The sequence below is a fragment of the Leifsonia sp. 22587 genome, from assembly GCF_052044215.1.
Classification (GTDB): Bacteria; Actinomycetota; Actinomycetes; order Actinomycetales; family Microbacteriaceae; genus Leifsonia; species Leifsonia shinshuensis_C.
On the sequence record NZ_JBQENB010000003.1, the window covers coordinates 610934 to 667255 of the forward strand.

Here is a 56322-nt window from a genome sequence, read left to right on the forward strand (position 1 = left end):
TCGGTCCGGGCGCAGCGACCGGCTCCACCACACACACGTCACGAGGAAGTGCAGAGGAAACATGGACGAGCTTCAGCTCGAGGGCATCACCAAGGGCTACCTGGGTGTCCAGGCGCTCAAGGGAGTCAGCTTCTCGGTCAAGCGGGGGAGCATCCACGCTCTCGCAGGGCAGAACGGCGCCGGCAAGTCGACGCTCGTCAAGATCCTCTCCGGCGCCGAGATCCCGGACGGCGGAACCATCCGCCTGGGCGGCGAGGTCATGCGGTTCAAGGAGCCGACGGATGCGCAGGCCGCCGGCATCCACACCATCTACCAGGAGTTGAGCCTGGTGCCGTCGCTGTCGGTGGCCGAGAACATCTTCCTCGGAACGCTGCCGACGAAGGGCGCGGTCGTCGACTGGAACGCGATGCAGGCCCAGGCTCGGGAAGCGCTGGCGCGGGTCGGCTTCGACCTCGACGTGCGACAGCCGGTCTCGAGCTTCTCGGTGGCCGAGCAGCAGGCGGTCGAGCTGGCGAAGGCGCTCCACAAGGATGCCCGGGTGCTGCTGCTGGACGAGCCGACCTCCACGCTCCCCCTCCCGGACGTCGAGCGGCTCTTCACCGTGCTGCGCCGGCTCGCCGCCGAGGGCGTCACGCTCCTCTACATCTCCCACCGCATGGATGAGCTCTACAGCCTCTGCGACGCGGTCACCGTCCTGCGCGACGGCGTCACCGCCGCCAATCTCCGCACGGCCGAGACGAAGCCGGCCGACGTCGTCACGGCGATGGTCGGCAAGAGCCTCGAAGGATCCATCGCGGATGCGGCCCTGCGCGGCGAGCGCAGCCCCCGGCTCGGAGCGGGCAGGACGGAGAGCATCCTCCTCTCGGCTCGCGGGCTCGGCGAGGACGACCGCGTCGCCGACATCGACTTCGACCTGTACCAGGGCGAGGTGCTCGGCATCGCCGGCCTCATCGGCTCCGGCCAGTCCGAGCTGGCCAGCCTGCTCGCCGGCGCCCGCCGGAAGACCGACGGGCGGCTGATCATGGACGACAAGCCGGTCGACTTCGCCTCACCCCGCGACGCCATCCGCCGGGGCATCGGACTCCTCCCGCAGGACAGGAAGGCGCAGGGCTTCATCCCGGAGATGGGCGTCGCCGGCAACATCACTCTCGCGAGCATGCCGATGTTCAGCCGGCTCTCCGTGATCGACGGGAAGCGCGAGAAGCGAGCAGCCCAGGAGATGGTGACGCGGCTCGGGATGAAGGTCTCCAGCGTCAACCAGCCGATGAAGACGCTCAGCGGCGGCACGCAGCAGAAGGGCATCCTCGCCCGCTGGCTGGTGCGTTCCTCGCGGCTCCTCATCTGCGACGAGCCGACGCGCGGCGTCGACGTCGGAGCCAAGGAGGACATGTACGAGCTGATCCGCGACTTCGCCCGGTCGGGCGGGACCGTGATCATCGCGAGTTCCGAGATCTCCGAGGCGATGATGTGCGACCGCGTCCTCGTCATGGCCCGCGGCCGCGTGGTCGCCGAGTTCGATCACGACGAGATCGACCCCCAGGGGCAGCGGATCCTCCAGCTCCTGGCCTGAGCCGGCCGCCCCAGAACACCACTGACAAGAACCCAACGACGGGAAAGACAATGTCGAACAAGACCCTCCAAGAGCCGGCGACGTCCGCCGGATCGTCCCCGGCCGCACGCGCACGATCGACGTGGGGCGGCGTGTTCAAGCGCTTGCTTCCGAAGAGCTACCTTCTGCTCGTCCTCGTGGTGATCATCGTGATCGGCTACTACGTCTCCGGTGACTTCCTCACGCTGAGGAACGCCGAGAACGTGATCGCCGCGGCGTCCATCGTGGCGGTGCTGGCGGTCGGCCAGTTCTTCGTGATCCTCACCGGGGGGATCGACCTGTCGGTCGGCTCCATCCTCGCGATGTCGACCGTCATCGTCGCCCTCACCCTGCAGGCGGGCATGGCCACGGGGCTCTCGGTGGCGTTCACGCTGTTCTGCTGCGGGATCGCGGGGCTGATCAACGGCCTCCTGGTCGTGTGGCTGCGCATCCCGCCCTTCATCGCGACCCTCGCCATGATGAGCGCCGTCAAAGGCTTCAGCTACATCATCCAGTCGACCAGCTTGATCCAGATCACCGACCAGACCTTCATCGACCTCTTCGCGCGGGGGACCACCCTCGGGCTGCAGAACCCCGTGATGATCTTCCTCGTCGTGATGATCCTCGCGGCGCTGGTCGCGAAGTTCACCACGTTCGGCCGGTCGCTGTACGCGATCGGCGGCAACCCGGAGGCCGCGCGTCTCTCCGGTCTCCCGGTCGCCCGCAACCTGATCATCACCTACACGATGTCGGGGCTTCTCGCCGGGCTCGCCGGCCTGATCGCCGCGGCCCAGCTGCGCCAGGGCAGTTCGCTCATCGGCGTCGGCTACGAGCTGGACGCGATCGCGGCCGTCGTGGTCGGCGGCGCCTCGCTCATGGGCGGCAAGGGGGATCCCATCAGCGCCGTGATCGGTGTGTTCGTGCTGGCCACGATCATCAACGTCATGAACCTGGTCGGCATCTCCTCGGAGCCGCAGCTGGTCATCAAGGGTGCGGTGATCGTCATCGCCGTCTTCCTCTCCTCGGCGGGAGGCGTCCAGAGGATCTCCGGGTTCTTCCGGTCGCACTTCGGCCGGCGGACCGCACGGGCAGCGAGCTGAGCCGATGTCGGCACCTTCGAGCAACGAGAAGCAGTCGACGACTCGCGGTGCCAGGATGATCGATGTCGCACGGCTCGCCGGAGTCTCGCAGCAGACCGTCTCCCGGGTCGTCAACGGAAGCCCCAATGTGGCTCCGGAGGTCCGGGACCGGGTGGAGACCGCCATCCAGCAGCTGCGCTACCGCCGCAACCCGGCCGCTCGCGCCCTGGCCAACGGCCGGACGATGAACATCGGGATCGTGAGCTTCGGCCTCGCCCAGTACGGGCCGTCCGTGGCTCTCAGCGGGATCGCGGACGAGGCCAGGGCGGCCGGCTACGCGACGAACCTCGTCACCCTCGGCGACGTCGACCGGGCCACCATGAAAGCCGCACTGGAGCACCTGGTGGAGGACTCGGTCGACGGGATCGTCGTCCTGGCCCCCGTGGATGCGGCCCTCGAGGCCATCTCGGGCCTGGATGCCGGTGTGCCCCTCGTGGTCTTCGAACCGGGCGCTTCGGAGGGCACTCTGAGCGTCGCCACGGACGAGGTCGCCGGAGCCGAGCTCGCCACGCGGCATCTGCTCGACCTGGGCCACGAGACCGTCTGGCAGGTCGCCGGGCCGAGCGGCTGGCTGGGCAGCGAGGCACGGCTCCGCGGATGGGCACGAACCCTCGCGTCGGCCGGCCGCGTGACCAACCGGGTGATCTCGGGCGACTGGTCCACCCGCTCGGGCTATGCGGCCGGACGGGAGATCGCGGGCAATCCGACGATCACCGCGGTGTTCGTGGCCAACGACCAGATGGCCCTCGGCGTGGTCAAGGCGCTCGCGGACGCCGGGCTCCGCGTCCCGGAAGACGTCAGTGTCGTCGGCTTCGACGACGTCCCCGAATCGCAGTACTACCGGCCGGCCCTCACCACCATCCATCTCGACTTCGAAGAGGTCGGGCGTCTGGCGGTGGACCGCATCCTGCACCTCATGCGCGGCGGAGAGGCGGACCCCCTCCCGCGGGTGAGCCCGACGCTCGTCGTGAGGCAGAGCACCGCGCCGCCGTCGCGAACCCCATGAACCATCGAACACTCCAGAGAAAGAGAAGCGCATGACCACCAAACAACTCGGGCGCACCGGGCTCACCGTCTCCGACGTCTGCGTCGGCACCAGTGCCCTCGGCAGCTTCCCCGCCCAGTACGGCTACGAAGTCGACACCGAGACCGCCGTCGCGACCATCCGCCGCGTCTTCGAGGGGCCGTTCACCTTCATCGACACCTCCAACGAGTACGGCGGCGGCGACAGCGAGAAGCGCATCGGCCAGGCCATCCGCGAGAACGGGGGAGTGCCGGACGGCTTCCTGGTCGCCACGAAGGTGGACCCCGTCCCCGGAACCACCGACTTCTCCGGCGATCGGGTGCGCCGGTCCGTCGAGGAGAGCCTCGAACGACTCGGCCTCGACACGCTCCCGCTCGTCTACCTGCATGACCCCGAGAAGATCAGCTTCGAAGAGGGGGTCGGCCCCGGCGGTCCGCTCGAGGCCCTGATCGCGCTTCGGGACGAGGGAGTGATCGGCCACCTCGGCGTCGCCGGCGGCCCGATCGACCTCGAACTGCAGTACCTCGCCACCGAGGCGTTCGACGCGGTGATCAGCCACAACCGGTTCACCCTGGTCGACCAGTCGGCGGAGCCGCTCCTCGACGACGCGCAGGAGCGCGGGGTCGCGTTCGTGAACGCAGCGCCGTTCGGCGGCGGGATGCTCGTGAAGGGCCCGGACGCGGTCCCCACCTACTGCTACGCCCCCGTCGCGGACGAGGTGCTCGAGCGCGTGCGCCGGATGGAGGCGCTGTGCGCCGAGTTCGACGTCCCTCTCGCGGCCGCAGCCCTGCAGTTCTCGCTGCGCGACCCGCGCGTCACCTCCACGATCGTCGGCATGTCGGAGCCCAAGCGGGTCGGCCAGACCGTGGAGCTCGCGGAGTTCGACATCCCGGAGCAGCTGTGGGCTGCGCTGCTCCCGATCGCGCGGCTGGGCCGCGCCGGGGTGCTCGCCTAGGCGGCGCATCCCCCGACGAAACGTCACAAGGAAGGACAGACAATGACCACTCTCAAGAACCCCGAGCCGGTCGACGTCGTGATCGTCGGCGCCGGCGCCGGCGGGGCGACCGCCGCGAAGGTGCTGACCGAAGCGGGCCTCCGCGTCGTCGGCTTGGAGCGCGGGCCCTGGCTCAAGCCCGAGCACGCGTCCGGCGACGAGCTCAAGTTCCTCAACCGCAACTTCATCTGGCAGGACCCGAAGCTCAAGCCGCGCACGTACCGCCAGAACGACAGCGAGGAAGCAGTCATCACCAACTTCTCGGCGACCCCGCAGGTCGTCGGCGGCGGCACGACCCACTGGGGCGGCATGGTGCCGCGCATGACGGAGAACGACTTCCGCCTCCGCTCGATCCACGGCGACGTCGAGGGCGCGAGCCTCGTCGACTGGCCGATCACCTACGACGACCTCGAGCCGTACTACACGCGCGTCGAGTGGGAGTTCGGCACGTCCGGTCTCGGTGGAGCCAACCGGTGGGAGGGCCGCCGCAGTCGCGACTACCCGACCAAGCCGGCGCCGCTCAGCCAGATCGGCCGCAAGTTCGCGACGGCCATGAACAAGATGGGCCATAGCACGTTCCCGATGCCGCAGGGCATGGTGACCGAGCCGTACCGGGGCCGCAAGCCGTTCAGCGAGAACGGGTTCTGGCAGCAGTACCCCGACCCCGGAAACGGCAAGTCGTCGACGCTGATCAGCTTCATCCCGGATGCCATCAACACCGGCCTGTACGACCTGCGCTCCGACTGCTACGTCAGCGAGATCCTCGTCGACAAGACCGGCAAGGCCACCGGCGTGCGCTACCAGGACGAGAACGGCAACGAGTTCGTGCAGAACGCCAAGGCCGTGATCGTCTGCGGCGGCGGCATCGAGACCCCGCGGCTGCTGCTCATGTCGAAGTCGGCGCTGTTCCCCGACGGCCTCGGCAACGGGAGCGGCCAGGTCGGCAAGAACGCGACGTTCCACCAGTACTCGTTCTCCGTCGGCCTGTTCGACAAGGAGCTGCACGACCCGCTGTACGGGTGGTCGGGCCACTACATGAACCTGTGCTCGTTCGACTTCTACGAGACCGACGAGTCGCGCGGCCACATCCTCGGCTCGCTCATCTTCCCGTCGATGCTCGGGCATCCCGTCAACTGGAGCTTCCCCGGACGCCCCACCTGGGGCCAGGCCGCCAAGGACGCCGATCGCGACCTGTTCAACTACAGCATGAAGATCGGCATCCTGCTCCACGACCTCCCCGTCGAGTCGAACCGCGTGGACCTCGACCCGACCGTGAAGGACGCCTGGGGCCTCCCCGTCGCCCGGATCACCCACACTCCGCACGCGAACGACTTCGCGCAGGAGAAGTGGCAGGTGAAGAAGAACGGGGAGATCCTCGAGGCCGCGGGTGCATCCAAGGTCGTCCCGGTCAACATGGAGCGCATCACCGGCAACACCTCGCACGAGCTCGGCACCGCGCGCATGGGCAACGACCCCGCCACGTCGGTCGTCGACAAGTGGTGCCGGTCGCACGAGGTCCCCAACCTCTACGTGTTCGACGCGAGCTTCTTCCCGACGGCGACGGGCATCAACCCCGCGCTCACGATCATGGCGAACGCCTGGCGTTGCGCCGACCGGATCATCGCCGTGGACCGCCACGGCTGGACCGACTGACACGTCGGCCTGAGAGGAGACGACCAGACAATGGGACAGGCAGAATGGGTCACCGTACCGATCTCGGCACGGGACACGGATGGGCCGCTGTTCTTCACCGAGCACGAGTGGGCGACTGTCGAGGCCGCCACTGCGCGCATCATTCCGACGGACCACCACCCGGGAGCGAAGGAAGCCGGGGTGGTGCGGTTCATCGACCGGATGCTGGCGGGGACGCAGTTCGTCTTCCCCGCCGCTGACGGCAAGGGCTTCCTCCGGATGGAGGGGCTCGAGGAGCAGGCCTGGCAGGAGCGCATCGAGAGCCGGCAGAAGTTCTACCGCGAGGGGATCGTCGAACTCGACGGGATCGCCGCCGACAAGTTCGGCGCCGACTTCGTCGACCTCGACGAGGACCAGCAGGACACCGTCCTCGAGACCATCTCCAAGAAGGAGAAGCCGGCGAAGTTCGTCTTCGCCGAGTCGGACGGTCAGGGCAGCGGGGGAGCGCCGGCCGGCAACCAGCCGGTCAACGAGGACTTCCTCGAGTTCTTCCCGCTCCTGGTGCTGAACACCCGGCAGGGGTTCTACGGCGACCCGGTCTACGGCGGCAACGACAACCGCGTCGGCTGGCGCGTGATCGGCTTCCCCGGCCCGCCGTCGCTGGCGGCCACGATGGACGGCAGCTACACCACGCTGCAGTACATGATCCCCGAGGCCGAGTGGCCGTACGAGCAGCACCCGGCGGTGCTGCGCTACGGCAACCGCTGAGCCGTCGGTTCACCCCCGCACCGGCCGGGCGCTCGCGAGCGTCCGGCCGGTGGCGGCCATAATTGGGGGATGACGGAGACGAGAGCCGGTGGGCCGCGTGCGGCGCGCATGGTCGATGTGGCCCGCCTCGCCGGAGTGTCGCAGCAGACGGTCTCCCGGGTGGTCAACGGCCACAGCAACGTCTCCCCCGACATCCGGGACCGGGTCGAGGCCGCCATGGCGCAGTTGCGCTACCGCCGGAACTCGGCCGCGCGCGCACTGGCGACCAGCCGGTCGATGAACCTCGGGGTGCTCAGCTATGCGCTCTCCGTCCACGGCCCGGCGCTCGCGCTGTTCGGCATCGCAGAGGAGGCACGTCGCAACGGCTACTCCACGAGCCTCGTCAGCATCGCGGAGATCGACCAGGCCAGCATCCGGGCGGGGCTCGACTCGCTGGTCGACGGCGGTGTGGACGCGATCGTCGTGCTCGCGCCGATGACCGCGGCGGCGGAGGTGCTGCAGCGGCTCGACACCGACGTCCCCGTCGTCCGCTTCGAGCAGGGCTCGCCGGCGGGACCTGCGACGATCTCGATCGACGAGACGCTCGGCGCCCAGCTGGCGACCCGGCACCTGCTCGACCTCGGGCACCAGACGGTCCACTTCGTGGGCGGCCCCGCGGGATGGATGGCCTCCGACGCGCGCCGGCACGGGTGGCAGACCGAGCTGGCTCTCGCCGGCCGGACGGCCCCCACCGTGTTCGAGTCGGACGACTGGTCCGCGGAGTCCGGCTACCGGGCCGGGCTGGAGATCGCGGCCGACCGGTCGATCACCGCCGTGCTGGCGATCAACGACGTGATGGCGCTCGGCGTCATGAAGGCGCTCACCGACCGCGGAGTCAGCATCCCGGGCGACGTGAGCGTGGTCGGTTTCGACGACCGGGACGAGTCCGCCTACTTCCAGCCCGCGCTGACGACCGTGCGGCTGGACTTCACCGAGGTCGGACGTCGCGCGGTCGAGAGCGTCCTCGGCGCTCTCCGGGGCGAGACGCCCGCCACGATCCCGCTCATCCAGCCCGAGCTGAAGGTACGGGACAGCACGGGCCTCGCCCGCTGAACCTCACCCTCATACCCGGCTGGTGACCGCGTCCCCCGCGAGCCGCTGGGACAGCCACACCGGGATGATCGCGATGATCGTCAGCACCGCCGCCACCACGTTCACGACCGGCGCCTGGTTCGGCCGGAAGAGGTTCTGGAAGATCCAGATCGGGAGCGTCTGCACGGTGGGACCGGCGGTGAAGGTCGTCACCACGATCTCGTCGAAGCTCAACGCGAACGCGAGCAGCACGCCGGCCGCGAGGGCGCCGCGCACCTGGGGCAGCGTCACCCAGAGGAAGGTCTGCCAGCCCCGGGCGCCCAGATCGCCGGAGGCCTCCTCGAGCGAACTCCCCATCCGCCGCAGCCGCGCCTGCACGTTGTTGTAGACGATCACGATGCAGAACGTGGCGTGGCCGATGATCACCGTGGCGAGCCCGAGCGTCACGCCGACCGGCCCGAGCACCGTCGTGAACGTGGACGCGAGCGCGATGCCGGTCACGATGCCGGGAAGGGTGATCGGCAGGACCACCAGGAAGTTGATGCTCTGCCTGCCGAAGAACTGGAAGCGCTGCACCGCGAACGCCGCCATCGTCCCGAGCACCAGGGCGATCGCCGATGCGCAGAGCCCGGCGACCACCGAGGTGGCCAGCGCGTCCGCGGCGCCGCGGGAGTGGAACGCGTCCTCCCACCACTGCAGGGTGAACCCGGGCGGCGGGAACGAGAACGTCCGCGAGCTGTTGAACGAGTTCAGCACGATCAGCAGCAGCGGCACGTAGAGCACCACGAGTCCCAGCAGCATGCAGACCCCGGCGAGGATGCGCGCGGGCGTGGACAAGAGCTTCACACGTTCTCCAATGCACCGGTGCGGCGGACCGCGAGCAGATAGAGGACGACCGCGACCAGCGGGATGACCGACAGCGCCGCCGCCAGTGGTTGGTTGTTCGCGGTGACGAGCTGCCCGTAGATGAGGTTGGCGAGGAGCTGCGTCTTGCCACCCACGATCCCGACCGCGATGTAGTCCCCGAAGCTCAGCGCGAAGGTGAAGATCGAGCCGGCCACGATCGCGGGGAAGACGAGCGGGAACGCCACCGTCCGGATGGTCCGCCATGTCGACGCCCCGAGGTCGTAACTCGCCTCGAACAGCGAGTCCGGCACCCGGTCGAAGCCGGCGTAGACGGGGATGATCATGTAGGGCAGCCACAGGTAGGCCAGCGTCATGATCGTGGCAGGCAGCCCGAACCCCGGCGTGTAGCCTCCCGTCGCGACCGCGATCGGTCCTCCCGGTTCCACGAGGATGCGCCAGGCGTACGCCTTCACCAGGTAGCTCGCCCACAGCGGGGTCGTCACCGCCACCAGGTACAGGGCGCGGCGGCTCGGCTTGGCCACCTTCGCGATGTACAGCGCCATCGGGAAGGCGACCACAGCGTCGATGAGCGTCACGCCCAGCGAGACCAGCAGGGTCCGCAGGGCGACCGTCCCGTACAGCGGATCGGTGAAGAGCGTCGCGTAGTTCTCGAGCGTGAACGCCGGGACGACGGCACCCGTGAAGCTGTCCACCGTCCAGAACGAGGAGACGAGGAGGACGGCGATCGAGCCCAGGTAGACGACGACGAGCCAGAGGAGGGGCGGCCCGAGCACGAGGCCCAGGCGTGCCCTCATCCCTTGATCTCCTGCCACTTGCTGACCCACTCGCTGTAGGCGGTGCAGTTGTCGCCGCTGCCGTCCACGCACTTCTTCTGCGGCGTCGTCCAGTAGTGGATCTTGGACGCGTAGTCGGCGTCGGTGGCGTGGTACGTGCTGCAGAACTGCGGGTCCGTCGTCTCCTCGCAGGCCTTCGTCTGCGCGGGAGCCTCACCGAACCACTCGGCTACCTGGGCGTTCGTCTTCGCGGACGTGATCCAGTCCATCCACCGGTACATGCAGTTCGGGTGCTTCGCCTTCGACGAGATCATCCAGGTGTCCGACCAGCCGGTCGAACCCTCCTTGGGGACGGTCGTGCCGACCTCGACCTTGCCGTCGCTCTGGATGAGGTTCGCGATCACCTGCCAGGACGTCCCGACCACGCTGCTGTCCGACTCGAACGACTGCACCGCCTTGGTGTAGTCGGACCAGTACTCGCCGACGCTGGCCTTCTGCTTCTTCAGCAGGTCTACCGCCGCGGCGAGCTGCTTCTCGGTCAGCGAGTAGGGGTCCTTGATCCCGAGCGACGGGTCGTGGGCCTGGAGGTAGAGCGCAGCGTCGGCGATGTAGATCGGCGAGTCGTACGCGGTGACCTTGCCGGCGTACTTCGACGCGTCGTCGAACACCGCCGACCAGGAGTCTGGGGCAGGCGAGACGGTGGCCTTGTTGTACATCAGGACGTTGGCGCCCCAGCCGTGGGGGATGCCGTACATCTGGCCGTCCACCGAGTTCCAGGCCTTGTCCTTCAGGAAGCTCGAGATCGTGGAGTAGTTCGGCACCAGCTTGGTGTTCACGGGCGCGACCTGGCCGCCGTACACGAGACGGAGGGTCGCGTCCCCGGAGGCGGAGACGCCGTCGTAGCCGCCGGTGCGCATCAGCTGCACCATCTCGTCGGACGTACCGGCGACCTTGGCGTTGACCTGGCACCCGGTGTCCTTCTCGAAGGGCGTCACCCAGTCGACGCTCGGGTCGTTGGTGCCGTCCTCCGCGTATCCCGCCCAGACGATGAGGTTCAGCTGCTTCTCGTTGGCCCCGAGCTTCTTCGCCATCGGGACGTCCGGCACCGATCCCGCGCTCCCCCCGCCCGAGCCGCCGCCAGAGCACGCGGCCAGGAGCAGAACCGCGGAGGCGGCCGCGAGCGCGGCGGTCCAGCGCTCCACGCGCTTCGTTGCACGAATCATGATTCCTGCCTCTCTTTCTCACCTCTGGTGCGAGGTACGTCTGCGTCGAGCGATTCCGCCGCGTCATCGTCGGTCCACGCCGGGGCTGTGCCCGCCAGCGGGCGGAGGTCGTCGTCGTTCCAGGAGATGCGCACGCGGGTCCCCCGCTCCAGCTCGACGCGGTGGGTGCGATCGTTGTGCTCCAGCACCGAGATCCGGGGGCCCGCATCGAGGTCGACGACCCGGCGGATGCTGCTTCCGGCGTAGACCGACTCCACGAGGGTTCCGCTCGCGCTCGGTGAGCCGGACGCATCCGCCTCGGCTGTCAGCGTCAGCTTCTCGGGGCGGATGGAGTACTCGCCCTCCCGGCCCAGAACGCTCCGCGCGTGCTCGCGACCGAACAGGTTCGAGGTCCCGACGAAGTCGGCGACGAAGCGTGAGACCGGGTTCTCGTACAGCTCACGCGGGGTGCCGAGCTGCTCGATCCGGCCATTGTTGAAGACGGCGATGCGGTCCGACAATGTGAGCGCTTCATCCTGGTCGTGGGTGACGAAGACGAAGGCGATGCCCAGCTCGTGCTGCAGCTGCTTCAGCTCCACCTGCATCTGCTGCCGCAGCTTGAGGTCCAGGGCGCCGAGCGGCTCGTCCAGCAGCAGCGCCTTCGGCTTCACGACCGTCGCGCGCGCGAGCGCCACCCGCTGCCGCTGGCCGCCCGAGAGCTGATTCGGCCGACGGTCGGCGAAACCCTCCAGACGCACCGACGCGAGCGCATCCAGGGCTCGGCGTCGCCGCTCCGCGCGTCCGACTCCGCGGACGCGCAGGCCATAGGCCACGTTGTCGATCACCGACATGTGCGGGAACAGCGCGTAGTCCTGGAAGACGGTGTTGACAGGGCGAAGCGCGGCCGGCTTGCTCGTCACATCCTGACCGAACAGTTCGATCCGGCCGGACGTCGGCTGCTCGAAACCGGCGATGCACCGCAGCACCGTCGTCTTGCCGGAACCGGACGGACCCAGCATCGAGAAGAACTCGCCGGCGGCGATCTCCAGATCGAGGTGGTCGACGGCGGAGACCGAGCCGAAGAGCTTGGTCAGCTGCGTCAACCGGATGGCGGGCAGGTCGGGCACTCGAGACTCCTTCGTCGGTGAGCGAACTCATCGTATGCGATCCGGTGACCGACGAAAAGCATTGCATCCGGCCGCTTCGACGGGAGGATTTCGAAGGTTTGCCCCTGGGCGGCGACCGATTCCGTGCCCGGGAGTATCTCCGCCGATGAGGGGTGGCGCTCCTCGCCGGGCGGAGGTGTAATACCGCTGTCCGACGGCTCTGGAGGAGGGAATGATGTCTGATTCGCAGACCCCCCGAGTCGCGCTGGTGACAGGCGGCTCAGGCGGTATCGGCAAGGCGACGTGCGAGCGTCTCGCGACAGCGGGCATGGCGGTCGCGGTGCACTACGCGGGGAACCGATCGAGAGCGGCGGCCATCGTCTCCGCCATCGTGGAGTCCGGCGGACAGGCGATCGCCGTAGAAGGGGACGTCGCCGAGGAAGCCGACATGGTCGCCGCGTTCGACGCGGTCGAGGCGGAGTTCGGCGGGGTGGACGTGGTGGTGAACACGGCGGGGATCATGCTGCTGGGACCGCTCGCGACGTTCAGCCTCGACGATCTCGACCGGATGCACCGGGTCAACATCCGGGGCACGTTCGTGGTGTCGCAGCAGGCCGTCCGGCGGGTCCGGCCGGGCGGCGCCATCATCAACTTCTCGACGTCCGTGTCCAGGCTGCAGTTCCCGGGGTACTCGGCGTACGCCGGCAGCAAGGGGGCGGTGAACGCGATGACGCTCATCCTGGCGCGCGAGATGCGCGGGAGGGATGTGACGGTCAACGCGGTCGCGCCCGGGCCGACGGCGACGGACCTCTTCCTCGACGGCAAGAACGACGACGAGGTGGGAGCGCTCGCCAAGGTGTCGCCGTTGGAGAGGCTGGGCACCCCGGAGGACATCGCCGAGACCGTCGCGTTCCTGGCCGGACCCGGGCGCTGGGTCAACGGTCAGATCGTCTACGTCAACGGCGGGGCGATCTGACGGGAGCGGATAGCTCACCCCGGTGGCGCGCACCCTCCCGCCGGGGATAGCGTTCCCTCATCCCGCGCATCCCGTGCGGGCGGTTCGGGCAGGTGATGACGATGACTGATGGGGCGAGCGGCGACTTCGAGTACCCGGACGAGGCCGGTTATCCGGACGGCACCGGCACGCTCACCGAGACGCAGCGCGTGCTGATCGACGAGGTGACGTCCAACGCGCCCGCGCAGCCGGGCATCGACTTCTTCGTCGTCAAGAACGAGGAGTCGCAGACGTACGACGCCGTCAGCGGGGACACCCTGGTCGGCGGGATCACCTACGCGCGGCACGGCGACGTGGTCACCGTGATCGCCACGTCCGTGTTCCCCGAGTTCCGTGGGCAGGGGGTCGCGACCGCGCTGATCCAGCGCGTGCTCGACCAGATCCGCGACGAGGGGATGCGCGTGAAGGTCGAGTGCCCGATCGTGAAGTCGTTCATCGAGCAGCACGCCGAATACCGGGATCTCGTCGCCGAGGACTGACTCCGGCAACACGCCGCCACGTCCGGGGACTACCGTGGGACGGTGACCACGCCAGATTCCGCCACCGACGAAGCCCACGTCGACGCCGAAGCCGCCGACGACGCGCCGACCTTCTCCTCGCTGGGGCTGGAGGGCGCCGTCCTCAAAGCGCTCAAGGACGTCGGCTACGAGACCCCGTCCGCCATCCAGGCGGCCACCATCCCGCCGCTGCTGCAGGGCCGTGACGTCGTGGGCCTGGCCCAGACCGGCACGGGCAAGACGGCCGCGTTCGCGCTGCCCATCCTGTCCCGCCTCGACCTGTCCCAGAAGAGCCCCCAGGCGCTCGTGCTGGCGCCCACGCGCGAATTGGCGCTGCAGGTGGCGGAGGCCTTCGAGAGCTACGCCACGCACATGAAGGGCGTGCACCTGCTGCCGGTCTACGGCGGGCAAGGATACGGCGTGCAGCTGTCCGCGCTGCGCCGCGGCGTCCACATCGTCGTCGGCACCCCGGGCCGCATCATGGACCACCTGGAGAAGGGGACGCTCGACCTCTCCGAGCTGAAGTACCTCGTGCTCGACGAGGCGGACGAGATGCTGAAGATGGGGTTCGCGGAGGACGTGGAGACCATCCTCGCCGACACCCCGGACGACAAGCAGGTCGCCCTCTTCTCAGCGACGATGCCCGCGCAGATCCGCCGCATCTCGAAGAAGTACCTGCACGACCCCGAAGAGATCACCGTCAAGTCGAAGACGACCACCTCGGCGAACACGACCCAGCGGTACCTCGTCGTGTCGTACTCGCAGAAGGTGGATGCGCTCACGCGCATCCTCGAGGTGGAGAACTTCGAGGGGATGATCATCTTCGTCCGCACCAAGAACGAGACCGAGACCCTCGCCGAGCGGCTGCGAGCCCGCGGTTACTCAGCGGCGGCCATCAACGGCGACGTCGCGCAGGCCCAGCGCGAGCGGACGGTCGACCAGCTCAAGTCGGGCAAGCTCGACATCCTGGTGGCGACGGATGTGGCGGCGCGCGGCCTCGACGTGGAGCGGATCAGCCACGTGGTCAACTTCGACATCCCGGTCGACACCGAGTCGTACGTCCACCGCATCGGGCGCACCGGCCGGGCCGGACGCAGCGGCGCGGCGATCAGCTTCGTCACGCCACGTGAGCGTCGGCTCCTGACCGCCATCGAGAAGGCCACGCGCCAGCCGCTCACGCAGATGCAGCTGCCCAGCGTGGACGACGTGAACGTCACCCGCCTCGCCCGCTTCGACGACGCCATCACCCAGGCGCTCGCGGCGGAGGAGCGGATCTCGCGCTTCCGCGAGATCATCGCCCACTACGTCGAGCACCACGACGTTCCGGAGGCGGACGTGGCGGCGGCGCTCGCCGTGGTCGCCCAGGGCGACGAGCCGCTGCTGCTCAGCGAACGCGACGAGCTGGCGCCGCCGGCGGAGCGCGAAGGCCGGGGCGACCGGGCCGGCGGAGCCGACCGCGCGGGCGGCCGGGGAGCGCGGGCCGACCGCGGCGACCGCCCGGGTCGGCGCGAGCGGAACGACACCCCGATGGCGCCGTACCGCCTCGAAGTCGGCAAGCGCCAGAAGGTGGAGCCGCGCCAGATCGTCGGCGCGCTGGCCAACGAGGGCGGCCTGAGCCGCGAGGACTTCGGGCACATCCGGATCATGCCCGACTTCAGCATCGTCGAGCTGCCCGCCGACCTCCCCGGCGACACGCTCTCACGGCTCTCCGGCACGCGCATCGGCGGCAAGCTCATCCAGCTGCGCCCCGACCGCGGCCGCGGTGGCCGCGCCACCTCCTGGCAGAGCGACGACCGTCCGCCGCGCAAGCCGCGGCGCGGCTGAGGCCTGGCGCCCCCTCTCGATGCACGGCGGGGGATGCGCGGACCGGCGTCAGCCGCGCAGGGCGGCCAGCAGGCCCGCGAAGTCCTGCCCGCAGGCTTCGCAACGGCGCAGGTGGTGGGCGACGCCCGGGTACCGGGCGGCCGCATCCTGGCCCGCGAGGACGAGCTCCGCGTAGACGTGCATCAGCGACATGGTCTGCGCGCATCCGGCGTCGTCCCGGTCGGTGTGCAGGAAGTCGCCCAGGCGTGATCTCGCGCTCATGTCACCTCCCGCCCGTCGTCGTCCAGATAATGATGAGTGACAAGGTAGACCCGCAACTTCCTTCTCGCGTCGAAGAGCGTCTTGTAGAGGGCTCCGCGGGTGGTTTTCCGGGACACGGCCAGAGCCTCCAGGGGCACGCCGCGGACCACCGCGTCCAGCAGCACCTCGCGCTGCCGCCGGGTCAGCACGGTCTCGATGGCGTGCTGCAGCGCCGCCAGCAGGTCGCTCGCCTCCTGCTGCTCCTCGGGGCCGATGCCGAGGCGGTCGGGGAGCCGCTCCCAGCCGACGGCGTCGAGCGACACCGTCGGGTGGTTCCAGAAGTGACGCCCCACCTTCGTCGACACCTCGAAGATCGCGAACGTGTACGCCCAGGTCGTGAAGCGGCTCTCACCCCGGAACTCGTGCAGCCGTCTCAATACGCCGATCACGGCGTCCGCAGCGGCCTGGTGCGCGATGTCGTCGAGCTCTGGGCCCGAGAACGGCAGCGATGATGCGCGGCGGCGCACCTCGGCGCGCACGACCCCGAGCAGCATCCGGTACAGGTGCTCCTCCGCGGCCCGCTTCTCGGCGCCGCCCGCGGTCAGGGCCCGGCGCCACGCGTCGGTGTCGGCCGGAGGCTCCATCGACGGACGCCGCGGCGCGGGCGTCCCGTCTGCGGCATCCATGGGGCTGATGCTACCGGCGTCGGCTGCGCACACGTTCCGACCAGGCGGATCGCGCGGTATCGGTAAGGATCCGCAGCCGCTCGTCACTAACCGGGGGAGCGCGCACGATGCGCTCGCCGGGCGGCGCCGTTCCGGGGCTGCTCGCGATCGATCGAAGGAGAATCATGAGAACCGCACTTCGTCTCGCCATCGCCTCGGTGGCCGCCCTCACCACGGCGGCCCTCTTCGCCTCGCCGGCGCTCGCCTCCCCACCGCCCGGAGGTGGTGGGCCGTCCGGCCCGCACTCGTCGTCCGTCGTCTTCGCCCAGACCGACGGCCTCGCCGGCAACGCCGTCGTCGCCTTCGACCGCGCGCCCGACGGCACGCTGCAACAGGCGGGCACCTACCCGACCGGCGGCGTCGGGGGAGCGCTGACCGGATCGGTGGTCGACCACCTCGCCTCCCAGGGATCCCTCGTCTACGACCGCGGGCTCCTGTACGCGGTCAACGCCGGCAGCAACACGGTCACGGTCTTCGCGGTGCGCGGCGACCAGCTGGTGCGCCGGGAGGTCATCTCCTCCGGAGGGGCGTTCCCGGTGAGTGTCGCGACGCACGGCGGGCTCGTCTACGTGCTCAACGCGCGCAACGGTGGCTCGGTGCAGGGTTACGTCCGCGTGGCCGACTTCCTCGTCCGGATCCCGGTGTGGAACCGCGCGCTCGGCCTGGATGCGGCAGCGACCCCCGAGTTCACTCACACTCCCGGGCAGGTCGCCTTCACCCCTGACGGATCCAAGCTCGTCGTCACCACCAAGGGGAACGGGAGCGCCATCGACGTGTTCTCCGTCGACCGCCTCGGCGGGCTGTCGCAGCATCCGGTGACCAACGTCGAGCCCGGCGCTGTTCCGTTCGCCGTCGCCTTCGACGCCGGAGGCCACCTGCTGGTGGCCGAGGCGGGCACCAACTCGGTCGCGAGCTTCACGGTCGCCGCCGACGGGACCGTCGCACCGATCGCATCCGCTGCGACCGGCCAGGCGGCGACCTGCTGGATCGCTCGTGACGGTTCGTTCTTCTACGCCTCCAACGCGGGCAGCGGATCGCTCTCGGGTTACGCCGACGCCGGGTCGGGCGCGCTCGCCGCGACGGGACTCACCAGCACGCTGGCGGGGACCGTGGATGCATCCGCGACTCCCGATGGACGCTACCTGTACGTGCAGGGCGGCGCGGCCGGGGCCGTCGAGGGCTTCCGGGTCAACCCGGACGGCTCGCTGACGAGCGTCGGCTCGGTCGTCGTTCCCGACGGGGTCGGCGGCGAGGGCATCGTCGCGCTGTAAGGGCCAGGAGTCCGCGGGCCGGCGGTCATGTCACCGGCCCGCGGACGCCTCCGGCCCCTCGGCCGTCATGCGCGCGAAGCTCGCGCCAGAAGAGACGTGAACCGGAGACTGCTACTCCGGCAGCGGTGAGCGGGTGGCGAGGCCCGGGTAGTGCGTCACCACGCCCAGCTCGTCCGTCACCAGGTCGGCCGTGAAGTCGCCCGAGCCGGTCCGGAACGTGATGACGCCTCCCTGCGATGCGTAGACCTGCTCGCTTCGCACGACGCGGAGTGAAGGCACCTCGACCCACGCCGTCGCGATCCGGGTGGGTGCTACGTCGCCGCGCAGCAGCCCGAGTCGCCGGATCGGCATGGTGTTGGTCACCGGGCACAGCCCGAGATCGCAGTCGACGGCGTCCGCGAGGGATGCGTCGGGCGCGAGACCCGGCGGCTCTGCGGGACCGCCGGTTGATCTCTCGGGGTGCGCGGCCCACGCGCCGCGCGCATCCCTCGTCAGTTCGAGCGAGCGCCGCCACGTGTCCGCGGCGACAGTGACGGTGATCCGGCGCGTGATCCAGCCGGGCCCGACGTCCAGGGTCCACGCCGCCGCGTAGGCGCTCGTGAGCGAGGTGCCCTGCGCCGTCAGCGAGCTCTCACCGAAACGGAGGTCGGCGATGTCGAACCGGGATGCGTCGTCCAGCCCGATCCAGCAGTACCGTCGGGGCGACACGACGTCCCGCTGGCCGAACCCATGGTTGCGCATGACCCGATGCAACCGCGTCGCCGGCCGCGCGGCAAGACGGCGAAGCCGGATGGACCGGGACGCCGGATCACACCGGCGCCAGCGCCTCCCGCTCGCCGTCCGGCAGCTCGACCGCGATCGCGTCGCCCGGCCGCACCACCCCTCCGCTGAGCACGACCCCCATCACACCCGCCCGGCGGACCGTGGCGCCGTCGGCATCCGTCCCGACTACCTGCTTCAGCAGTCCCGGCTGGAAGCGGTCGATCTGCACGCACGGGTTGCGGAGGCCCGTCACTTCGACGACGGCCTCGTCGCCGAGGCGGAGGCGCGCGCCGCGAGGGAGGCCCAGCAGGTCGATGCCCTCGGTGGTGACGTTCTCGCCGAGCTGACCCGGCTCGACCTCGGCCGTGACCTCGTCGAAGAGCTCCGCCTGGATGAGGTGCACCTGCCTGAGGTTCGGCTGCGTCGGGTCGCGGCGCACCCGGGACAGGTGCTGCACGGTGGCGCCGAAGTGCGCATCCCCCTCGACGCCCAGACCAGTGACCAGGGTGATGGATGGGCGCGGCTGCTTCGAGAAGCGGTGCTCGTCGTCGCGGTTCACCGAGGTCACGCGTGCGTCCGTCATGCCACCATCGTGTCGCACGCCGGGGCGCACATCCACTCGTTGCAGCGTGCGTCGCGCGAGTCGCCCGATCGGTGCCGCACAGCGCATCCCGGCGTCGGCAAGGAGGGCCGCGCACTCACCCCCCGGTTCCGTGCACGGCCCTCGCGCCGCCCCGCGGGCGAAGCCTCGGCCCCCGGGTCCGGATGCGCGGTCACCGGCTCCCCTTTTCGCCGTGCTGATCCGCGCTCCTAAAGGGGAATGTCCGATACCGGCAGAATGGTTCCATCGGCTCGGCAGATGGGGGAGAAATGACGCAGGGGAATCGACCGGACGGGTCCGGGCGCCGGTCGCGGTCGTCCGCGGTCGCCGCCGTGCTCTTCGCTCTCGGCGTCGTGTGCGCGATCGTCTCCGCGATCCTGTTCGCCGTCCCGCGTACAATGACGGGTTTCGGCTGGTTCGCCTACGCCCCGCTGAGCTCGTCGTACTTCGCGCCCTCCGGCGTCGATGCCGCCCTCCAGTGGGCGCTGGGTCTCGCGGCGGCATCCCTCATCCTGATGGCCGGCACGGTGGGCTGGTGGCTCGGCCGCCGATCGCGGAGAACGCTCAGCCGCGTCCCGCCCAGGGGTCGTAGTCGGCCAGCAGCGGGCCCTGCTCCGGGCGGTCGGCCTCCGGGATGTGCTGCAGGTTGATCCGCACGCGGTACCAGAGCGAGCTGGAGCCGCGCATCCCGTCGACGAGCTCGTCCGCGGGATGCAGCTGCGCGGCGGCGTCCGGATGCTCCGCCTTCCAGCGGTCGAGCGCCTCCATCGCCTCGGGCTTCGTCTTGGTGCGCGCGACCTCGATGAGCGGCATCTGCGAGACGCGGCGGCCCGCGCCGTCACCGCCCCGCGGCGGCTTCTCGGCCGGGCCGAGCTGTCGCGCCAGGTCGAGCAGCGCATCCAACGATCCGGCGGCGTCGTCGAGCCCGGCGTGCGGGTCGCCGCGCTCGGCGAAGCGCTGCAGCACGGTCGGCACGGTGAACTCCTCGGGGCGACGCGAGCGGACCTCGTCCCAGTCGAGCGGGGTGGAGACGCGCGCGTCCGGCAGCGCCCGGATGGAGTACGCGGAGGCGACCGTGCGGTCTTTCGCGTTCTGGTTGAAGTCCACGAAGACGCTCTCGCCGCGCTCCTCCTTCCACCAGCGCGCGGTCGCGAGCCCCGGGGCGCGGTTCTCGACTTCGCGCGCGAGCGTCTCGGCGGCGAGGCGCACGTCGGCGAAGCTCCAGCGCGGCTCGATGCGGACCAGGATGTGCAGCCCGCGCGACCCGCTCGTCTTCGGCCAGCCGACCAGTCCGGTGTCCTCGAGCACGTCACGCGCGATGAAGGCGACGTCGACGATCTGCGACCAGTCCACCCCGGGCATCGGGTCGAGGTCGACGCGCAGCTCGTCGGGATGGTCGAGGTCCTCCGCGCGCACGGGATGCGGGTTGAGGTCGAGACAGCCGAGGTTGGAGACCCACGCCAGCCCGGCGGCGTTGCGCACGACCGCCTCCTCGGCCGAGGTGCCGCGGGCGTAGTGCAGGGTGGCGGTGTCGATGTAGGCGGGATGCCCCTCCGGCACGCGCTTCTGGAAGAACGGCTCCTGCGTCAGCCCTTTGACGTAGCGCTTGAGCACCATCGGCCGTCCGCCCGCGCCGCGCAGCGCGCCGTCCGCCACGGACACGTAGTACCGGGCCAGGTCGAGCTTGGTCAGCCCGGGCTCCGGGAACACGACCTTGTCCGGGCTGGAGATGCGCACCTGCTCGCCGTCGACCTCCAGGAAGGTCTCCGACTTCGACGACGGGCTCATGCCGCCACGCTAACCGGGAAGCGGGTCGCGGAACAGGCCCCGATCAGGATGCGGGGCCGCGTCAGCGCCGTCAGCCGCGAGCGTCAGCCGCGCTCCTCGAGCCGGCGCTCCCAGTCGCGCGGTACGCGGTCCGCCGGTCCCGGCACGGACTGGGTGGTCGGATGGCTCTCCGGCGGAGCGAGCCGGGGGCCGTCGACGAAAGCCTGGGTGCGGTAGTCGTAGAACCAGTCCTCGCCGGGCTCGAAGCTCTGGATGATCGGATGCCCGGTGCTCTGCGCATGCTTGGTCGCATGCGTGTTCAGCGAGTCGTCGCAGCATCCGACGTGCCCGCATTCGGCGCAGCGGCGCAGGTGCAGCCACCAGCTTCCGGTCTCGCCGCACTCCTCGCACCCGGTGCCGGACGGGGCCGCCGCCGGGTCGATCCCGTCGATGCGCGCCGTGCTCATGGCATCCCTCCGTTCTTCTCGCTGCGTCCGTCTCGCGCGGCCGTCGCCCGCAGACGCACGAAACGGTAGCCGATCCCGGCGGCGACGACCAGCACCCCGGCCAGGATGGACGTCGGCGGCAGCGTCGCGACCAGCACCGCGCAGCCGATCGCCCCCGCGACGGCGAGGAGGCGCGGGTACCGCCGGTGGGCGCGGTCCTGGGTCCAGGCGGAGGCGTTGGCGACCAGGTAGTAGAGCAGCACGCCGAACGACGAGAACCCGATCGCGCCGCGCAGGTCGGTCGTCAGGACGAGAATGCAGACGATCAGGCCGAGCAGGAGTTCCGCCCGGTACGGCACGCGGAAGCGCGGATGCACGGCCGACAGCCACCCGGGGAGGTCGCGGTTGCGGGCCATCGCCAGCGTCGTCCGTCCGACCCCCGCGATCATCGCCAGCAGCGCGCCGAGCGCGGCGGTGGCGGCCCCGATCCGGATGACGACGCCCGGCCACGCCGCACCGCTGGTGGCCGCGACCGTGTCGAGCGGCGCCGGTGAGGCGGCGAGCCCCGCCGGCCCGAGTGCGTGGAGCGCCGACACCGCGACGAGGGCGTAGACCACCAGCACCGCCGCGAGGGCGGTCGTGATCGCGCGCGGGATGGTGCGCGCAGGATCCACCACCTCCTCGCCCATCGTCGCGACTCTGGCGTACCCGGCGAAGGCGAAGAACAGGAATCCGGCCGACTGCAGGACCCCGTACAGCGTGACCTCCGGACCCGGGAGCGCGGCGCTCGCCGCGGTGTGCCCGAAGCCGATGGTGATGGCGACCGCCAGGGCGATGAGCGAGACGACGACGAGCACCCGCGTCAGCAGCGCGGTGCGCGTCACCCCGAGCGTGTTCACGACGGTGAGCGCCGCGACGGCCAGCACGGCCACCGGCTTCACCCACGGACCGGGCACCGCGTAGCTCGCGAAGGTCAGCGCCATCGCCGCCGAGCTCGCCGTCTTGCCGACGACGAACGACCAGCCCGCGACGAAGCCGGTCCACTCGCCGAGGCGCTCGCGACCGTAGACGTACGTTCCGCCGGAGGTCGGATACTGCGCGGCCAGCTGTGCGGACGAGGTCGCGTTGCAGAACGCGACGAAGCCCGCGATCACCAGCCCGACCAGCAGCGCGGCCCCGGCTGCGGCGGCGGCCGGCGCGAAGGCGGCGAAGACCCCGGCGCCGATCATCGAGCCGAGGCCGATCGCGATGGCGTCGCCGAGCCCCAGCCGGCGCGCGAGCGACCCGGCCGGAGGGGTGGATGCGCTGCTCACCGGATCCCGACCGTCCTCTCGCCTCTGCGGATGCGGCGTCAGTCTAGGGCGCGCGGGTGACGCACCGGGCACCGGAATGTCACGGGTCGCTGTCGCGTATCCTGTCAAGCCCTCGCACCCGCTGGGCCGCCGACGGAGACTCGTATCGAGCCCGCACGGTCGCGGGCGGTACGACATCGCAGGAGCCGACCATGAGCAGCATCCGCCGCATCGCCCTCCCGGGCGCCACCGACACCACCCCCACGAACCCGCTCGACCTCTGGGGCCGCCGCGTCGCCATCGCGATCGCGGTCCTGGTGGGGCTCCCGACCCTCATTGCGGGGATGGTGGCGCTGATCTCCTGACCCGTCCCGTGGATGCGGTGCATGGACCTCCCGGGCGCGGAGGGGTACCGTCGCGCGGTCAGCACCGAACGGAAGGACGACGCATGAGCGACGAGAACAAGCGACCGGACGCGGACGAGCTGCCCGACGGCTCCGGCTCCGACGGAAGCTCCCCCGAGCCCGGCGAGGACACCGTCTCGGGCGGCGGCCCCGACGAGCACAAGGACACGGACGGCAAGTAGCCGCTCCGCGCCTCCCCCCTTCGCCGAGGTGCACGTTGTTGCGGGCGACACGCCGCGCAACTGCGCAACAAAGTGCACCTCGGCGATCCGTCCATCCCGCATCCGCTGAGGTGCACCTTGTTGTGGGCGACACGCCGTGCGGGAGCGCAACTACGTGCACTTCGGCGAAACGGAGCGGAGCCGCCCGGCGCCCGGCGGGGGCGCGCCGCGCGTCAGCGCCGGTGGAACGGGCGCACGCTCAGCGACTCGACCGTGCCCGCGGGCGGCATGTCGACCGCGAGACGCACGGTCGCGGCGACCATCTCGGGCGTGATCGTGTAGGCGGTGTCGTAGTCGTGGCCCTCCCGGGCGACGAGCGCGCGCTGCATGTCGGTGTCCACGCGCCCGGGGTGGATGCTCGTGACGCGCACGGCGTTGGGCCGCTCCTCCTCGCGCAGGGCGTCGGTCAGAGCTCGCAGCGCGAACTTCGAGCCTGCGTAGACGCCGCCTCCCGGCCCGCTGGTCAGTCCGGAGCCGCTGTTGATCGCGACCACGAGCCCCTTCGCCGCGCGCAGTGCGGGAAGCGCGACGCGCGTCAGTGCCGCGACCGCGAAGACGTTCACCTCGAAGACGTGACGCCAGGTGTCGGCTTCCGTCTCCGCGATCGTCCCGCCGTCCTCGACGCCCGCCGAGTGCACGAGCACGTCGAGGCGGTCGGGAAGGGCCGGCACGGATGCGCCGCTCGGGTCCGCGGTCAGGTCGGCGACGAAGGGCTCAGCTGACGGCAACTCGGCGACGACCGCCTCGACCGCGGCCGCATCCCGCCCGCCGACGAGGACGTGGTGCGTGCGTCCCAGATCGACCGCGATCGCGCGGCCGATGCCGCGCGACGCTCCGGTGACGAGGGCGATGGGTCGGTCAGAGGGTGCAGCGGCCATACACCGACCCTATGCGTCTCACGCCCGCCGCATCATCCGCAGCCCGGCCGGCACCGACAGCACCGCGATCGCCGCGACGAACACGACCAGCACCGGCACCAGCGGCCACAGGATGAGCGCGACTCCGACCAGCAGCACCGGGAGCGCCAGGCCGATGTACGCGATCAGGAAGATCGCGGCGAGCACCTCGCCGCGGCGCTCCGGCGCGGCCAGCGACGCGGCGACCGCGATCGACGACCGGAACTGCAGTCCGACACCGGCGCCGGCCAGCACGCCGCTGACGATGAACACCGCGAGGGATGCGGCGAGCACGCCCACAGCGAGCCCGGCCAGGCCGACCAGCATGAGCACGAGCGCCAGCACGAGCTGGGTCCGCGTGCTGACCCGCGCGAACACGATCTGCGAGACGGCGGAGGCGGCGAACACGGCGAACGGTACGGCGCCGGCGAGCAGGTGCGACGTCTGGTGCAGGGTCCCGGCGAGGACGCTCGGCGCGAGCGAGGTGAACAGGCCGAAGACCGCGAAGCCGGCGAACGCCGCGACGGCGGCGGCCGAGAAGGCGCCGCGCGCCTCGGCGGGCAGCGAGATGCGCTGCGGCCGGTACGCCGGGCGCTCCTCCGCCCGCTCGACCGTCTCGGGTACGAGTGCGACGGCGACCGCCGCGACGGCGAGCAGCACGAGGAACACCGCGTAGGGGAGCAGCAGCGGCGCGGGCAGGAACTGCGCGAACGCCCCGCCGATCAGCGGACCGAGGGCCAGGCCGCCGGTGTTCACGGCGGTGGACACCGTCCCCGCGAGCCGCGGTCCCTCCTCGGGGCGCGCGACGGCGCGCAGCTCGGACAGGTGCGCGGTCGCGCTGGCGGTCAGCGCGCCGACGCCGATCCCGGACAACGTCCGGGCGACGATCAGGCCGGCCACGTCGTTCCAGACCAGGAAGAGCGCCGCGGACACGATCTCGATGAGCACCGCGATGAGCACCATCCGGCGGCGGCCGGCGAAGTCGCTCAGGTGGCCGATCAGGAAGAGGCTGGCGATGACGCCGACCGCGTAGGCGGCGAAGATGACGGTCACCACCCAGGTCGGGAAGCCGTCGCGCACCTGGTAGAGCGCGTACAGCGGAGTCGGGATGGTCGAGAACGCCATCACTGCGAGGAAGGCGGCGGCGATCACCCAGAAGCCGGCTCCGTGACGGAGGCGGAACGGCCGGCGGCCGGTGGCGAGGGATTCGATCGTGGTGGTCATGAGTCGAATATGCTCCTGATCGAGCATCGAGTCCAACGGAAATAGACGATGCTGAGCATCGACGGATACGATGCACGAGTGGACACCCGTCAGCTCGAATACGTCGTCGCCATCGCGGACGAGCGCAGCTTCACCCGCGCCGCGGAGCGGGTCTTCGCGGCCCAGTCCACCGTCTCCGCCGGCATCCGCAGCCTGGAGCGCGAGTTGGGCGCTCCGCTGTTCGAGCGCGACGCCCACGGAGTCCGGCTCACCGACGTCGGCGAGGCCGTGGTGGCCGAAGCCCGGGCGACGCTGCAGTCGGTCGAGCGGATGCGCGAGCTGGCCGACCGGCAGGGCCCGCTGCGGGGCACCGTCCGCGTGGGCATCTTCACGAACCTGACGACGATCGACCTCCCCGGCGTTATGGGCGAGTTCCATCGGCGCCACCCCGAGGTCGACCTGCGGCTCGGCCCGTCCCCGAGCGGTTCGACCGGCCTCGTCGAGGACGTGCGCCAGGGCCGCCTCGACATCGCCTTCCACGGCCTCCCCGATCCCGTCTCCGACCTCCTGACGCATCCGCTCGCCGACTCGCCGTACGTCGCTGTGCTGCCGGAGGCGCATCCCCTCGCCCGCAAGCGGTCGGTGTCGCTCGCCGACCTCGCCGATGAGACCTGGGTGGATGCGCGCAGCGGCTTCGGCAACCGGGTCACCCTCGACCGCGCCCTCGCGGCGCGCGGCCTGACGCGCCGGGTGCCGACCGAGCTGTCGGACCTGGGCGAGATTCCGCGGTTCGTCGCCGCAGGTCTCGGCGTCGCCGCCCTCCCCGAGCTGACCGTCATCCCCGCGCCCGGCGCAGTGGTGCGTGCTCTGCGCGAACCGGTCGCCTGGCGGCTGAGCGCGATCGCGCGCCGACGGCCCGGCCGGGCGGCGGAGGCGATGCTCGCCCTGCTGGAGGAGCGGATCTCCGGGCTCTGAGTAGCCGGAGGCCGGCACCGCTTCCCGCAGGGTGGCCGGATGAGCCAGACTCGTGGCCGAGGGGCAGGTGGACGATGACCGACTTCGCGGACGAATTACGGCACGAGCTGCGGCACCGGATCCGGCCGATGCCGGGCCGCGACCCGCGCGAGCGCGGCCGGACCACGACCCCGCTGGAGCTGCTCTACGACCTGACCTACGTGGTCGCGTTCGCCGCCGCCTCCGACCAGCTGGCCGAGCAGCTCGGCCACGGGGACATCTGGCCCGCGATCGGCGCCTACATCTTCGCCGTGTGGGCGGTCAGCTGGGCGTGGCTCAACTTCACCTGGTTCACCTCGGCCTACGGCAACGACGACGCGCTGCTCCGGCTGGCGACCATCGTGCAGATGATCGGCGTCCTGGTGCTGACCTACGGCCTGCCGGTGAGCTTCGAGCGGGCGGCGCACGGCGAGAGCCCCAACAATCTGCTCATGGTGATCGGCTACATCATCATGCGCGTGCCGCAGATCGCCCTCTGGCTGAGGGCCGCTCGCGAGGATCCGGAGCACCGGCGCAACGCGCTCTCGTACGTCGTCATCATCTCCGTCGTGCAGGTCTGCTGGCTGCTGAGCGCGATCGTGCCGTTGCCCACCGCGGTCACCGTCTGGCTGCTGGTCGCACTGGCCCTCTTCGAGATGGTCGCCCCGGCCGTCGCCACCCGCTGGTACGGCTATTCGCCCTGGAACGCCGGGCACCTCGCCGAGCGCTTCGCGCTCCTCACGATCATCACCATCGGCGAGGTCATCGCCGGCACCACGGCCGCGGTCGGCGTGCTCACCCAGGAGAGCGGCTGGTCGCCGGAGGCGGTGCTGATCGCGGCCTCCGGGCTCGTGACGGCCGCCTGCGTCTGGTGGACGTACTTCCTGGTCCCGTCGAGGCTGGTGCTCGAACGGCTGCGGGAGCGCGCCTACGGCTGGCGGTACGCCCATCTGCCGCTGTTCGGGTCGATCGCCGCCATCGGCGCCGGCCTCCACCTGACGACGATCGCGATGGAGAGCGGCGGCGTCTCGCTGCTCGGGATCGCCCTGGCTCTCGCCGTCCCGCTCGCGATCACGATCGTCCTGATCTTCGGCACCTGGAGCGTGCTGCTCCACTCGCTCGATCTCACCCACGTCCCGCTGCTGCTGGTCACCTTGACCCCGCTCGCCGCCGCCGTCATCTTCGGCGCGGTGACGCATCCCGGCCAGTCGATCGACCTCGACCGGCCGGGCGAGCTGACCGCTCTGAGCATCGTCATCGGCCTGGTCGCGCTGGGCGCCGTGATCGAGGTCGTCGGCCACGAGCTGGTCGGCTACGGGCACACCCTCCGCGCGTGGAAGCGCGACCCCGAGGCGTCTCGGCTCAACGCTGCGCAGCCTCGCCCGTCGTGACCTCGGCCGGGCGCTCGTTGCGCGTCTTGCGCAGGCTGGCGATCGCGGCGACGGCGATGGTCGCGCCGATGAAGACCAGCGAGAACCAGACCGGGATCTCCGGGATCCACTCCACCGGCCGTCCGCCGTTGATGAACGGCAGCTCGTTGACGTGCAGCGCGTGGAAGACCAGCTTCACGCCGATGAAACCGAGGATGACTGCCAGCCCCTGCGAGAGGTAGACCAGCCGCTCGAGGAGGCCGCCGATCAGGAAGAACAGCTGCCGCAGTCCCATCAGGGCGAACGCGTTGGCGGTGAAGACGATGTACGCCTCGCTGGTCAGGCCGTAGATCGCGGGGATGGAGTCCACGGCGAAGACGACGTCGATCAGGCTGATGGCGATGATCGTGAGGAGCATCGGCGTGACGAAGCGACGGCCGTCCTTCTTCACCGTCAGACGGTCGCGGTGATACTCCTCGGTGACGGGGAGGTGGCGGCGGATGAAGCGCATCGCCCGGTTGTCGGACGGGTCGGAGTCGTGCGCGCCGAACGCCTGCCGCCAGGCCAGCACCAGCAGAAGGGCGCCGAACAGGTAGAACACCCACGAGTAGCTCTCGATCAGGGTGGCGCCGACCGCGATGAACCCGCCGCGCAGCACCAGCGCGATGATGATGCCGATCATCAGCACCTTCTGCTGGTACGCCTTCGGCACGGCGAACGCGGTCATCAGCAGCAGGAAGACGAACAGGTTGTCGACGGACAGGACCTTCTCGGTCAGGTAGCCGGCGAAGTACTGACCGCCGAAGTCCCACCCGGAGACCTGGCCGATGCCCACGCCGAACACCAGGGCGAGACCGATGTAGAAGGCGGACCAGCGCGCGGACTCGCCGATGGTGGGCTCGTGCGGCTTGCGCACGTGCGCAAAGAACTCGTAGACGAAGAAGGCGATCGTCACCGCGATGGTGATGATCCAGATGAGCGGGGTGACCTGCACCGGGACTCCAAGGGGTAGGCGTAGCGATTCGCCAAGGTCTCCTCCGCCCCGCGCCATTGCGGCGTCAGGACCAGCGGCCCGGGATGCGGTGGCGCATCCGTATTGACGGGCTCGCTGCGTGCGGGAGTACTCCCCTTGTTATGTCTATCTTATCGGGACGGATCCTGAGGAAGTCCTCAGAAATCGTCGCTACCGGAGGCTCAGCCCCGTGTGCTGCGCCAGTGCATCCACGAGCCGGTCCTGGAACGCCTCGTCGAGCGCTGCAGGATGCGGCCGCTGCGGCCGCTGGTGGTGCCAGTAGGCGGAGGTGCGCGTCGCCGGGTCCTCGCCTTCGGCGAGCCAGACCTGGGTGCGGTGGCCGAGCTCCAGGTCGTCCGGGGCGTGCGCGCCGCCCATCCGGGTCGGAACCCAGCCGGGATCGACCGCGTTGCTGAAGACGCCGGGGCGGTAGCGGGGGAGCGCCGCCGCCAGGGCGGTGACCATCAGCTTGGTGTCAGAGTAGGTCGCCGTCCTCCGTTCGCCCGACCAGTCGAGGCCGTCGAGCCGCGGGTGCCCGCCCCGGTGCATGCCGCTGCTGAGGAACACGACGCGCTCCGCCGGCACCAGCGCCGTCAGAACGTACGGCGCCACCACGTTGACCGGCAGCAGGTCGCGCCCATCGATGACGCCCGCGTTGTGGATCACCGCATCCACTCCACCGGCCGAGCGCACCTTCTCGGCGAGTGCGCGCACCTGCTCGTCGTCCGCGAGCTCTGCGGCGAGGATGCTGCCGCGGTCGCCGAGCACGGCCCGCAGGTCGTCTGCCCGGTCGAGGCTCCGGACGTGGCCGACCACCGTGTGGCCGTCTTCGACCAGCTCGCGGGCGGCTCCGAACCCCAGTCCGCTGCCCGCGCCCGTCACCAGCACCCGCGCCATGCCGCCTCCTCCGTGTCGAGCACACGATACGCCGGGCCGGCGGCGAAACGGGGCGCACGACCTGTTAGCATCCCGGGTGGGGGGACCATGGTTCACATAAGAGCGTTCCGGCGGCTCATGCTGGGAACGGTCGCGACGGCCGCGCTCGTCGCGGCGACCGCGGGGTTGAGTGGATGCGCGCTGTTCGGCGGCGACGCGAAGGCGGTGTCCGCGCCGCACCGGACGCCGCACGCCTCCGGGACGGCGACCACGTCCCCTCGCAGCACTCCCGGCGTCGGGATCCTGACCGGGTCGCCGACCCCGACGGCCACCCCGACGGCGCCTCCCCCGCCCGCCCCTACGCTGACGCAGGTGCCGGCCGGCACGGTTGTCGCGCAGGGCAGCGTCGCCTCGCCGAAGGGCAGCATCCACTACCGCTACCGCGTCGTGTCGACCGGCGACGGGATGTACAGCGTCGAGTACTCGGGCTTCACGTCGACGGTGCCGGTGCCTGTCTCGGCCACGTTCCTCGAGACACCTCCCAGCGTCGGCGACGGGCTCACCTATCACGGCATCGGCGACCACGCGCTAGGCGGACCGACCACCGCCGCGGCGCCGCAGACCTCCGCGGTGCTGGGCAAGAAGCCCTCCTACCTCACGACGCTCGTCACCTACTCCTCCGTCGCGTCGGAGGACGGGGTGCCGGTCGAGCTCGGGCCGAACAAGGTGCTCGCGGTCAACACGGTGTCGTGGTCGATCCCGCCGCGCCAGTCCAATGTCCACCCGGTGGACGGCGGGCCGCTCGTCGGCGCGCGCGGCGCGGTGACGGAGACCACGGCGAGCGGCGCGCCCGCGCGCTACGTCGTCGCGGTCGGCGACACCACGGAGAAGGTCGCGCAACGGTTCGGCATCCCGGTTTCGTACCTGGTCTGGCTGAACGCCGACCGGCAGGTGTTCGACGCGCAGCAGCAGCTGTATTCGTCGGTCACGCTGAATCTGAACCCCGACGACCTCTGAGCCGGCGGCCTCTCAGGCGGCGGCTGCGCAGGTACACCTTGCGACGGAGCCGTTCGCTACCTGCGGCCGATCCGTCGCGCCGCCCGGATGCCTAGCGTCGAAGGATGACCGCATCCGTCTCCGTCCACCGCCCGCGCACCGCGCCCGGGCCGCTGCCGGTCGCGCTGTTCGCCGCGTACCTCGTGCTGCTGGTCTGGGCGGTGCTGTGGAAGTTCCACACGCCCGACTTCGGCGGGGAGGGCGTGCGCGCCGTCAAGCTCGTCCCCTTCGTCGCGGGCGAGGGCTTCGGCCAGAACCGGCCGTCCGAGATGCTGGCGAACGTCCTGCTGTTCGTGCCGTTCGGCGTCTACCTCGGCGTGCTCGCGCCGCGCTGGCGGGCGCTCCGCGTCGCCGCCGTCGCGGCACTGGCGAGCTGTGCGCTGGAGGCCGCCCAGTACGTGCTGGCGGTGGGCAGCTCGGATGTCACGGATGTGATCCTCAACACGGTCGGCGCCGTCAGCGGGCTACTCGCTCTCACCGTCGCACGGCGAGTGGCGGGTGGACGGGCGGTGCCGGTCATCCTGTGGGCCTGCTCGATCGCGACCGTTCTCGCCGCGCTGTGGGGCGCCTCCCTGCTCGGCGGACCGCTGCATCCGCTGCCCCCGATGCCCGCGGTCGGGCGGTAGGCGGCCGCCGCCCGCTCTAGAGCTTTCGCCGCCAGGGGACCATACTGCGAGCATGCGCGGGCAGGGGGTCGGGAAGCTGGTCAGCGCGTTCACGGCGCTCGCCGTCGGAGCGCTCCTCGCCCTGGGCGCCGGTGCGGCTCCGGCGTCGGCGTCGTTCGCGACGCAGTGCGGAGCTCCGACGCGGGTGCTGGACGCGGGCGCCTCGTCCGTCTCCCTCGCCACGGGCGAGACGGTGCTCCTCGCCTCCGGAACGTTCGCGGGAGGGGTGGATGCTCTGCCGTCCGGAGCGACCCTGTGCGTCGGGGCGGGCGCAGTCCTCCGTCCCTCCTACGTCAACAACGCATCGGGCGCGCTGGTCGTCGCGCCCGGCGCGCTCGCGGCCTTCCCGTCCATCGCCGTCGGCACGGGCTTCGCCCTCGGCGTCGAGGGCACCGTCGAGTTCGCCGGGCTGAACGTCAACGGCGCATCCACGTTCACGGTCGCCGGCGGCGGATCGCTGACGATCGCGGGAGGCTTCGCGCCCTCCGCGGGAACGTTCGACAACGCGGGGACGATGACCATCTCGGGTCCGCTGAGCCTGAACAGCGGCGCCCGCATCGAGAACTCCAACGACCTGAGGATCGTCGGCGACGCGAACCTCAACGGCCGGTTGCAGAACACGGGGAACGTGGAGATCGCCGGATCGCTGACCGTGAACGGCGGCGGGATGTTCGCCAACGACTGCCGCGTCCGCACGACCGGGGCGCTGTCGAACAACTCCGCGACGTCCGCGAACGCGGGGATCGTCATCGCGGGAGGGGTGTTCACCAACAACGGCACCTGGCGGCAGTCGGTGGAGGGCCTGCTCTCGTCCACCGGTCTCACCGACGACGGCGAGGTGAGTGGCTTCGGCTCGTACCGGTTCGCCGGACCGACCAGCGTGCAGGGCCGGTTCACCGGCGACTCGCCCGGCACCCCCATCCAGGTGCAGACCCAGGCGCCCGCGGGCAGCATCTTCGACGTGCAGACAGGCGTCGTCGCCAACGTCGTCCGGGTCGCTGCCACCCGCGCGGCCACCCTCGACGCGCCCCTGTCGGGATGCACCGTCAACGCCGTGCCGTTCGCCGACCTCTCCGTCTCGAAGTCGGGTCCGGCGACCGTGCTGCAGAACGGGGACGTGACGTACACGCTCGTCGTGGCGAACGCCGGCCCCGACGACGCCGAGGGCGTGGTGCTGACCGACACGCTGCCCGCCGGGGTCAGCGGCGTGGTGGATGCGGGAGGCGGCACGGTTGCGGGCGGAACGATCAGCTGGGCCATCGGCACGCTGGCGCCGGGAGCCTCCACCGCCCGGACGTTCACCGTCTCCCAGGCGGCCGCGGTCGGAACGGTGCTCCACGACGTCGCCTCCGCGATCTCGGACACCGACGACCCCGACCCGTCGAACAACGACGGGTCGAGCGCGGACAGCCAGGCGGACACCACCGTGGTCGGGGTAGCGCCGCCGCCCAATTCGCCGCCCGTCGCTCAGCCGCTGACCCGTCCCGGGTTCACCGCCGAGCTGCTCTTCGGCCGGGTGAGCGCCACCGACCCGGACACCGGACAGAAGCTGACGTACACGATCACGACTCCGCCCGTCCACGGCCGGGCGCTCGTGGTCGCCGGCGGCGGCTTCGGCTACCGCTCGGCGGACGACTTCACCGGTGACGACAGCTTCGTCTACACGGTCTGCGACGACGGGACGCCGGTGCTCTGCGACTCGGCCACCGTCTCCCTGCCGATCAGCCCGATCGCGGTCGACGACTCCGCCGAGACCTCCGCGGGCGCGCCGGTCGTCATCCCGATCTCGGCCAACGACTCGCTGGGCGCCGCCCTCAGCCCGGCGCTCACGACCCCGCCGTCGAACGGCACGGCCACTGTGGATGCCGTCGCCGGAACGATCAGGTACACGCCCGCCGGCGGCTTCACCGGCCAGGATGCCTTCCAGTACCGCATCTGCTCGCCGACGAACCCGTCCCTCTGCGCCACCGCCACGGTGACCGTCACAGTGCGGCCCCTGAACAACCCGCCCGTCGTCGCGTCCCTCCAGCTGACGACGACGGTCGCGACGCCCGTGACCCGCGCCATCCGGGCCACCGATCCCGACCCGGGCCAGACGCTCGCGTTCGCCCGCGGCATCCCTCCCCGCACCGGGACGGCGACGGTGTCCGCCGACCAGACGACGTATCTCCCGCGCACCGTCTTCGCGGGCACCGACCAGTACTCCGTGATCGTCTGCGACGACGGCGTGCCCGTACTGTGCGCGACCGGGCTGGTCGACGTCGACATCTACCCGGTGGCGAACCCGGACAGCGCGACGACGCCCGCCGGAACCGCGGTGAGCATCCCCGTCACGGACAACGACCAGGGCACCGTGGGGCCGCCGACCGTCGCGACGCCACCGGCGCACGGCACGGCGACCGCGAACGGACCGTCCTTCGTCTACACGCCCGAACCCGGCTTCTCCGGCAGCGATGCGTTCACCTACACGATCTGCGCCTCCATCGCACCGACGCTGTGCGACACGACGACGGTCACCGTGCAGGTCACGGCTGGAACGGTCGGGCCGCCCGACGGTTCCGGCGACGGCTCGGCCAGCGCGGCGGCGGGACGACCGGACGGCGACCTCGCGGCGACCGGCGGCCGCGCCCCTGACATGCCGGCCGTCTGGCTGGGGCTGGCCACGGTTGCGGTCGGTGGCGCCGTCGTCGGCGTGGCCGGGCGGAGGCGCCGTAGCGGCGAGCGCCGCGACCTGGAGATGTGACGTTCACGACCATGGGCAAGCGTGGTCAAGCTTTCCTACGGATGCGTCGTAAGTAAAGGTTAGCGCGCATCCTTTACTTACCAGCTCCGATCGTCCCGCTTGCAGCGGTCCCGAGCCGCCCTGTGCCGGCGCCACCCGCGGTCACGCCGGCGTGACCGCCCGGGTGATCGGCGGCGGGAACCACTCGCCCGCGAGTGCCGGCTTCCGGGCGACGTAGAGCCGCAGGTTGAGCGAGAACCCGCCGCCCTTCGGGGACGGGAGCCACTGCGACTCGGCCACGTCCGCCGGGCGTTCCGGTGCGATCCAGATGCTCACGCTGCCGTCGTCGTTGGGCGGGAGCACGGCCTCCGAGTTGATGCCGTAGCGGTCGATCGGGTTCGGGACGACGCGGTAGTCCGGCACCGAGTAGAGCGTCAGCGACCAGAACGCGTCGACCAGGGCCGCGGGTTCCCCCTTCGGGAAGCGGATCTCGTAAGTGGCGGAGCCGTCGAGGAGAGTGCCGTCGCTTCCGAGCTGGCCGACGTAGTAGATGGCCTCATCGACCGTGTTGGCCCAGAGGCCGCCGTAGTCGACGATGTCGCGGGCGAGCACGTCATTGCCGAAGCGGCCCGCCGAGAACGCGACCGACCATCCGTTGCGCTGGGTTCCGAAGCCCTTGGTGCCGGCGAGGAAGGCCGGCCACGCCTTCGTGCGGACGACCTCGTCGACCGCCGCTCTGGCCTCGTCGTCGCCCGCGATCCTCTCGGCGATGGCGCGCACGAGCTCGGCGTAGCGGGGTGCGTCCGGCATCGCATCCGGCGCCGTCTCCAGCAGGTCGAGCCCGGCGGTGAACGCTTCCGCTCCCGGGAGCGCCGCGTTGCTGAAGTCGGGGATCGCCGGAGGAGGGGCGATCTCGATCCCGGCCGGGGCGTCGATCGTGAACTGTCTCTGTAGCGCGACGGCCTCATCCGGTGACGTCTTCAGCTCCACCCGGGCGAGGATCTTCGCCTTGGGGCCGGGCAGGTCGATCGCGAGCGCACCGTCCGGGAGCGGCGGGGTCGTCCCGGCGAGGCGGAACGACACCGGCCCGGACGGATGCTCGGGGAAATTCCGCTCGTTCACGTTCGCGATCACCTCGCCCCACACGTCCACGACCTGCACGGTGTAGTAGCGGCCGACGATCTCGGGAACGTGCAGCGTCACCGCGTGCTTGGGGTCGACGGCGATCCACGCTTCGAGGTACGCGACGTCGAGGTTCGGGTTGACGAACTCCGCCGAACCGAGCGGGTTGTACTTGATCGTGTTCCAGCCGACATGCTCGACGTCGATGTCGTACTTCTCCTGCCGGGCGACCAGGAGCCGGCCGAAGAGGTACAGGTACGCGTCGACGATCTCATCGTCGGACGGCAGGCCGGTGACGTCCGTTGCGGGCATGCTGTTCTCCGATCTCGGTGGTGTTGGTCGGCTCAGAACCGCCCGATGCCCTTGCCGATCAGCACGACGCCGATCACCAGGAGCAGGACGGACATGATGGTGGCGTTGTTGTGCACGAGCCAGGTGCGCAGGGCTTCGAGCGGCCGGGCCATCCGCGAGGAGGCGGCCAGGTACGCGGTGACGGGCACGGCGACGGTGGACGCGGCGATGACGGTGTAGACGATCACGGCGACGACGGCCTCGCCTGCGTTCTGCGCGTCGGATCCGATCGCGACGCCGGCCGCGACGCCCATCAGGAGGTTCTTCGGGTTGAGGGCGGAGAGGAGGAACCCGAGCACGAGCGCCCGGACCGCGGTCATCGTGTCGATGGCGGCCATCCACTTCGGCAGGGCCGGCTCGGCGCCCGCTGCGGGACGCGACCGCCACTGCCGCACGGCGAGCACGAGCAGCAGCAGGCCCAGGATGATCGTGATCGTCCCCACGACAGGCTTCGACTGCTCGGCGTCGTCGCCGTGCGGGATGACCGTGGAGAGCAGGGTGAAGAGGACCACCGCCACGACGATCCCGAGCACCCAGCCGAGGAGGAAGCCGAGGCTGGTGCCGCGGGCCTTCGGAGACAGCAGCATCAGGATGGCCGCGATGATCGGGATGGGGCTGATCGCGACACCGAGCGCGAGGGGGAGGATGTCTCCGATGACGGGTCCCATGCTGATCCTGCTCTCTCGTGACCGTCAGCCGACGGATGGTGTGCCGAGGTCCGCGAGCGCGGCCCGGTTGGTGGGGTAGAGTCGCTCGTCGCCGAGCACGCCGAGGTGGCGCATCCGCTCGACCAGGTCGCCGCGGGGGCGGCTGAACGACAGGTCGACGCTGTGGTCGGTCAGCCACTCCTTCAGGTCGGCGAAGTCCTCGGCGCCCGTGACGTCCACGTCGGTGACCGCCTCCAGGTCGAGGACCACGTGCCGGACGTCGTTGCCCGTCACCGCGCGCTTCACGGCGTCGGCGAAGACGGACCCGTTGGCGAAGAACAGCGGAGCGGCCAGCCGGATGACGACGATGCCGGGCGCGGTCGTGGCGCCCTTCGGCGCCGGGTCGAGCAGCGACGCGCCCGGGTCACCGTCCGCCGCCAGCACGTCGATCGCCGGGGTGGACGCGCGCTTGGCCAGGTTGATCAGGGCCAGGACGAACGCCACGACGATGCCCGGGATCGCCCCGATCAGCAGGGTGACGACGAAGCAGACCGCGCCGATGCCGAACTCGAACCGGTCCTGCCGCCACAGCCGGGCGAACTCGGGGATGCCGAGCAGCGGGACGATCGCCACCGCCACGATCGCGCCGATCGCGGGCGACGGGACGTGCTCGAGCAGCCCGGTCCCGAAGAGGAGCAGCAGCAGCGTGCCGACCGCAGCGACCAGCGACGGGAGCTGCGTCCGCGAGCCCGCCTGGTCCATCGCGGCGGTGCGGGAGGTGGACGACCCGACCGCGAACCCACCGGTCGCGCCGGCCGCGACGTTCGCCGCGCCGAACGCGAGCAGGTCGCGGTTCGGGCTGGTGCCGTAGCGGTGCTTCTCGCCGTAGTTGCGGGCGACGAGCAGACCCTCCGCCATAGTCACCATCGTCAGCGCGATCGCCGAGGGGATGAGCGCGAGCCAGCGACCCCAGTCGAGCACCGGCCAGGTGATCGTCGGCGGTCCCGCATCCACCGGCCCGAGCACGGCGACGCCCTGGGACTCGAGCCCCGTCAGGACGACGACCACGGTGGCGACGACGAGCACGATCAGCGCCCACGGCACCGCTCGCGCGACGCGCTGCCCGACCACCAGCACGATCACCGAGAGCACCGCGATCAGCAGCGACCAGCCGTTCAGCTTCGGCAGCTCGGTGATGACCGCGACCAGCTTGTCGGTGAACTCCGCACCCGAGTCGATCTTCTCGCCGAACATCTTCGCGACCTGGCTGATCAGGATGTCGAGCGCCAGGCCCCCGACGAACCCGATCAGGATGGGCTTGGAGAGGAAGTTCGCCAGGAACCCGAGCCGGAACACGGCGGCCAGCGCGAACAGCGCGCCGCAGATGATCGCCTGGGCGAACGCGAGCGTGAGGTAGTCGGCGCTTCCCGCGACGGCCAGCCCACCGATCGAGGAGGCGACGAGGGCGGCCGCCGCCGCATCCGGCGAGGCGACCAGCTGACGGGACGACACGATCAGCGCGTAGACGATCGCCGGAAGCACCAGCGCGTACAGCCCGGCGGTCGGCGGCAGGCCGGCGATCTGCGCGTACCCGATGTTCAGCGGCACCGCGATGGCCAGCAGCGTGACGCCCGCGACGGCTTCCGAGCCGGCATTGCGCCAGGTCAGACCCGCGAGCGGTCGCTGCATGGGCTCAGTCTGGGGGACCAGGGCGCCGCGTGCCTAGGACCGATTTCCTCCCCTAGACGCCTCCCGGGCCGCTGCATATCCTGACGCCAGGTGCCGCGAGGACGCGGGCGCATCGTACGGTCGGGGGCGGTCGACTCGACCCCGTCGAAGGGACCGAACATGACCGTCGAGCTGCCCGGCCGCCTGGCCGACCTCCCGATGGACGGCGACCTGCCGTCCCGCGAGGCGGTGCCCACGATCTTCGACGAGCTGGACTACCAGCTCGCCTGCCAGGCCTACCTCTGGGCGCTGCCGCTCGTGTCCTACGCACAGTGGAAGACCCAGCACTACGACGTGTTCGGCGCCACCGGGAGCGACCTGGTCCGCTATCTGAGCTACCGGGACCGGCTGGGACTGATCACCGCGAACGCGACCACCCCGTACATCCTGAACTTCTTCGACCTCTCCGCCAGCGGCCCGCTGGTGGTCGAACTGCCCGCCGGGCCGACCGCGGGCGGTGTCTCCGACTTCTGGCAGCGCGAGGTCGGAGCCATGGGCGAAATGGGCCCGGACCGGGGTGAAGGCGGCAAGTACGTCATCCTCGGTCCGGGGATGGACGCGCCGGCCGACCTCGGCGACGACTACCGCACACTGCGGTCCTCCGGGGTCAACATCATGTTCGGCTTCCGCACCCTCGACCCGGACCCGGAGCGCGCCGACGCCCTGGTGCGTGCGGTGCGGATCTACCCGTACGCCGACCGCGAGAACCCGGCTCCGACGCGGATCGTGTCCCCCGATGGCCGCGCCTGGACCGGCGACCAGCCGCGAGGGCTCGACTACTGGAGGCGGCTGCACGACATCTACCAGAGCGAGGTGGTGGATGAGCGCGACCGCTTCTACCTCGCCATGCTCAAGCAGCTGGGCATCGAGAAGGGGAAGCCGTTCGAGCCGTCCGAGCGGCTGGTCCGCATCCTCGAGCAGGGTGCTGCCGCGGGGGAGCTGATGGCGCAGGCCAACACGTTCGCCAAGCGCTTCGAGCAGGGCAGCTACTGGCCCGACCGTCGCTGGGAGCAGGCCATCGTGCTCGACGACTCGGCACAGCGCGGCGACGGTTACGACGAACTGCTGGAGCGCGCCTCCTGGTTCTACGAAGCGGTCAGCTTCTCGGAGGCGATGAAGAGCCGGACCCCCGGGGTCGGCCAGGCCTACCTCGGCGCGTACGCCGACGGCGACGGCGCATGGCTCGACGGAGGCCGCAGCTACAGCCTCCACGTGCCGGCAGAAGTCCCCGCGAAACTGTTCTGGTCGGCCACCGTCTACGACGCCGCGACCCGCTGCCTGATCGACACCGACCAGCAGCGCGGCGACCGCGGGTCGCGCGATCCCGAACTCGTGGCGAACGACGACGGCTCCGTCGACCTCTTCTACGGCCCGACGCCGCCCCCGAGTGGAGAGTCGAACTGGGTGAAGACCATCCCGGGCAAGCACTGGTTCTCGTACTTCCGCCTCTACGGGCCGCTCGAGCCCTACTTCGACCGCAGCTGGAAGCTCGGGGACATCGTGCCGGTGTGAACCGGCGAGCGTTACGCCAGGGCGAAGTCGATCGCGGCTGCCGCGTGCAGTGCGGTGGTCGGGAGGGTCGGCACCGGTGAATCCTCGGGACGCACGAGCAGCTCGATCTCGGTGCAGCCGAGGATGACGCCCTCCGCGCCGCGGGCGACGAGCTCCGCGATGGCGCTGCGGTAGACCGCGCGCGACTCCTCGCGGACGATCCCGAGCACGAGTTCGCCGTAGATGATCTCGTTGAGCGCCGCCTGGGCGTCGGGGTCCGGAACGAGGACGCGCAGTCCGGCCGCCTCGAGGCGGTCGCGGTAGAACGATTCCTGCATCGTGAAGCGGGTGCCGAGCAGCGCGACCGTGCGCATCCCGGCGTCGAGTGCGGCTGCGGCGGTCACATCCCCTAGGTGCAGCAGCGGGATGCGCAGATCGCGGCAGACCCGGTCGGCGACCTTGTGCATGGTGTTCGTGCAGAGCACGACGCACTCCGCTCCGGCGCTCTCGAGCCGCTGCGCCTCAGCGGCCAGGATCTCACCGGCGCGGTCCCATTCGCCGGCGGTCTGGAGCCGCTCGATCTCGGCGAAGTCCACCGACACCAGTACGAGGTCGACGGAGTGCAGGCCGCCGAGCCGCTCGCGGATCCCTTCGTTGAGCAGCGAGTAGTAGAGTGCGGTGCTCTCCCAGCTCATCCCGCCGAGCAGGCCGATGCGTCTCATGGCGTCTCCTCCCGTCCCCCAGTGTGCCGCACGGACCGCGGGATGCGCGCGAGCGTCACGAGGCTCGAGAGTCCGTCGGGCGTCCCCGGCCAGTTGCGTTCGAGCGCCTCGAAGCCGGCGTGCTTGGCGGCGAAGCGCAGGGCGAGGACGGTGATGATCGCGTCGTCGGCGTAGCCGATGCCGGGCAGGAAGTCGGGGATGAGGTCGATCGGGAGGATCAGGTAGGCGAGCAGCCCGTACAGCCACCAGCGGGTGCCGCGCGGCACGGACGGGTCTGTCGCGAGGCGCCGGATCAACCGGATCACGTCGGGCACCAGCCGCAGGACGGCACGCCAGTCCACGTCTCGCCCCGCCCGCCGCTGCTGGACGAGCAGGACGGCCACGAGGGCGATCCAGATGACGGCCAGGCCGATGAGCACTCCGACGACGGTCCACATCCATTCGGCCACGGTCACTCCCGGAAGATGTGGACGGCCTCGCGCACGGCGTAGGCGACGATCACGAGGCCGGCCACGGGATCCGCCCACCACCAGCCGAGGAGTGCGTCGAGGGCGATACCCAGCAGGACCGCGGTGGCGAGGATGCCATCCACCAGCGTCACGCGGCCCTCCGTGGTCAGCACCGGGTTGCCGAGCCGGCGGCCGGTGCGGGCTTTGCCGAAGGCGAGCGCGAACATCACCAGCGCGGTCACAGTCGTCCAGCCGACGCCGCCGGGGGCGGGCGCGGCGTGATGGCCGGCGATCAGTGCGACGACCGCCTGGACGAGGAGGTACGCGGCCAGCAGGAGGAACGCCACGCCGATCAGCCGCAGCGCGCGCCGCTGGCGACGCTCGCCGGCAGCGGTCAGCTCCCAGATCACGACGACGCTGGCGAAGACCTCGATCAGGCTGTCCAGCCCGAAGCCGAGCAGCGCGACCGAGGCGCTCCGGTAGGCGAGGACGGCGAGCACGATCACCCCGACGACGTTCCAGGCGAGGGTGAATGCCTCCAGGCCGATGCCGAACCGGGTCAGCCGGAGCCGGGCGTCGTCGGCCAGCCGGGTGTCCGTCATCGCGCCGGGTCGATGCTCGCGGGCACCAGTTCGAGCTGGAGGTCGTCCAGGTTGCGGAGATGCGTCGTCGCATGCTGCCGAGCGGCCTCGGCGATGCCGTGGGCGTCCGTCAGGTTCGGGGTGTCGACGACAAGCCAGGCGCTCCCGTGCAGCCGGTGACCGATCCAGCGCAGCTGCACGCGCGGCACCGCGACGACTCCGCTCGTCTCGGCCAGTGCGTGCTCCAGCTGGTCGACCAGGTGAGGTTCGATGCCGTCGAGCAGCCGTCGGCCGATGCTGCGGACGGTTCCCCAGAGCAGCACGATGATCGCGGCGGAGATGAGCAGGCCGACGATCGGGTCGGCCAGAGGGAAGCCGAGCATGACGCCGAGCGCGCCGAGGACGACCGCCAGCGAGGTGAAGCCGTCGATCCGCGCATGGACGCCGTCGGCGACGAGTGCCGCGGACCCGATGCGCTGCCCGACGCGGATGCGGTAGATCGCGACCGCCTCGTTGCCGGCGAATCCGATCAGGCCGGCGACGATCACCCAGCCCAGGTTCTCCAGCGGGTGCGGGTGGAAGAGCCGGTCGATCGACTGCCAGGCCGCGACGACGGCGGACAGCGCGACGACGGCGATGATGAACAGCCCGGAGAGGTCCTCGGCGCGTCCGTACCCGTAGGTGTACCGGCGGGAGGCGGCCCGGCGCCCGAGGACGAAGGCGATCCAGAGCGGTACGGCGGTCAGCGCGTCCGAGAAGTTGTGAACCGTGTCGGCGAGCAGCGCGACCGAACCGCTGAAGGCGACGATCACCGCCTGCAGCAGGGTCGTCCCGAGCAGCACGAAGAGGCTGATCTTCAGCGCCCGCACGCCCTCGGTGCTCGCCTCCATCGCGTCATCGATCGCGTCGGCGGCGTCGTGCGAATGCGGGACGAAGAGGCCGTAGAGGAAGCCCTTGAAGCCGGTTGGGTGGTGGCCGTGATCGTGGTCGTGCGGGTGCCCGTGGTCGTGCAAGTGGTCGTGGTCGTGGTCGTGTGGATGTCCGTGACCGTCGTGCGTGTGCGCCTCGTGGGTCACGCGGTCGCCTCTTCGTCCACACCAGCCGCCGCGTGGTGGTGCCGCGGCGTGCCGCCCAGGGAGTGCTCAGCCTGGAAGATCGCGTCGCTCACCAGACGGCTCGCGTGCTCGTTCTCGAGCCGGTAGAAGACCCGCTGGCCGTCCTGCCGCGTGGCGACGATCCGCGCCAGCCGCAGCTTCGCCAGATGCTGAGACACGGCCGCGGGCTGCTTGTCGAGGATGTCCGCGAGGTGGTTCACCGACAGCTCGCCCGCATCCCGCAGCGCCAGCACGATGCGCACCCGGGTCGCATCGGCGAGCATCGCGAACACCTCCACGGCGAGTTCGACGTACTGGCTGTCGGGAAGGCGTCCGCATATCGGCTTATCTGCGTGCATACGCAGATTAAAGTCGGGGCTGCCGCGCGATGCAACTCCGCAGCGCGGACCGACGCTCTCCGCCGCGCGAGTGTCAGCCCAGCGGCGCGAGCGAGGGCCGCAGCTCGGCGGATGGCTCCCGCGGTGATGCGATGAGCGCGGCGCCGACCGCTGCGATCGGCAGGTCCTCTTCCACCAGCCGTACGCGTCGGTGAAGGCTCAGGCTCCTGAGGAAGGGCGCTTGGTCGGACCACGTGAGAAGCACTTCGCGCACGTCGGTGAGCAGGCGTTCCCCGATCCGGCTGACGCCCCCTCCCAACAGGACCGTCCCGGCGTCGACCGTCAGAACGAGGGTGCGAACGGCGGACGCGATCCCCTCGGCGAGGCTCGAGCGGATGCGGGCGGCGTCGCTGTCGCCCGCATCCGATGCCTCGAAGAGCGAGCGCACGGGCAACGGATCACCGCTGTGCCACTGCCGCGCGACCCCGAACCCGCTCGCGACCGTCTCGAGGCAGCCGCGCTGGCCGCAGCCGCAGAGCACTCCAGCGGGGTCGATCGGCAGGTGCCCGATCTCGCTGGCGATTCCGCTCGCGCCCGTCCACAGCCGGCCGTCCGAGACGATCGCCGCAGCCAGGCCGCTGCCCACGTTGACGTAGGCCGTCGTTCCCTCCGGCTGGAGAAGATGGCTCGCGCCGAGTGCGGCAGCACGGACGTCGTTCTCCACGAAGACGTCCGCGTGGAGGCGCCGGGCCAGGTCTCGGCCGAGCTCGACCTTCTCGATCCCGAGGTTCACGGCGAACTCCACGCGACCGGAACTCCTGTCGATCATCCCCGGTATGCCGATCCCGATGCTGCGGAAGTCGCGCGCGGCGGTGTGGGTGAGCCGGCTCAGGCGGAGGACGGCGGACTCCGCGCTGTTCACCACCCCCACCGGGCCGAAGCCGCTGTTCATGCGCGTCCGTGCAGCGATGCGACCGTGATCATCGACGGCGACCGCGTCGATCTTGGTTCCGCCGATGTCGAGCCCGACCCGGATCATGCGCGCACCCGCACCGGCAGATCGACCTGCCGCCATTCCACCTCGGCGGAACGGAACCAGCTCCAGTCGCGGGCGGCCCAGATCGACGACTGTCCGGCCAGGCGCCGAGCGTAGTCGCCCCACACGGTCGTGGCCCGAGCCGCCCAGGCTACTTCCGCTGTCCCCGACAGCCGCGGCAACAGAAGGAACTCCAGGTCGTCCCGTCCGGTGACGGTCTCGCACCACAGCGCGGCTTCGACTCCGGCGAGGTCGCTGTCATCGCGGGCGCCGGGTGTCTGGTCGACCGGATCCCACTCGACGTACTGCCGGAGAGTGGCCGCCGGGTACACCGGCAGGCCCACCCGGCCGCGGCGTTCCTCCTGCTCGGGGTCGCTGGACGGGGCCGCATGCGGTCGATCGAAGTAGGCGCGGCTGGCCGGCGAGGCGAGCACACGAGCACCCTTGGCGAGCGCGGTGTCCGTGTCGCCCTCGGCCTTGGCGAGCATCTCCGTGAGAACCGGGAGGAACTCCGGGGGCATCATGGCGGCGACGGCGTCGGAGCTGAGCTGCTGCTCCATGTCCCCGAGGTCGATCCAGAACTGCGCGATGTCGCCCGCGCCGATGCCGGCCCGCGAGATCTCCTGCCAGCCGACCACGCGCCGCCCGTGCTGCTTGACGATGGCCGCGGCGCGATCGACGAAGCGGGCGTGAGCCTCGTCGGCCATCCCGAACGCCTCATCCCCGCCGATGTGGAGGTAGGCGCTCGTCGGGAATCGTGCAGCCAGCTCCCGCACGACGTCGTCGATGAATCGCCAGGTGGGTTCGTGGTCGGGGTCGAGCGTCCCGATCGGAACCGCGGCCGACTCGATCTGCGGGGGCGTCGTGCGCAACTCCGGATAGGCGGCGAAGACCGCCGAGACGTGCCCGGGCATGTCCGCCTCGGGCACCAGCGTCACGAATCGCGCGGCGGCGTACGCGACGAGGTCGTCGAGTTCCTCGACGGTGTAGTGCTCCGACTCGGCGGTCAAGGCCGGCCACCCGGGGACGCTGAAGCGCCAGCCCTGGTCGTCGGTGAGGTGCAGGTGGAGCACGTTGATCTTGTGGAGGGAGCACATGTCGATGACCCGGCGCACCGTGTCGGCCGGATGGAAGCATCGCGCCACATCCAGTGACAGCCCGCGCCATGCGAACCGGGGCGCATCCGAGATCTCGGCGGCGGCGACCTGCCACGTCTCGTCGTCGCTGGTCGCGAAGGCGATCAGCTGCCGGAGCGTCGTCAGTCCACGGTGGACCCCCTCCGCTGTCGGCCCCCACACCCGGATGCCGTCGGCACCGATCTCCAGCCCGTAGCGCTCGTCCGCCTGGTCGAGGCCGTCGGCACGGACACCCGCGGCGGGCGGCAGCGGTTGGAGGGCGTCGTCGGAGAGGTCGAGCTGGACGGCGCTCGGGGCGGGGGTGAGGGCGACCGTCAGTGCGGGGCCTCCGTCCGTCACGAGATCACGCACGAAGAGTGCGGCGACCCGCACGAGCTCGGGGGGAGCGGCGACCGTGTCACCGGGGTGCAACGGGAACGAGCCGGAGCGGGCGTGGAGGTGCCGGGGCAGGGGGATGAGGGGGAACACGATGGGCCGATCTGCTAACGGACGGACTTGATGGGGAAGATCGCGAGGGCACCGAGAACCGCGAGCACCAGGCCGACGGGGAACAGTGCGGCGTAACCGGCGACGACCACGACCGCGCCGCTCACGAACGGTCCGATCGTCTGCGGGAGGGTGGCGGCGATGTTGAGCACGCCGAGGTCCTTCGCGTAGGAGTCGGCGGACGGCAGTACGTCGGACATCAGAGCGCCGTCGACCGACATGTAGGTGCCGAAGCCGAAGCTGACGAGCAGCGTGAATGCGATCATGCCGATGAGGGTGGGGGAGAACAGCGGGATGAGCATGGCAGCGCCCATCACGCAGGAGGCGACGATCACGAAGATCTTGCGCCGGCCGAGCTTGTCGGAGAGCGGCCCCGAGAAGCTCATCGTCACCACGACACCGACCAGGTTGACGACGCCGAGAAGGGGCACGACTCCTGCCGCCTTCGAGCCGAGGTGGATGTAGTCCTGCAGCACGTACAGCTGGTAGCCGCTCACCGCGAAGTAGCCGGTGAACAGCAGCAGCCGACCGAGGAAGCCCCAGAAGAAGTCGGGGTGCTTGCGCGGGCTCACCCAGAACGTCCGGAGGAAGACGCCGAGCGAGAACGGCTCATTCACCTGGTCGCGGGAGGACTTGTCCGGGCAGAGGATGACGAAAAGGGTGATGACCACGAGCATGACGCCGGGCAGGATGAAGTACCCCGCCTGGATGTTCTTCGCGAACGCCGCACCGGCGACCTGCCCGGCGATGATTCCGACCATCGTCCCGAGGCCGAGAAGCGTCGAGAAGAGGCCGCGGACCGGCGAGGGCACCCGGTCGGGCATCAGGGCGGTCAGCGGGCTGATGACGAAGTTCAGCGTGAGCTGGACGATGCTCCAGGCGATGACCAGCTGAACGACCCCGTTGGCGAATCCCATGCCGATCAGGGCGAGCCCGGTCGCAAGGGAGCCGAACACCAGGTAGGGCGTGCGCCGCCCGAAGCGGCTGCGTGTGCGGTCTGAGACGAGCCCGGCGATCGGGCTGGCGATCATGGCCACGAAGGCGCCGACACCGGTGATGATCGCGAGGTTCGCCGCCTTGTGCGTCTCGTCGATGCCCTGCACCTGCAAGGGCAGCAGCAGGCTGGGCACCGCGCCGATGACCAGGTACACGCCGACGTACACGGGCAGGATGAAGCCGACCAGGCGCCGGATCGGACCGGTCAGCTTCTGGCGCCGTGGTCTGGCGTCGCCGGCGAGCAGCTCGGCCTGTGCGGCGATGGCGGGGTTCGTCATTGAACGTCCTCTCGGTTATATCTTACGCGTGTAAGATAGAGGGACTATAGAGGATACGATCGTGGGAATGCAAACCTGAGGACGGAAGGATCTCGTGGCTCGTCGGCTGAGTGTTGAGGCCCGCAGGAGGGAGATCGTCGAGACGGTCCAGGCCCTCATCGTGCGCCGCGGCTACCGCGACCTGAGCCTGCGGGAGGTCGCCCGGGAGTGCGGGATGAGCGCGCCCGGCCTGATCCACCACTTCCCGACCATGGAGGATCTGCTCGAGGCGGTGCTCGAGCACCGGGACGAGACGGATATGGCCGCGATCGGCGTCTCCGATGCGGGTGGGCGCTCCGTGGAGGAACTGGTCGACGCTGCCGTCGCGTACTATGCGCAACGCTCCGACGATCAGCAGATGTTCGACGCCCTCGAGGTGGAGGCACTGGACCCCCGGCACCCGGCCCACGACTGGTACGTGAGGCGCAACGATCGTGTCCTGGAGGCGCTGCGTCCCGCGATCGAGAGGGAGTTCGCCGACCCAGACCTGGCGATGCGATTGCTGCGCTACCTGATCGACGGCATGCGCCTGAGCATCTCCCGCAGCTCCGACCCGGCCGAATTCGCCACGGGCGCGACGGCGGTCAAGTCGCTGCTGGTGCACGGCCTGGAGCGCAAGCAGGTGCCCGCGGACTCCTGACAGGTGCCTTGCCACCTGCGCACTCGGCATGATCCGATCCGCCACGTCGTCCCTAGCCGCCGATGCCACGCAGGCGCTAGGAACGTGACGAGTCGTGCGCAACGAACGGAGCGTGGATGTCCGGGTACAGCCGATCCCCATCGACCCCCCTCCCCTCGTGGAGGGACGGCGTGACCAGGCAGACCATCGTCGACTTCGTCGGGTCCATTGCGGGCGACGGCCGCCACGCCGTCCCCGTCGAAGCGCGCGTGGCCGTGTTCGACAACGACGGAACCCTGTGGACCGAGAAGCCGATGCCGACGCAGCTGCATTTCATCGTGCAACAGTGGGCGGCAGCGGCCCGCGCCGATCCGTCGCTGGCCGAGAGTGAGCCGTACCGTTCGGTCGTCGCAGGGGACTTCTCGTGGCTCGGCGCCGCCATCGAGAAGCACTACGCCCGCGATGACGCCGACCTCCAGGTGGTCATCGGCGCTCTTCTGAAGCTGACGGCCGGGATGAGCGTCGAGGTGTACGAGGACGCGGTCGACGCGTTCTTCAGGGAGGCCCAGCATCTGACGTTGGGCCGGCCCTACAGCAGCGTGGTCTACTACCAGCCGATGGTCGAGCTGTTGAGGTACCTGGAGGCCAACGGATTCACCTGCTACATCGTGTCCGGCGGCGACCGGGATTTCATGCGACCGATGACCGTCGCGAACTACGGCATCCCGCCCGAACGCGTCGTGGGGTCCGCCGTCGGCCTCGTCTACGAAGACGGCGAGGTGCGTTACAGCTCGACGTTCGGCTTCCTCGACGACGGACCGCAGAAGCCGGTGCGGATCTGGAGCCGGATCGGCAGGCGTCCGCTCGTCGCGGTCGGCAACTCCGACGGGGACGTGCCGATGCTCCAGTACGTGCAGAAGCACCCCCTGAGCCTGAGTCTGCTGATTCATCACGACGACGACACGGGCCGCGGCGACCTCCCCTACGACAAGGGCGCCGAGGAAGCGCTCGCAGGCGCCGCCGCGAACGGCTTCACGGTGGTGAACGTGAGGGACGACTGGGCTCGCGTCTTCCCCGAGTGAGGCCGCGGGGCAGCATCCCTGTGCCGGGCCGTATGCTCGTCGCGAGGATGGGGGCTGATGGAAGAGTTGCTGGCCGGGGGCAATACGACCGAGGGCGTCGTAAGAGCAGGCCGAACCGTTCGACGACCGCGTGACCGTCGTTCGGCGTTTGCGAGCGAAGTCCTTCGTGCGTTGAATGAGGCCGGTTTCGTGTGGGCGCCCGCCTATCTCGGCATCGACGAGGAAGGCCGCGACACCTTCTCCTACATTCCCGGGGCGACCACCGATCACCCCTCACAGCGCGACGAGCGCTGCTACGCGGCCATCGGAGGGATCCTGCGCGAACTTCACGAGTTCAGCCGCGGCATCCCGCTCGCGTCCGGCGCCGAGTGCCTGGTCCACGGTGACCCCGGTCCGTTCAATGTGGTCATGTCGGCGGGGATGCCGGTGGCGCTGATCGACTGGGACAGCGTCCATCCCGGTGACCCGATGGAGGACGTCGGTTATGCGGGATGGACCTGGTGCATCTACGCCACGGGGAACGTGCCTGTTGCCGACCAAGCGCGACGACTGCGGCTGCTCGCAGACGGCTACGACCCGCAGATGCGAGCCGACGCCCTGATCGAGGCGGTCTTCCGGTGCCAGGACGCGATCATCCGAATCGAGGGAGCGAACGCCGTCGATGAGCGGCTCAGCGACCAGCGTCGTCAGCACGCACGCGCCGCCGTCGAGTGGGCCGGCAGCTGCCGGGACGTCTTGAGCACGAACCTCGAGGTCTTCGCCGAAGCGCTGCAAGGCGATCGACGATGAGAACAACGGTGAAAGCGACGCTCCTGATGTCGAGCGCTATAGCGATCGTCGTGTGGTCAGAGGTGGTGCATGCGCGGGCATCCAGACGCAGACTGAATTCGGTCGTGGGGGCTGTCCCCAACCGTGAAGCGGTTGTGGTGCTCGGGTACAGGAATCGGGGACCGCGCGCGAACTACGTCAACCGGTACCGGGTTCGCGCCGGCCTCCGGTCGTTCGACGATCGCGCTCGTGACCGGCTTCTCGTTCTCTGCGGCGGACCGGTTGCGGGCGACACCGCTGAGGCGACGCTCATGTATGACTACGCATGTCAAAGGGGCTACACCGACGCCTTCGTACTCGATACGGAGAGCCTCACCACGTGGGAGAACATCACCAACGCGATTCCGTTTCTCGAAGGCGCCGACTCGATCAAGATCGTCTCCAACTCGCTGCATGCCGAGAAGGGTCGAGCGTACCTGTGGCAGTTGCGCCCGGACCTCGCCGCGCGACTGCGCCGCGGGGCTGACTACCGCTTCGGTGAGATCATCGTCCTCAAGCCGATCGCAGCAGTGATCGGGCTTCGAGGGCTTCGAGGGCTTCCCAGAAGCTGAGCGCCGCTACAGTCCCGGGCGCTTGACCCAGACCGCGGTGTACCGCCAGAACAGCCGCTGCCGCATCCGGATGCCGGGAAGTAGCGCGGCGGCGACTGCGCGGATCTCCGTGAACGACTGGCTCGCCTCGGCTGTCGGGGACCGCATGTGCCGGGGCATCTCGTGCGCTCGATGCGGGTGGCGAAACAGACCGATGATCGGGTTGAGGAGCACCGAGATCCAGGAGCGCAGGGCATCTGCCCTCGTCTCTTTCGCCACTCCGATGATGACCAGACGGCCGCCGGATCTGAGCGACGCCCGTGCTGTGTCGAGCGCTTCACGTAGGGGCATGTGGTGGAGCGAGGCGGCGAACACGATCACGTCGTACGCCTGTACCGGTTCATCGCCGAACCGGCGCTGCTCGATGCGGACGTTGAGCACGTCGCTGAAGCGCTCAGCGGCGACCGCCGCGGTACCTCCATCCGGCTCCAAGCCCACCGCCGAAGGGAACACCGCGGACAGTCGAGCCAGCAGGTTTCCCGTCCCGCAACCCACATCCAGCGCCGCCGTACCGCCGCGACGCTGGACCGCTCGGGCATGCCGCAGAACGAACCGAGCGTAGGCGTCGTTATGCGACCACGGGTGCGCTGCGCTCACCCGTGCGAGCGCGGCGAGGAGACCCATGATGGACAGCCTAAGATCCCGAACGAGGGATCCGTGCGGCTGCCTCAGTCTGACGGCACGCAGCGACCGTTTCCACAGAAGGGGTGACGTGTGAACCAGCAGCGGATCGACGATGCCATCCAAGCGTTCTACGGCCGGGTCTTCGATGAGGATGCGCGGCTCACGAGCCGCTCAGCGCAAGGACGCCTCGAGTTCGAACGGACCCAGGAGATCGTACGCACCGCAACACCCACGCCCGCTCGCATCCTGGACGTGGGCGGCGCGACCGGCGTTCATGCAGCCGCTCTGGCCGCCGACGGATACGAGGTGGTGCTGGTCGACCCCGTCGAGAGTCACGTCGCAGCGGCTCAGCGGGTGGGCACCTTTCGGGCCGCCGTCGGTGATGCGCGTCAGCTCGACTTCCCGGACGGCACCTTCGACGCGGTACTCATGGCGGGGCCCCTCTACCATCTCGCCTCCCGAGAAGATCGATTGCTCGCTTTGCAGGAAGCGCGCCGTGTGAGTCGGCTGGGCGGATTCGTGCATGCTGCGGCGATACCTCGGCTCACTGCGTTCGCGGCGGCGGCTCTGGACCCGGCGTTGCTGGACGAAGCACCGGACGCCTGGCTGAACCTGCTCCGGCACGGCACGCCGGTTCCATCGCTGCGTTTCCCCGCAGGGCATTTCCACACCCCTCACGAGTTGCACGAAGAGCTGTCAGCAGCCGGACTCGCGGATGTGCGGGTGATCGGGCTCGAGGGGCCGGCGGGACTCGCCCTCGAGACCACTGCAGAAGTGTCCGCCTCGGACTACGAAGCAGCAAAGCGTCTCGCTCGCACCTTCGAAGAAACGGCTGACATCCGTGACTTCAGCAACCACCTCCTCGGTACGGGGCGGGTCGAGCCCCGCCGCTAGGGTCGTGGTGTGTCGACGACGATTCCCTTCCAAGCCGTCCCCGTGGATCAAACCGACGTCGTCTACGAATACGGCCCGGATTCGGTCCCCGACCCCGCCGTGCCGGCGGGCCGCATCGAGGAAATCCGCCTGACGGACAGCGCCATCTACCCGGGGACGACGAGGACCATCTGGATTCACCGACCCGTCGCCCTGCCTGCCGACGTCGAAGCCGGGGTGATGTTCTTCAACGACGGCTGGTGGTACCTCGACCCGGACGGCGACGTCCGCGGCGGCACAGTGCTCGATCGCCTGGCCGCCACGCGTGCGATCCCGCCGCTCATCGGTGTGTTCATCGACCCGGGCGTCAGCGAAGAAGGCGGGCAGGCGATCAAGAACCGCAACGTCGAGTACGACGCTGCCGACAGCCGGTACGCGAACTCCCTCATCGACGAGGTTCTCCCGCTCGTCCGCTCGCGGCACCGGATCTCCGAAAAGCCGTCGATGCGGGGCGTCTGCGGTGGGAGCAGCGGCGGGAACGCGGCGTTCACTGCAGCATGGAACCGGCCGGATGCGATCGGGCGAGCGATCACGTTCAATGGGAGCTTCGCGCAGATGCCGCAAGGAAACCCCTACCCGACACTGCTCGCCGACGAACCACCACGGAACCTCCGCGTGTTCATTCACGCGGCGCACCGAGACCTCAACTGGGACCACGCCGAGGACAACTGGTTCGCAGAGAACCTCGAGACGGCTTCAGCGCTGGCCCGGGCCGGATACGACTTCCGGCTCGTCGTCGGTGACGGAGGCCACAGCCCGAATCACGGTGGGGTGCTTCTTCCCGACCCTTTGCGGTGGCTGTGGAGCGGTCCCGTCTCGGCCTAGGTGTCCACGTCTGCTCGGTCGAGAGGCGAGTTCGCTATGGCTTCGCGAAGCATGGCGACGGCGGCGCCGCGAGCCCAGTCGTAGAAGGTATGCCGCCGGACGACGAGACGGCAGTTCGCGGCTGCGCCGAACGCGTGCGCTTGGAACTCCTCGCGGAACCGGCGCTCGTACAGGTCGTAATCCATGACGCCCTCGCCGGCGATGAGAACGACTTCCGGCCCGAACAGGTTCACCGTGGCGGCCAGTGCGTCGCCGACCGCCGTCCCCGCACGCTCGAACGCCTCCACGGCGCTCTGGTCGCCCTCATGGGCAAGCCGGATCGCGTCCGTCATTTCGAGGCCGGAGTCACCATGCCCGCGCCGGACCGCCTCGAGGATGGCATGCGAGGAGGCGACAGCCTCGACGCATCCCCGTCTGCCGCACACGCAGATCGCGTCCGAGGACGCGAGGGGAAGGTGCCCGATCTCGCCGGCCACACCGTGGGACCCGGTCACGACGTCGCCGTTGACGTAGATGCCGCAGCCGATGCCCGCGCCGATGGTGACGATCGCGAACGAGGTCGCGTCTCTGCCCACCCCGAACCAGTGCTCCGCCTTGGCCAGCGCGCGGACGTCGTTCTCCACGGTGACCGGGAGGCCGAGCAGCGACTCGAGCCGGTCTCCCAGCGGCACCTGGGACCAGTCGAGCAAGGGCGAATGGCGGACGGTGCCCGTGCTCGTGTCGATGTCGCCGGACACGGAGACTCCGACGCCGACGAGATTCGCTGCGTCGGCGCCGAGCTGTGCGATCAGCGCGTCGACCGAAGCGACGATCGCGTCCGTCACCGACTCGGGGTCGTGGCTTGCCAGTACGCGGTGCGTCGAGCCCAGCACGTCATTGCGGAGATCGACGGAGACGGCGAAAAGCTCGCCCTCATTGACCTTGACCCCGATGGCGATCATCGAACTCGGCACCGCACTGAGCGGCCGCACCGGCCGACCGGGGACCGAGTGCTCGGCATGCTCGCCCACCTGGACGTACCCGCTCTCGATGAGCGGGCTGACCGTCTTCGTGACCTTCGCCTGCGACAGCCCTGTCATGCGCCCGATGTCCAGTCTGCTGACGGGGCCGTGGGTGATGATGCGGGTGAAGATCTCTGCGGACTTCGCCGTGCCGAGCGCAGGCCGGCGCGCCGTGATGGCACTCCGCCCGGCCCGGACGCTGTCGTCTCGCACATATCGAGGTTAGTGCACGGCGGAGATTCTTTGATGCCGTGGCCTAATTGTCAGGGGTCGATTTTCGAGGCGTCCGCGGCGCTCGCCATAAATTATTGACAACGGCAAAAAAATACGTTTTGCTGTAACTCAATCCGGATCGGCCGGATGGATCTAGTGGAGTCTTCGATGACGAAGGTGAGCAGTACCAACGAGAGGCGCGTCGCGTGACGAGCGCACCGCCCGTATCCAGCGCACCCCCCGTGGCCGCACCGGCGGGACAGCCCCGGTCGACCGTCACGCGAGGTGCGACGACCACAACGAGACGCAAGAGGAGCCTCGGCCAGCGCTGGAAGATCGCGCTGCGGCGGCACTGGCAGCTCTACCTGCTGACCATCCTCCCGCTCGCGTACTTCGTGATCTTCAAGTACGTCCCGATCTCGAACGCGATCATCGCCTTCAAGGACTACAGCCCCGTCCTCGGGGTGTGGGGCAGCCCGTGGACCGGCTGGACCAACTTCGAACTCTTCCTGCAGAACCCGCAGTTCCCGACGCTTCTCTCGAACACGCTCATCCTGTCCGGCTACGCGGTGCTGGCGAGCTTCCCCATCCCGCTCATCCTGGCACTGGCGCTCAACGAGGTGCGCCACCGCTGGTTCCAGAAGACCGTGCAGATGATCACGTACGCTCCGTACTTCATCTCGACGGTCGTCGTGGTGTCGATGCTGATCCTCATCATGGCTCCGCGGCTCGGCATCCTCAGCGAGGTGTTCGGCTTCTTCGGCGTCCCGTCGCCCGACTTCCTCGGCGACCCCGACTACTTCCGGCACGTGTACGTGTGGTCCGACGTCTGGCAGACGGCCGGCTACTCCGCGGTCATCTACATGGCGGCACTCTCCGGCATCGACCCGTCGCTCTACGAGGCGGCGAGGGTGGATGGTGCCTCCCGGCTCCGCAAGATCTGGCACGTCGACATCCCCGGCATCATGCCCACGGCGATGATCGTGCTGATCCTGAGCGTCGGCAACATCATGGCGATCGGGTTCGAGAAGGCGTTCCTCCTGCAGAACCCGCTGAACCTTGGCCAGTCCGAGATCATCGCGACCTACGTCTACAAGCTGGGCATCCTCAACGCCGACTTCGGGACGGCGACCGCCGTCGGCCTCTTCAACTCCGTGATCAACCTCGTGCTGCTCCTCGTCGTCAACTGGGTCGCACGCCGAGTGAGTGGGAGCGGACTGTGGTGACCCTCGACCGCCTGGCCGACAGCAGGACGACGCGTGCGAACGCGAACCGGAAGCCGCGCACGAAGAAGCCGCGCCGCATCCGCGAGTCGCCCGCGGACCGCGCCCTGCTCGTCCTGATCTACCTCGGGCTGACGCTCGGAGCGCTGTTCGTCATCCTGCCGCTCCTCTACATCCTCGCGAGTTCGTTCTCGTCCCCGCACGCCGTCACGGCGGGGGAGGTGTTCCTCTGGCCGGTCGACTTCACGCTGAAGGGCTACCAGACGGTCCTCTCCGACCCGCAGGTGCTCCTGGGGTATGCGAACTCCCTCTTCTACATGGTCGCGGGGACGCTGATCAGCACGACCCTGACCGTGTGCATCGCCTGGCCGCTGTCCCGGCGGACCTTCATGGGCCGCAACGTGATCATGTCGCTCCTGCTGTTCACGATGCTGTTCAGCGGCGGCCTCATCCCGACCTACATGGTCGTGCAGAACCTGGGGATGCTCGACACCCGCTGGGCGCTGCTGCTCCCGCAGGCCGTCGCCGTCTGGCAGGTGATCATCGCGCGGACCTTCTTCCGCTCCGCGATCCCGGACGAGCTGGTCGAAGCGGCGGAGCTCGACGGCGCGAGCGACTGGCGCTTCCTCTGGACGATGGTGCTCCCGCTGTCCAAGCCGCTCATCGCCGTGATCGCGCTGATGTACGCGATCGGTCAATGGAACGGCTACTTCGACGCCCTCCTCTACCTGAAGAGCTCCGACCTGTTCCCACTCCAGCTGGTGCTGCGCAACATCCTCGTGCTCAACGCGACGAACGGCGGCACCAACGACCTGGCGGCTCAGGCTCAGAACCAGGAACTCGTCAACCTGCTCAAGTACTCGCTCATCGTCATCACGAGCGTGCCGGTGCTCATCATCTACCCGTTCGTCGCCCGGTACTTCAGCAAAGGGGTGCTCATCGGATCGGTCAAGGGCTGAGCCCGGCCGACGCGATCACACCCCTCCCCGAACCCACCACTGCACACCCGTCACGCAATCCCAGTTCCAAAGGAGGAACGAACCATGTTTTCCATCACGGACAGCCGCGCCCGCCGGCGCCGGCGCTCGGCGACGCTCGCCGTCGCGGTGAGCGGTGCGGCGCTGCTCGCGCTCTCGGCCTGCACGCCCTCGCAGGGCAACGGCGCGGACGACAAGATCGGCGGCACCGCGAACCTCAGCGTCTTCGCGCAGCAGGGGACCGGGCAGGACCTCGCCACCAACGCCTTCACCAAGGAGGTGGCCAAGAAGTTCAACATCAAGTTCAACTGGCAGACCACCACGCAGGACTCGTCGGTGGCGCCCGAGAAGCGCCAGATCCTCATGGCGAGCGGCGACTACCCGGACGCGTTCCTGCTCATCCCGTGGGTGGACCAGTTCAACCAGGTGGATGTCGAGAAGCTCGCGAAGCAGGGCGTCGCCGTTCCACTGAACGACCTGATCAAGCAGTATGCGCCGGACATCCAGAAGGTGCTCGACAGCAACCCGGACTACAAGGCGATGGCGACCTCGCCGGACGGCAAGATCTACGGGCTGCCGCAGCTCGCCGAGACGCTGCACATCCAGTACCCGTCGAAGCTCTGGATCAACACCGAGTGGCTGAAGAAGCTGGGCCTTCAGATGCCGAAGACGACGGACGACATGACGAAGGTCCTCGAGGCCTTCAAGAACGGCGACCCGAACGGCAACGGCAAGAAGGACGAGATCCCGCTGAGCGGCGACTCGCACGACACGCTGATCCCGTACTTCATGAACGCCTTCATCTACGACCCGCAGAACCCCGACAAGGGCATCCAGTCGACGACGGTCCTCAACAAGGGCAAGGTCGACATCCAGGCGAACAAGGACGGC

56 protein-coding genes (1 of these 56 running past the window's edge) are annotated in these 56322 nt (G+C 69.8%); 28 read left to right on the forward strand and 28 right to left on the reverse strand.

Translation table 11 applies throughout. The features are described from left to right. The first annotated feature begins 61 nt into the window (after nt 1-61). The 7 genes from ACTJI1_RS15150 (at nt 62) to ACTJI1_RS15180 (ending at nt 8237) form a co-directional block, all read left to right on the forward strand. Nucleotides 62-1570 (forward strand): sugar ABC transporter ATP-binding protein, encoded by a 1509-nt coding sequence (locus tag ACTJI1_RS15150; RefSeq protein ID WP_440743287.1) that lies wholly within the window; start codon nt 62-64, stop codon nt 1568-1570. A gap of 50 nt (nt 1571-1620) precedes the next feature. Continuing rightward, complete coding sequence (locus ACTJI1_RS15155; RefSeq protein ID WP_440743288.1) at nt 1621-2688, forward strand: ABC transporter permease; 1068 nt, start codon at nt 1621-1623, stop codon at nt 2686-2688. A 55-nt stretch (nt 2689-2743) separates the two neighbouring features. After that, entirely contained in the window at nt 2744-3733 is a 990-nt protein-coding gene (locus tag ACTJI1_RS15160) for a LacI family DNA-binding transcriptional regulator (RefSeq protein ID WP_440743289.1), read from the forward strand. Between the two features lie 31 nt (nt 3734-3764). After that, on the forward strand, nt 3765-4706 hold the full coding sequence (locus tag ACTJI1_RS15165) for an aldo/keto reductase (protein ID WP_440743290.1): 942 nt from the start codon (nt 3765-3767) through the stop codon (nt 4704-4706). A 42-nt stretch (nt 4707-4748) separates the two neighbouring features. Next, on the forward strand, nt 4749-6398 hold the full coding sequence (locus tag ACTJI1_RS15170) for a GMC family oxidoreductase (protein ID WP_018192078.1): 1650 nt from the start codon (nt 4749-4751) through the stop codon (nt 6396-6398). Nucleotides 6399-6428: 30 nt separating this feature from the next. Then, nucleotides 6429-7145, forward strand: coding sequence for a gluconate 2-dehydrogenase subunit 3 family protein (locus tag ACTJI1_RS15175; protein WP_440743291.1), 717 nt, complete (start codon nt 6429-6431; stop codon nt 7143-7145). Nucleotides 7146-7253: 108 nt separating this feature from the next. Further along, entirely contained in the window at nt 7254-8237 is a 984-nt protein-coding gene (locus ACTJI1_RS15180; RefSeq protein WP_440743395.1) for a LacI family DNA-binding transcriptional regulator, read from the forward strand. 9 nt (nt 8238-8246) lie between these two features. Here the strand turns inward: ACTJI1_RS15180 and ACTJI1_RS15185 are convergent, their stop codons facing one another. The 4 genes from ACTJI1_RS15185 to ACTJI1_RS15200 are packed head-to-tail and all read right to left on the reverse strand — an operon-like array spanning nt 8247 to nt 12185. Next, the gene (locus ACTJI1_RS15185; protein ID WP_440743292.1) at nt 8247-9062 is read right to left on the reverse strand and encodes an ABC transporter permease; all 816 of its coding nucleotides are present in this window, start codon (nt 9060-9062) and stop codon (nt 8247-8249) included. Further along, the gene (locus ACTJI1_RS15190) at nt 9059-9877 is read right to left on the reverse strand and encodes an ABC transporter permease (RefSeq protein ID WP_440743293.1); all 819 of its coding nucleotides are present in this window, start codon (nt 9875-9877) and stop codon (nt 9059-9061) included. Before ACTJI1_RS15190 ends, ACTJI1_RS15185 begins: the two co-directional genes overlap by 4 nt. Then, nucleotides 9874-11079 (reverse strand): ABC transporter substrate-binding protein, encoded by a 1206-nt coding sequence (locus ACTJI1_RS15195; RefSeq protein ID WP_440743294.1) that lies wholly within the window; start codon nt 11077-11079, stop codon nt 9874-9876. The genes ACTJI1_RS15190 and ACTJI1_RS15195 overlap by 4 nt, the downstream gene beginning before the upstream one ends. Then, nucleotides 11076-12185 (reverse strand): ABC transporter ATP-binding protein, encoded by a 1110-nt coding sequence (locus tag ACTJI1_RS15200; RefSeq protein ID WP_440743295.1) that lies wholly within the window; start codon nt 12183-12185, stop codon nt 11076-11078. The genes ACTJI1_RS15195 and ACTJI1_RS15200 overlap by 4 nt, the downstream gene beginning before the upstream one ends. Before the next feature lie 214 nt (nt 12186-12399). Between ACTJI1_RS15200 and ACTJI1_RS15205 the strand changes: the two genes are divergently transcribed. From ACTJI1_RS15205 to ACTJI1_RS15215, 3 genes are all read left to right on the forward strand, one after another. Continuing rightward, nucleotides 12400-13140 (forward strand): SDR family oxidoreductase, encoded by a 741-nt coding sequence (locus ACTJI1_RS15205; RefSeq protein ID WP_440743296.1) that lies wholly within the window; start codon nt 12400-12402, stop codon nt 13138-13140. 101 nt (nt 13141-13241) lie between these two features. Continuing rightward, entirely contained in the window at nt 13242-13658 is a 417-nt protein-coding gene (locus tag ACTJI1_RS15210) for a GNAT family N-acetyltransferase (RefSeq protein WP_310132037.1), read from the forward strand. Between the two features lie 42 nt (nt 13659-13700). Beyond that, entirely contained in the window at nt 13701-15500 is a 1800-nt protein-coding gene (locus tag ACTJI1_RS15215) for a DEAD/DEAH box helicase (RefSeq protein ID WP_440743297.1), read from the forward strand. Nucleotides 15501-15548: 48 nt separating this feature from the next. Here ACTJI1_RS15215 and ACTJI1_RS15220 read toward each other — a convergent pair whose 3' ends face one another. Continuing rightward, nucleotides 15549-15761 (reverse strand): hypothetical protein, encoded by a 213-nt coding sequence (locus tag ACTJI1_RS15220; RefSeq protein ID WP_440743298.1) that lies wholly within the window; start codon nt 15759-15761, stop codon nt 15549-15551. After that, complete coding sequence (locus ACTJI1_RS15225) at nt 15758-16426, reverse strand: sigma-70 family RNA polymerase sigma factor (RefSeq protein WP_440743299.1); 669 nt, start codon at nt 16424-16426, stop codon at nt 15758-15760. The genes ACTJI1_RS15220 and ACTJI1_RS15225 overlap by 4 nt, the downstream gene beginning before the upstream one ends. A 164-nt stretch (nt 16427-16590) precedes the next feature. Between ACTJI1_RS15225 and ACTJI1_RS15230 the strand changes: the two genes are divergently transcribed. Beyond that, nucleotides 16591-17736 carry a lactonase family protein gene (locus ACTJI1_RS15230; protein ID WP_440743300.1) on the forward strand — a complete coding sequence of 382 codons (1146 nt, stop codon included), beginning with the start codon at nt 16591-16593 and terminating at the stop codon, nt 17734-17736. 111 nt (nt 17737-17847) lie between these two features. On the opposite strand, the gene ACTJI1_RS15235 is transcribed toward ACTJI1_RS15230, so the two are convergent. The 5 genes from ACTJI1_RS15235 to ACTJI1_RS15255 all read right to left on the reverse strand — a co-directional run bounded on the left by ACTJI1_RS15235 (nt 17848) and on the right by ACTJI1_RS15255 (nt 22625). After that, on the reverse strand, nt 17848-18477 hold the full coding sequence (locus tag ACTJI1_RS15235; RefSeq protein ID WP_440743301.1) for a putative glycolipid-binding domain-containing protein: 630 nt from the start codon (nt 18475-18477) through the stop codon (nt 17848-17850). A 67-nt stretch (nt 18478-18544) separates the two neighbouring features. Next, nucleotides 18545-19081 (reverse strand): MOSC domain-containing protein, encoded by a 537-nt coding sequence (locus ACTJI1_RS15240; RefSeq protein WP_440743302.1) that lies wholly within the window; start codon nt 19079-19081, stop codon nt 18545-18547. A 582-nt stretch (nt 19082-19663) separates the two neighbouring features. Further along, a complete protein-coding gene (gene ligD, locus ACTJI1_RS15245; RefSeq protein ID WP_440743303.1) occupies nt 19664-20887 on the reverse strand; it encodes a non-homologous end-joining DNA ligase in 1224 nt (407 codons plus the stop codon). An 83-nt stretch (nt 20888-20970) separates the two neighbouring features. Next, the gene (locus ACTJI1_RS15250; protein WP_440743304.1) at nt 20971-21333 is read right to left on the reverse strand and encodes a UBP-type zinc finger domain-containing protein; all 363 of its coding nucleotides are present in this window, start codon (nt 21331-21333) and stop codon (nt 20971-20973) included. After that, a complete protein-coding gene (locus ACTJI1_RS15255) occupies nt 21330-22625 on the reverse strand; it encodes an APC family permease (RefSeq protein WP_440743305.1) in 1296 nt (431 codons plus the stop codon). Before ACTJI1_RS15255 ends, ACTJI1_RS15250 begins: the two co-directional genes overlap by 4 nt. A 191-nt stretch (nt 22626-22816) precedes the next feature. Here ACTJI1_RS15255 and ACTJI1_RS15260 point away from each other — a divergent pair, with 191 nt between their 5' ends. Next, nucleotides 22817-22969, forward strand: coding sequence for a hypothetical protein (locus ACTJI1_RS15260; protein WP_310132009.1), 153 nt, complete (start codon nt 22817-22819; stop codon nt 22967-22969). An 83-nt stretch (nt 22970-23052) separates the two neighbouring features. After that, nucleotides 23053-23190 (forward strand): hypothetical protein, encoded by a 138-nt coding sequence (locus ACTJI1_RS15265; RefSeq protein ID WP_310132006.1) that lies wholly within the window; start codon nt 23053-23055, stop codon nt 23188-23190. 212 nt (nt 23191-23402) lie between these two features. Here ACTJI1_RS15265 and ACTJI1_RS15270 read toward each other — a convergent pair whose 3' ends face one another. Beyond that, nucleotides 23403-24107 carry an SDR family oxidoreductase gene (locus ACTJI1_RS15270; RefSeq protein WP_440743306.1) on the reverse strand — a complete coding sequence of 235 codons (705 nt, stop codon included), beginning with the start codon at nt 24105-24107 and terminating at the stop codon, nt 23403-23405. An 18-nt stretch (nt 24108-24125) separates the two neighbouring features. Next, complete coding sequence (locus ACTJI1_RS15275; RefSeq protein WP_440743307.1) at nt 24126-25349, reverse strand: MFS transporter; 1224 nt, start codon at nt 25347-25349, stop codon at nt 24126-24128. Nucleotides 25350-25427: 78 nt separating this feature from the next. On the opposite strand from ACTJI1_RS15275, the gene ACTJI1_RS15280 reads away from it, so the two are divergent. Both ACTJI1_RS15280 and ACTJI1_RS15285 read left to right on the forward strand, forming a co-directional pair. Beyond that, nucleotides 25428-26303 carry a LysR family transcriptional regulator gene (locus ACTJI1_RS15280; protein ID WP_440743308.1) on the forward strand — a complete coding sequence of 292 codons (876 nt, stop codon included), beginning with the start codon at nt 25428-25430 and terminating at the stop codon, nt 26301-26303. 74 nt (nt 26304-26377) lie between these two features. Then, a complete protein-coding gene (locus ACTJI1_RS15285; RefSeq protein ID WP_440743309.1) occupies nt 26378-27712 on the forward strand; it encodes a low temperature requirement protein A in 1335 nt (444 codons plus the stop codon). Here ACTJI1_RS15285 and ACTJI1_RS15290 read toward each other — a convergent pair. Together ACTJI1_RS15290 and ACTJI1_RS15295 are read right to left on the reverse strand one after the other, a co-directional pair. After that, nucleotides 27684-28685, reverse strand: a complete 1002-nt coding sequence (locus ACTJI1_RS15290) for a TerC family protein (RefSeq protein ID WP_440743310.1) — start codon at nt 28683-28685, stop codon at nt 27684-27686. The two genes, ACTJI1_RS15285 and ACTJI1_RS15290, sit on opposite strands and share 29 nt — an antisense overlap. Nucleotides 28686-28874: 189 nt before the next feature. After that, on the reverse strand, nt 28875-29600 hold the full coding sequence (locus tag ACTJI1_RS15295) for an SDR family NAD(P)-dependent oxidoreductase (RefSeq protein ID WP_440743311.1): 726 nt from the start codon (nt 29598-29600) through the stop codon (nt 28875-28877). Between the two features lie 87 nt (nt 29601-29687). On the opposite strand from ACTJI1_RS15295, the gene ACTJI1_RS15300 reads away from it, so the two are divergent. The 3 genes from ACTJI1_RS15300 (at nt 29688) to ACTJI1_RS15310 (ending at nt 34043) form a co-directional block, all read left to right on the forward strand. Then, nucleotides 29688-30596 (forward strand): LysM domain-containing protein, encoded by a 909-nt coding sequence (locus ACTJI1_RS15300; RefSeq protein WP_440743312.1) that lies wholly within the window; start codon nt 29688-29690, stop codon nt 30594-30596. A gap of 104 nt (nt 30597-30700) precedes the next feature. Then, on the forward strand, nt 30701-31261 hold the full coding sequence (locus ACTJI1_RS15305) for a VanZ family protein (protein ID WP_440743313.1): 561 nt from the start codon (nt 30701-30703) through the stop codon (nt 31259-31261). Between the two features lie 52 nt (nt 31262-31313). Beyond that, nucleotides 31314-34043, forward strand: a complete 2730-nt coding sequence (locus ACTJI1_RS15310) for an Ig-like domain-containing protein (protein WP_440743314.1) — start codon at nt 31314-31316, stop codon at nt 34041-34043. Nucleotides 34044-34184: 141 nt separating this feature from the next. Here ACTJI1_RS15310 and ACTJI1_RS15315 read toward each other — a convergent pair whose 3' ends face one another. From ACTJI1_RS15315 to ACTJI1_RS15325, 3 genes are read right to left on the reverse strand one after another with little or no spacing between them, the layout of a single operon-like run. Next, entirely contained in the window at nt 34185-35456 is a 1272-nt protein-coding gene (locus ACTJI1_RS15315; protein WP_440743315.1) for a DUF1214 domain-containing protein, read from the reverse strand. A gap of 32 nt (nt 35457-35488) precedes the next feature. Further along, nucleotides 35489-36163, reverse strand: coding sequence for a GAP family protein (locus tag ACTJI1_RS15320; protein ID WP_440743316.1), 675 nt, complete (start codon nt 36161-36163; stop codon nt 35489-35491). 24 nt (nt 36164-36187) lie between these two features. Next, complete coding sequence (locus tag ACTJI1_RS15325) at nt 36188-37831, reverse strand: SulP family inorganic anion transporter (protein ID WP_440743317.1); 1644 nt, start codon at nt 37829-37831, stop codon at nt 36188-36190. A 159-nt stretch (nt 37832-37990) separates the two neighbouring features. Between ACTJI1_RS15325 and ACTJI1_RS15330 the strand changes: the two genes are divergently transcribed. Next, nucleotides 37991-39382 carry a DUF1254 domain-containing protein gene (locus tag ACTJI1_RS15330; protein ID WP_440743318.1) on the forward strand — a complete coding sequence of 464 codons (1392 nt, stop codon included), beginning with the start codon at nt 37991-37993 and terminating at the stop codon, nt 39380-39382. Between the two features lie 11 nt (nt 39383-39393). Here the strand turns inward: ACTJI1_RS15330 and ACTJI1_RS15335 are convergent, their stop codons facing one another. From ACTJI1_RS15335 to ACTJI1_RS15370, 8 genes are all read right to left on the reverse strand, one after another. Continuing rightward, on the reverse strand, nt 39394-40083 hold the full coding sequence (locus ACTJI1_RS15335) for an aspartate/glutamate racemase family protein (protein ID WP_440743319.1): 690 nt from the start codon (nt 40081-40083) through the stop codon (nt 39394-39396). Next, nucleotides 40080-40538: a YkvA family protein gene (locus tag ACTJI1_RS15340; protein WP_440743320.1), complete on the reverse strand. Its 459-nt coding sequence runs from the start codon at nt 40536-40538 to the stop codon at nt 40080-40082. Before ACTJI1_RS15340 ends, ACTJI1_RS15335 begins: the two co-directional genes overlap by 4 nt. Next, a complete protein-coding gene (locus ACTJI1_RS15345) occupies nt 40535-41134 on the reverse strand; it encodes a cation transporter (protein ID WP_440743321.1) in 600 nt (199 codons plus the stop codon). Before ACTJI1_RS15345 ends, ACTJI1_RS15340 begins: the two co-directional genes overlap by 4 nt. After that, nucleotides 41131-42189, reverse strand: coding sequence for a cation diffusion facilitator family transporter (locus ACTJI1_RS15350; RefSeq protein WP_440743322.1), 1059 nt, complete (start codon nt 42187-42189; stop codon nt 41131-41133). Before ACTJI1_RS15350 ends, ACTJI1_RS15345 begins: the two co-directional genes overlap by 4 nt. Further along, the gene (locus ACTJI1_RS15355) at nt 42186-42566 is read right to left on the reverse strand and encodes an ArsR/SmtB family transcription factor (RefSeq protein ID WP_310131961.1); all 381 of its coding nucleotides are present in this window, start codon (nt 42564-42566) and stop codon (nt 42186-42188) included. The genes ACTJI1_RS15350 and ACTJI1_RS15355 overlap by 4 nt, the downstream gene beginning before the upstream one ends. 73 nt (nt 42567-42639) lie before the next feature. Then, nucleotides 42640-43584, reverse strand: a complete 945-nt coding sequence (locus tag ACTJI1_RS15360) for an ROK family protein (protein WP_440743323.1) — start codon at nt 43582-43584, stop codon at nt 42640-42642. Further along, nucleotides 43581-45185, reverse strand: coding sequence for a beta-N-acetylhexosaminidase (locus ACTJI1_RS15365; RefSeq protein WP_440743324.1), 1605 nt, complete (start codon nt 45183-45185; stop codon nt 43581-43583). Before ACTJI1_RS15365 ends, ACTJI1_RS15360 begins: the two co-directional genes overlap by 4 nt. Nucleotides 45186-45199: 14 nt before the next feature. Continuing rightward, nucleotides 45200-46477, reverse strand: coding sequence for an MFS transporter (locus ACTJI1_RS15370; RefSeq protein WP_440743325.1), 1278 nt, complete (start codon nt 46475-46477; stop codon nt 45200-45202). A gap of 94 nt (nt 46478-46571) precedes the next feature. On the opposite strand from ACTJI1_RS15370, the gene ACTJI1_RS15375 reads away from it, so the two are divergent. From ACTJI1_RS15375 to ACTJI1_RS15390, 4 genes are all read left to right on the forward strand, one after another. Continuing rightward, nucleotides 46572-47156, forward strand: coding sequence for a TetR/AcrR family transcriptional regulator (locus tag ACTJI1_RS15375; protein WP_440743326.1), 585 nt, complete (start codon nt 46572-46574; stop codon nt 47154-47156). A gap of 170 nt (nt 47157-47326) precedes the next feature. After that, nucleotides 47327-48217 (forward strand): HAD family hydrolase, encoded by an 891-nt coding sequence (locus ACTJI1_RS15380; protein ID WP_440743327.1) that lies wholly within the window; start codon nt 47327-47329, stop codon nt 48215-48217. Nucleotides 48218-48274: 57 nt separating this feature from the next. Beyond that, the gene (locus ACTJI1_RS15385; protein WP_440743328.1) at nt 48275-49006 is read left to right on the forward strand and encodes an aminoglycoside phosphotransferase family protein; all 732 of its coding nucleotides are present in this window, start codon (nt 48275-48277) and stop codon (nt 49004-49006) included. Further along, complete coding sequence (locus tag ACTJI1_RS15390) at nt 49003-49596, forward strand: YdcF family protein (protein ID WP_440743329.1); 594 nt, start codon at nt 49003-49005, stop codon at nt 49594-49596. The genes ACTJI1_RS15385 and ACTJI1_RS15390 overlap by 4 nt, the downstream gene beginning before the upstream one ends. A 6-nt stretch (nt 49597-49602) precedes the next feature. Here the strand turns inward: ACTJI1_RS15390 and ACTJI1_RS15395 are convergent, their stop codons facing one another. Further along, nucleotides 49603-50259 carry a class I SAM-dependent methyltransferase gene (locus tag ACTJI1_RS15395; protein ID WP_440743330.1) on the reverse strand — a complete coding sequence of 219 codons (657 nt, stop codon included), beginning with the start codon at nt 50257-50259 and terminating at the stop codon, nt 49603-49605. A gap of 90 nt (nt 50260-50349) precedes the next feature. On the opposite strand from ACTJI1_RS15395, the gene ACTJI1_RS15400 reads away from it, so the two are divergent. Both ACTJI1_RS15400 and ACTJI1_RS15405 read left to right on the forward strand, forming a co-directional pair. Beyond that, entirely contained in the window at nt 50350-51153 is an 804-nt protein-coding gene (locus ACTJI1_RS15400) for a class I SAM-dependent methyltransferase (protein ID WP_440743331.1), read from the forward strand. Between the two features lie 9 nt (nt 51154-51162). Beyond that, the gene (locus ACTJI1_RS15405; RefSeq protein ID WP_440743332.1) at nt 51163-52017 is read left to right on the forward strand and encodes an alpha/beta hydrolase; all 855 of its coding nucleotides are present in this window, start codon (nt 51163-51165) and stop codon (nt 52015-52017) included. On the opposite strand, the gene ACTJI1_RS15410 is transcribed toward ACTJI1_RS15405, so the two are convergent. Beyond that, the gene (locus ACTJI1_RS15410; RefSeq protein WP_440743333.1) at nt 52014-53231 is read right to left on the reverse strand and encodes an ROK family protein; all 1218 of its coding nucleotides are present in this window, start codon (nt 53229-53231) and stop codon (nt 52014-52016) included. The genes ACTJI1_RS15405 and ACTJI1_RS15410 overlap by 4 nt on opposite strands. A gap of 206 nt (nt 53232-53437) precedes the next feature. Here ACTJI1_RS15410 and ACTJI1_RS15415 point away from each other — a divergent pair, with 206 nt between their 5' ends. From ACTJI1_RS15415 to ACTJI1_RS15425, 3 genes are all read left to right on the forward strand, one after another. Next, on the forward strand, nt 53438-54457 hold the full coding sequence (locus ACTJI1_RS15415; RefSeq protein WP_310131947.1) for an ABC transporter permease: 1020 nt from the start codon (nt 53438-53440) through the stop codon (nt 54455-54457). Then, nucleotides 54451-55413 (forward strand): carbohydrate ABC transporter permease, encoded by a 963-nt coding sequence (locus ACTJI1_RS15420; RefSeq protein ID WP_440743334.1) that lies wholly within the window; start codon nt 54451-54453, stop codon nt 55411-55413. The genes ACTJI1_RS15415 and ACTJI1_RS15420 overlap by 7 nt, the downstream gene beginning before the upstream one ends. Nucleotides 55414-55497: 84 nt before the next feature. Beyond that, a protein-coding gene (locus tag ACTJI1_RS15425; RefSeq protein WP_440743335.1) for an ABC transporter substrate-binding protein crosses the window boundary here: on the forward strand, nt 55498-56322 show its beginning. It continues 858 nt past the right edge of the window; 825 of the gene's 1683 nt are visible here — the first part of the coding sequence; its start codon is at nt 55498-55500; its stop codon lies beyond the right edge, outside the window.

Coding starts and splice junctions, on each gene's coding strand:
- ACTJI1_RS15230 (WP_440743300.1), top strand. CDS start 16,591: ATGAGAACCGCACTTCGTCTCGCCATCGCCTCGGTGGCCGCCCTCACC.
- ACTJI1_RS15295 (WP_440743311.1), bottom strand. CDS start 29,600: ATGGCGCGGGTGCTGGTGACGGGCGCGGGCAGCGGACTGGGGTTCGGA.
- ACTJI1_RS15360 (WP_440743323.1), bottom strand. CDS start 43,584: ATGATCCGGGTCGGGCTCGACATCGGCGGAACCAAGATCGACGCGGTC.
- ACTJI1_RS15235 (WP_440743301.1), bottom strand. CDS start 18,477: ATGCGCAACCATGGGTTCGGCCAGCGGGACGTCGTGTCGCCCCGACGG.
- ACTJI1_RS15170 (WP_018192078.1), top strand. CDS start 4,749: ATGACCACTCTCAAGAACCCCGAGCCGGTCGACGTCGTGATCGTCGGC.
- ACTJI1_RS15195 (WP_440743294.1), bottom strand. CDS start 11,079: ATGATTCGTGCAACGAAGCGCGTGGAGCGCTGGACCGCCGCGCTCGCG.
- ACTJI1_RS15355 (WP_310131961.1), bottom strand. CDS start 42,566: ATGCACGCAGATAAGCCGATATGCGGACGCCTTCCCGACAGCCAGTAC.
- ACTJI1_RS15205 (WP_440743296.1), top strand. CDS start 12,400: ATGTCTGATTCGCAGACCCCCCGAGTCGCGCTGGTGACAGGCGGCTCA.
- ACTJI1_RS15265 (WP_310132006.1), top strand. CDS start 23,053: ATGAGCGACGAGAACAAGCGACCGGACGCGGACGAGCTGCCCGACGGC.
- ACTJI1_RS15310 (WP_440743314.1), top strand. CDS start 31,314: ATGCGCGGGCAGGGGGTCGGGAAGCTGGTCAGCGCGTTCACGGCGCTC.
- ACTJI1_RS15325 (WP_440743317.1), bottom strand. CDS start 37,831: ATGCAGCGACCGCTCGCGGGTCTGACCTGGCGCAATGCCGGCTCGGAA.
- ACTJI1_RS15345 (WP_440743321.1), bottom strand. CDS start 41,134: ATGACGGACACCCGGCTGGCCGACGACGCCCGGCTCCGGCTGACCCGG.
- ACTJI1_RS15315 (WP_440743315.1), bottom strand. CDS start 35,456: ATGCCCGCAACGGACGTCACCGGCCTGCCGTCCGACGATGAGATCGTC.
- ACTJI1_RS15320 (WP_440743316.1), bottom strand. CDS start 36,163: ATGGGACCCGTCATCGGAGACATCCTCCCCCTCGCGCTCGGTGTCGCG.
- ligD (WP_440743303.1), bottom strand. CDS start 20,887: ATGAGCCCGTCGTCGAAGTCGGAGACCTTCCTGGAGGTCGACGGCGAG.
- ACTJI1_RS15395 (WP_440743330.1), bottom strand. CDS start 50,259: ATGGGTCTCCTCGCCGCGCTCGCACGGGTGAGCGCAGCGCACCCGTGG.
- ACTJI1_RS15160 (WP_440743289.1), top strand. CDS start 2,744: ATGATCGATGTCGCACGGCTCGCCGGAGTCTCGCAGCAGACCGTCTCC.
- ACTJI1_RS15190 (WP_440743293.1), bottom strand. CDS start 9,877: ATGAGGGCACGCCTGGGCCTCGTGCTCGGGCCGCCCCTCCTCTGGCTC.
- ACTJI1_RS15330 (WP_440743318.1), top strand. CDS start 37,991: ATGACCGTCGAGCTGCCCGGCCGCCTGGCCGACCTCCCGATGGACGGC.
- ACTJI1_RS15210 (WP_310132037.1), top strand. CDS start 13,242: ATGACTGATGGGGCGAGCGGCGACTTCGAGTACCCGGACGAGGCCGGT.
- ACTJI1_RS15335 (WP_440743319.1), bottom strand. CDS start 40,083: ATGAGACGCATCGGCCTGCTCGGCGGGATGAGCTGGGAGAGCACCGCA.
- ACTJI1_RS15165 (WP_440743290.1), top strand. CDS start 3,765: ATGACCACCAAACAACTCGGGCGCACCGGGCTCACCGTCTCCGACGTC.
- ACTJI1_RS15300 (WP_440743312.1), top strand. CDS start 29,688: ATGGTTCACATAAGAGCGTTCCGGCGGCTCATGCTGGGAACGGTCGCG.
- ACTJI1_RS15240 (WP_440743302.1), bottom strand. CDS start 19,081: ATGACGGACGCACGCGTGACCTCGGTGAACCGCGACGACGAGCACCGC.
- ACTJI1_RS15175 (WP_440743291.1), top strand. CDS start 6,429: ATGGGACAGGCAGAATGGGTCACCGTACCGATCTCGGCACGGGACACG.
- ACTJI1_RS15220 (WP_440743298.1), bottom strand. CDS start 15,761: ATGAGCGCGAGATCACGCCTGGGCGACTTCCTGCACACCGACCGGGAC.
- ACTJI1_RS15250 (WP_440743304.1), bottom strand. CDS start 21,333: ATGAGCACGGCGCGCATCGACGGGATCGACCCGGCGGCGGCCCCGTCC.
- ACTJI1_RS15385 (WP_440743328.1), top strand. CDS start 48,275: ATGGAAGAGTTGCTGGCCGGGGGCAATACGACCGAGGGCGTCGTAAGA.
- ACTJI1_RS15270 (WP_440743306.1), bottom strand. CDS start 24,107: ATGGCCGCTGCACCCTCTGACCGACCCATCGCCCTCGTCACCGGAGCG.
- ACTJI1_RS15150 (WP_440743287.1), top strand. CDS start 62: ATGGACGAGCTTCAGCTCGAGGGCATCACCAAGGGCTACCTGGGTGTC.
- ACTJI1_RS15225 (WP_440743299.1), bottom strand. CDS start 16,426: ATGGATGCCGCAGACGGGACGCCCGCGCCGCGGCGTCCGTCGATGGAG.
- ACTJI1_RS15285 (WP_440743309.1), top strand. CDS start 26,378: ATGACCGACTTCGCGGACGAATTACGGCACGAGCTGCGGCACCGGATC.
- ACTJI1_RS15155 (WP_440743288.1), top strand. CDS start 1,621: ATGTCGAACAAGACCCTCCAAGAGCCGGCGACGTCCGCCGGATCGTCC.
- ACTJI1_RS15275 (WP_440743307.1), bottom strand. CDS start 25,349: ATGACCACCACGATCGAATCCCTCGCCACCGGCCGCCGGCCGTTCCGC.
- ACTJI1_RS15260 (WP_310132009.1), top strand. CDS start 22,817: ATGAGCAGCATCCGCCGCATCGCCCTCCCGGGCGCCACCGACACCACC.
- ACTJI1_RS15390 (WP_440743329.1), top strand. CDS start 49,003: ATGAGAACAACGGTGAAAGCGACGCTCCTGATGTCGAGCGCTATAGCG.
- ACTJI1_RS15370 (WP_440743325.1), bottom strand. CDS start 46,477: ATGACGAACCCCGCCATCGCCGCACAGGCCGAGCTGCTCGCCGGCGAC.
- ACTJI1_RS15305 (WP_440743313.1), top strand. CDS start 30,701: ATGACCGCATCCGTCTCCGTCCACCGCCCGCGCACCGCGCCCGGGCCG.
- ACTJI1_RS15180 (WP_440743395.1), top strand. CDS start 7,254: ATGGTCGATGTGGCCCGCCTCGCCGGAGTGTCGCAGCAGACGGTCTCC.